The following is a 44,691-nucleotide window of genomic DNA, read 5'->3' on the forward strand; positions in this document are numbered from 1 at the left end:
TCCTTTGGTATCAAACAAATAATAATCGCAGGTGCCTTCGTAAGCTTCTAATGTTTCAAAAGCAAAGGCATCATCCACCGAGAAAGCTTTTAAAACCAACAAGCCCGTTTCTTTTAGCTGTTGGCAAAGTTCCGGCAATTCTTCGCCGTGTAGTTGTACCGCCTCCAGTTTATATTTTTCGGCTGTCTGCCGGATGGTTTCGTAGGTTTCGTTTACAAACACGCCTACTTTGCAGGTAGTTGCCGGCATATTTTTCAGCGAGTCTGCCGGTATTTCGTCGCCTACAAAACGAGTTGATTTCGGGTAAAAAATAAAGCCCAGGTAATCTGGTTTCAGCGCCAATATTTCCTGAATATTTTCAGGCTGCCGCATGCCGCATACCTTTAGTAGCAGCGCATTTTGGCGAAGTTTAATATTTTCGGAATTGGCAGCAGCTCCCATCTTTATACCGCAGCAGTTTGTCCTAATGCATGAATAAAATCGGCACAAGCTTTTTCCGGCCGGCTGGTTTTCATAAAAGCTTCGCCCATTAAAAAGCCTTGGTATCTAAATTGGCGCAGTTCCCGGATAGTTTCGGGTTGGCCAATGCCACTCTCCGATACTTTAATAAATGAATCCGGAATAAGCGCCGCCAATTCTTTGGAGGTGTTGATGCTAACAGTAAAATCTTTCAGGTTGCGGTTATTTACCCCAATCACGTCTACTTTGTCGCTGAGGGTACGTTCCAGTTCTTCCTGGTCATGCACTTCCAGTAATATTTCGAGCCCCAAAGAACGGGCAAAATCGGCTAGTTGGTTTAGTTTTGGTGTTTCCAGGATGCCGGCAATTAATAAAATCACATCGGCCCCAATAGATTTAGCTTCTACAATCTGGTATTCATCCACAATAAAATCTTTGCGCAGAATCGGGCAAAAATTATACTTCCGGGCAGTGGTTAAATCCTCGCTTTTGCCGCCGAAATATTTCTGGTCGGTGAGTACCGAAAGCGCCGAGGCACCGGCCTGCATATACCCAATGGTGGTTTTCTCTACGGCAGCATGGGGGTTAATCATGCCCAAAGATGGCGATTTGCGTTTAAACTCCGCAATAATGCCACTCAGGTCCGGCCGTTGCAGGTACTTTTTTAACGATACCGGCTGGGTTTCAAAATAGATGCTCTGCTCCAGTAATTTTACCGGTACCAGGCTTTTCCGGTCGGCTACCTCGGTTTGTTTAAACGCCGCAATTTCTTCCAGAATATTCATTTTTCCTTAATAGTCTAAGATCTTAAGCTTTAGACTAAATATTTAAATAAGTATTTATAAACAATTAATTACCAACAATATTTATTTACTGATTTACTTAAAGCCTATCAGCTTTAAGCCAGGTTAAGCTAATAAGTTTTTGAAAGCCTGTAAGGCTTTACCCGATTCCAGCGACTCCCGTGCTTCGGCTAAGGCATCTGGTACTTTTAACTTGGGGTTGGCACAAAATATAGCCATACCGGCATTGGCAATTACCGCATTTTTCTGGGTCTCGGTGCCTTGGTTTTCGAGCACGTTTTTAAATATTGCGGCCGATTCTTCCACGGTATGTCCGCCGGCGAGCTCAGCCGGGTTTACGGTTTTAAAACCCAACGATTCCGGCGTAAGCAAATGTTCGCCTTCGGCCAATACCATTTTAAACGGCGAGGTTAAAGAAATTTCGTCGTACCCATCCAGCGAATGCAGAATAATGTAGCGCTTGTTCGTCTGCTGGTACAAGTAATTGTAAAGGCGCAGCAACTCCAGGTTAAAAACGCCTACCATCTGGAAATTAGGCATGGCCGGGTTAACCATCGGGCCTAAAATATTGAAAAAAGTTTTCAGCCCTAACTCTTTCCGGATGGGGCCAAAATTTTTCATGGCCGGGTGGAAAACTTGGGCGTGCAAAAAGCAAATATTAGCCTCGTCGAGTTTGCGGCGCAGGAAATCCGATTCATTCGTAAACTGGTACCCAAAATGGGCCATGATGTTAGACGAACCGCAAATAGAAGACACCCCGAAGTTACCGTGCTTCGCCACTTTATAGCCAGCCCCGGCTACTACAAAAGAAGCCAGCGTAGAAATATTAAAAGTATCTTTACTATCGCCGCCGGTACCACACAGGTCTATTACATCGTGGGTACCTAAATCCGGCTTAATGCACAATTCCAGCATGGCATCGCGGAAACCTTCCAGTTCACTCACGGTAATATTCCGCATCAGGAAAACCGTAATAAAAGCCGCCATTTCGCTTTGGTTATAACGCCCCTGACTTAGGTCCATTAAAACCTGCCGGGCGGTTTCCTTCGTGAGTGCCTTTTGCTCGATTAAATGAATTAAAATTTCTTTCATAATAAATTAATGTGCTGATGTGCGAATATGCTGATTTGCTGATTTGAAAAATGTAGCAATATTAGCTTGTTTTCTAAACTTTAACCGTCTGACTTTTAGCTAAAACTAAATTATAACAATCTAAATGCTAATTATTTAAAATATCAAATCCAGCTTTTCTTAGGGGTGATGGAGCCTTTCAGCCAGGTGCGCATCATGGTTTCGCCGTGCTCGGTTAAGATAGATTCGGGGTGAAACTGCACACCTTTTACATTGTATTCGCGGTGACGCAGCGCCATTATTTGTCCATCGGCATCAACCGCTGTAACTTCCAGTTCGTGGGGAAAAGATTTAGGTACCACCACCCAGGAATGGTAACGGGCAGCTTTAAATTCGTGCGGTAAACCCCGGAAAATTGGTTCGTTATTTGAAGAAACCCGAATGGGCGTGGCTACCCCGTGCACCGGCTCCGGTAAATTCAGAAGCGAACCGCCAAAAGCCTCCGCAATGGCCTGGTGCCCCAGACAAACGCCAAATATTTTCTTTGTAGGTGCATAGCGTTTAATTAAATCCGGCATTATGCCGGCTTCGGATGGTACACCCGGGCCCGGTGATAAAAGAATATTATCGTATTCCTCTACCGCGTCCAGCGTTATTTTATCGTTCCGGTAAACATCCATTTTCGCTCCGTAACCCAGCTTTTTAACCAGTTGTACCAGGTTATAGGTAAACGAATCGTAATTATCTAACACTAATAATTTCATTTTCTGATAAAGTTTAAAGTTTAAGGTTAAAAGTTGAAGGGTTTCCACTAATGCCTTAAACCTTTAATATTTACTTTATTTTATTCTGATAATCCTTGATGTATTTAATAAAACTTGAAAGCTGACCAGACAAGCTATTTAACTCGGAAAATTTATTATTATAAAATTCATTTTCAATAATCTCTAGTTCCTTCAAAATGAAAAGCTGACTTCTAAGCTCTCCTGCTGACCCCTTGGCATATTTCAGAAATCGTACAAACTCATTGTTATTATTGTATTCAAATCCTTCGGCGATATTACTTGAAATAGAGAAAGCAGCTCTTTTTATCTGGTCTTTAGGTGCAAAATCATTCTTCAATTTTTCGGTTTCACAAACTTTATAAATATCAATTGCAATCTGGCCGGCCTTTTCCAAACATCTAAATCTTCAAACCGCTTTGCCATTTGTCATTTAACCTTAGACCTGATTTTAAACTTTTAAACCTTTAACCTTTTTAAATATCCGCAGCCAAAACCAAAGCTTTGCGCAGAGCCGCCAGTTTGTGGTTAACTTCGTTCAGTTCCGATTCCAGAACCGATTTAGCTACCACACCCGCTCCGGCCTGGTAATACAAGCGGTTCTGCACGCTCATGAAAGACCGAATCATGATGGCGTGGTTGAAGTCGCCGTTGAACCCGATAAACCCAATACAGCCACCATAATAACCCCGCCCGGTTGGTTCCAGTTCATCAATAATGCTCATGGCTTTGTATTTGGGCGCCCCCGATAAGGTTCCGGCCGGAAAAGTATCGGCTACCATCAGCATAGGGGCTACTTCTTTGCTGCGGGTGCTGGTAACTTTTGAAACGAGGTGAATCACGTGTGAATAATATTGCACTTCTTTGAATACTTCCACGTTTACATCGTCGCCGTGGCGGCCCAGGTCGTTGCGGGCTAAATCAACGAGCATCACATGTTCGGCATTTTCTTTGGGGTCTTCGTAGAGTTTGCGGGCCAATTCGGCATCTTTGGCATCGTCGCCGGTGCGCCGGAAAGTACCGGCAATCGGGAATATACTGGCTTTATTGCCTTTTAATAAAATCTGGGCTTCGGGCGAAGAACCGAATATTTTAAAGTTGCCATAATCAAAATAAAATAAATAAGGCGATGGATTGATGGAACGCAAGGCGCGGTAAACATTAAATTCATCGCCTTTAAAGCCTTGCGAGAACCGCCGCGACAGCACAATCTGGAACACATTGCCAATATTACAATGGTGCTGCCCCTCGCCGATAACTTTTAAAAATTCTTCGTCGGTATAATTTGAGTCTTCGTCGTTGCTGACTTTAAAAGAAAAGGAAGGAATATTTTTATTGCGGATAAGCGCTTCGAGGTTAGCCAGGCCTTTGCCATCGTTGTTCTCGTCAATGCTGTGCTCAAAAATGTAAAGGTCGTTTTTGAAATGGTCAACCACAATTACATAGCGGTACAGGCTATAAAAAATATCGGGCAAACCTTCGTAAGCGGTTTCTTTGGGGCGGAAGGTAAGGTCTTCGTAATAAGTTACGGCGTCGTAGGCCATGTACCCAAATAAGCCGTTGTTTACGAAATTGAAATCGTGTTCTTTTACGTAGAAGCAGTTCACAAACTGCTGCAGGTGTTTTACGGCATCGCGCCGTTCGGTTAAAGTGAGTTGCTCTACCTTCCCATCCGGGAAAAACTGGCTGATAACGCCGTTCTTTAATTCGACCCCCCCAATTGGTTCGCAACAAATATACGAGAAGCTGTTTTCGTGTCCGTGGTAGTCGGAGCTTTCCAGCATAATGCAGTTGCGGTATTTATCGCGCAATTGTAAATAAATACCTACCGGGGTTACTGTATCGGCTAATAAATGCTTGTGAACCGTATAAAGTTTATACTTATCCATTTAAAGAGATATGTTAAGGTCTTAAAACAAAAAAGCCCAAGTGTGAACTTGGGCTTTCTTTTATGCGCTATGATAAAATTACAGGTATGCCGCGTTCACGCTCTTAGTTTTCTAAAAGGTGCCACCAACCAGCAGTATGTAATGTTATGTTCTTCATTCTGTCGCAAATATAAAGGTGGTTTTGGTTTATCCAAAATAATTTAATTTAAATTATTTGGGGTGGTCTTATTTAAATTTAATCCTTTAGGAACCGGAAGTATCGGTAGAGTGGCAAAATATTAAACCCACATTATATTTCAGAAAAATCTATAGCAAAGTGCAAGGGCTCAAATAAATAATTTAAAATTAATATTTATCTGATTTTTTGAGCCTGCAGATTGGCTACGCCGTTTGCCTGTAATATTTTAGAAAAAAATAGTACATGATAGGGTAAAGAGTTTTCCCAGTAATCCCAGGTATGGCCGCCAGGTCTTTCGGTATAATCGTGAGGCGTTTTGTTGTAAACCAGGCGGCGGTGAAGCTCACGGTTTGGCTCCAGTAAAAAGTCGTCTACCCCGCAATCGATTATTATTTTCAGGTTATTGGCTTTCATTTTATCCGCCATATTAACCACCGAATGCGCAGCATAATGATTGGGCATAGCTCCCAATGGCCCTAGAATCCGCTCAAACCCAGGCTTTATTTGCTGGCTAAATTCCGGTGATATATTCCAGTTAGCTGGATCCAAGTCTAGGGCACCGCTCATGCTACCCGCAGCACAATAAAGCTCCGGGTGCCGGGTGGCTAAATACAGGGCCCCGTGGCCGCCCATACTCAAACCCGTAATTACGCGGCCTTTACGATCGCGGATGGTGCGGTAAGTATTGTCGATTTTGGTTAGTACCTCTTGGGTAATGTATGTTTCAAAAAGGTTATCTTTCCGGACTGGGCTATCCAGGTAACCTCCCAACCTTTCTCCTTCGGGCGAAACAATAATAACATTATATTGGTCAGCCAGCTTATGCAACAATTGCTTATCGGGCGTTAGCCGGAGCCAGTCGCTAAATCGCCCTCCCCCACCGTGTAATAAATACAAAACCGGAAAAGCCGCCTTACTTTTAGCATAAGCATTGGGTAATACTACAGCGGCCTTATACGTTTTGTTCATAGCGGCACTTGGAATATCCAACGAATCTACTTTAGCAGCAAAAGCAGAAATACCTAAGCTACCCAAAAGCCCCAACAAGAATAAGCGACGAAATTTCATTTGATTTAATTTATAAGTGGTTTATAAAGGAGTCAAACCCGAAGAGGCATTTTAACCTCTCCAGGTTTTAAATTTTTATAAGAAAATTAATCCGAATCTGAAGGTTTAATAAGTGCAGCCTTTTAGTGGTTTAGGAAAACCAGGGTAGACTAAGCTTGGGTTAAGGATGCTTTATTACTATTGCGACCAGCTCTTTCCTATTTTTTATGCAGTTTATCTAATAACTGGTACCGGGCACTGCTCTCCTCAGGTTTAGCGCCGCTGTTTACATCCAGGTGCATTACCTGTACGGGCTTGCCTTCGCTAAGCAATGGCCAAACTGGTAAGCCCGGCCCATTGGGGTTGCCTGTTTTAATAAAATTGGCAAAGTAGCTTTGCATGGTTTCCGATACTTTATAATCTTCGGGTGCCCAGGCGTATACTTTATTGTAAGGCAGATTACCCATGGCATATTCTATTTCGGCGGCGTGAACGGCTCCGCGGGCTTGTGGCATTTTTACGGCATTGGGATCATTCTCTTTTACCACCCCGCCGGCCAGGCCAGCCGAGGCATTACCCATAGCGGGCACCATGGCCGGACGTGGACGCGAGAACAAATACCGATAAACTGGTTTACCACCCGTTTGGGCATGTAAGTCCAGCCATTTCCAGGTACTGTAGGCAATAAAGCGATCACCGGCCAGGTCGGTAGCAACCGGTACCACGTCGGCATCCTTATTTACTTTGTAGACGGCTAATATTTCATCGGCATCAGCGCCGTATATCTTCTCAACCGCTTTTTTAAAGTTCTCTACTGTAGGATTTTCGCGGCCCAGCATAAACATATAAGTCATTTCTTCGGAATTCCAGCCCGCAAGTAAAGGCACCTTAGCTTGTTCGCCGGCGGCGAAAATAGCAGCTGGTAACTTTGGGGAAAAGTAGCCATCTATGGTAGCCGGAAAACCTGGTATCCCCCGCTTTCCTGCCGCATCTAATAATTGTTGCGCAGGTAATGCCCGTAAAGCTGCCAGCGAATTGGCGCCCATTTCCGCCGCGAAGGCAGTTCCAATTTTCTCGGCTTCTGCTAACGGAACAGGATCCAGGCCCGAATTAACCAAGGCACCACTTTCGCCGATAGCCGCCCGGAATAAATTTTTAGAAATTGGTGAAGCCATTTGGGCACTTACCGAGATAGAACCGGCCGACTCGCCGGCAATGGTTACTTTAGCCGGGTCGCCGCCGAAAGCCGCAATATTTTGTTTTACCCAACGTAAAGCCTCGGCTTGGTCCATATAACCGTAATTGCCTGATGCTTTATGCGGCGATTCTTTGGTTAGTTCGGGGTGGGCTAAAAATCCAAACACGCCGAGCCGGTAATTAACAGTAACGGCCACAATACCGCGCTTAGCCATACTCTCGCCATCGTAGCGGGCTTCAGATCCATCGCCGGCCACAAAACCACCCCCGTAAAAATATACCAGTACTGGTAACTTTTCCTGAGAAGTTTTAGCGGGCGTCCAGACATTCAGGTACAAACAATCTTCGTTCATGCCGTTCGACCGGAAACCCATATCGCCGAACACAGCTAACTGCATGGCTCTTGGTCCGAATTGAGTCGCTTGCCGTATGACTGGCCAATTTTTAACGGGGTGGGGTTCGCGCCAACGTAAATTTCCGACCGGAGGAGCAGCAAATGGAATACCCTTATAAGCCCGAATACCGCTTTTCTCAGTGGTACCGGTCAGCATTCCGTTAGTTGTTTTTACCTGGCTGCCTGCTTGAGCGGTGTTTCCGTTATTAGTTTGAGCCCTAACCGTTAGGGGGCTTATATGAATACTTAGTAGCAATAAAAAACAAAACTTTTGTAGAAACCGCATTCTTTTGATCTAGATTAATATTTAAATATGTTAATTTGACATAATAATAATTTATTTCTTTCAATACGTCAAAATAACACAATAATATTTTCTACTGATTACATGCCTGAAAAAGAAAATTTAACTTACCTGCCTAATCCAGAAGCAACAGAATTATTGCCGCAACTCACCCTCGACTGCACTGTATTGGGCTTTCATCAGGACCAATTACGCGTGTTGTTATTGCGCTGGAAAGGAACCCAGGAATGGAGTTTGCCCGGTGGCCCTGTTCGGCAAACTGAATCGGTAGATGAGGCGGCTTACCGGATTTTAAAAGAGCGTACCGGATTGGATCAGATTTACCTCCAGCAATTCGAGGTTTTCGGAGAAGTTATCCGGTATAATTTATCCGAAATTAAAAATAAACTGGAACACCTCATAGACCCGGCACTTTGGTATAACCGGGCCGTATCCATCGGATATTATGCTTTGGTAGAATATTCTAAAGTTAACCCTGCGCCCGATTTATATACCGATGAATGCCAGTGGTGGGAAATTAAAGATTTGCCTGCTCTGCTATTTGATCACAACAAAATTATTGAAGCAGCTTTGAAAGCCCTGCGCCGGCAACTTAACTGGCAACCGGTTGGTATTAATTTATTACCCGAAAAATTTACCATGCCCGAATTACAAAGGTTGTACGAAGCCATATTAAATCGGCCATTGGATCCTCGGAATTTTCACCGGAAAATACTAAGCTTGAATATTTTAGAAAGATTAACGGAAAGAAGAAAAGGCGGGGCTTTTAAATCGCCTTACTTGTACCGATTTAACAAAGAAAAATACGAAGCCGCACTAGAGGAAGGAAATTTATCTTTTATATAAGATCGCCTTCACCGGCAATTTACTTTATGGAGAGTGGGCATGAAATACCCCTACATACAATTGCTGGGTAACGGACCACCGGCCGTTACCCTCACCTACATGGTAAATTACCCGAGTGTACCTTTGAGATCGCGCTAGGATTAAATTTTCACGGCTTCCTTTTTCGCTTTTTTTACTTCGGCTTTAGCCACTTTTTTTAAATAATGGGCAAAATCGGCGGGTACTTGCTCCGGTACAAACTTTACTTTAGTAGGCGATTGGTTAAACAGGCTGGCATACCACACCAACGAACCTAAAAATTCGCCGGCCGCATTGGCATGATTGGAATCAAAACCGAGCTTGTTGTCTTTCCAGGTATAGCCCACGTGCAAAGAATTGGACTGGTTAGGTAAATTGGGCGCAACCGGATTAGCAAAATCATACTTTTCGTCTACTTGGTAGCCCCATTTGGAGTTGGAACTTACCTGGTAAAAAGCATCGCCAACCGGCATTAACCGCACCTTTAGTTCATCGGCAATGGTGTGGTACGCGGCCCGCGATTTTTCCCACATTTCGCGCTGGGTTTGAGCGTGCTGTTCTTTCTGTACCAGCCCAAAATTTTTAGAATCGATGCGGTAAGCCCAGGTCTGGTGCATCACTATTTCGGCTTGCGGCTGAATAGCTTTTATGTAATCGTACAGTTTGCGGGCGTAGGGCCGGTAAGTTTCTACATCGCTGGAATTCATAGAGTTTTGCTGAATGGTAACCACATCCCACTGCCCTTCGGACAAAAGCATTTTTAAAGATTTACCTTTATATTGTTTACCTGCCGGTTCGTTTGGGTCGGCTTCGTAGGCGGCGGCAATTTCCCAGTGGCGCTGCAAAGAACACCCGCCCAGCTCCGCCCGGCCAATAATTAACGCCCCGCCGTTTTCTTTCACCAGTTGGGGTAAGTACCGGGCAGCATTCTGCGAAAAACTATTGCCAATAATAAATAGCCGAAGCGGTTTATTTTTGTCCCGGAGCGTGTTACCAGGGGGTATTTTAATGGCAGAAGCGGGTAAAGCCCCGGTCTGCAGGGTAATTAATAGTAAAATAAACCACAGTAACCTATGCGGGTAAATTTGTCTATTCATCTGGCGGAATTTTAGTATGGTACAGAGCCAACAGCATCCTGCTCGTTTGCCGGAGGTAAAGCTAAAAAATAAATTTTTATTTTAGTAAAGTTGGTTTACCTAAGCCCTATACCCATGCATTTAAGCGATACAATTTACCACTGACTTAATTAACATCTGGGAGCACAAAGTACTTTCAGCTACCTTTACAGGTAATTTGCGTGTATTCATCCAGAAAAAGCTTTATTTGCCTCTTTCGGAATATTCAACCTTAAACAAACCCCAATTTTTTTCTGTTCTTAATGGAGCGATTTTTAACTATAAACGATTGGTCGATCATTGAAGACGGCTTTCACCCGGAGTACAATAAAATTACAGAATCGGTGTGCAGCATTGCGAATGGGCGCATGGGCCACCGGGCTGCTTTCGAAGAAAAATATTCCGGTAATACCGATCCCAGTCATTACATAGCCGGCATTTATAATTCTGTTAAAGACCAAGCCTGCGTACAGCTAAACAACCTTCCAGAATATACAACCCAAATGGTTAAAGCCCCCAATTGGATTGGAATTGACGTGGAAGTGGATGGGGAAGTACTCGATTTGGCCACTTGTAAAATATTAGATTTCCGCCGGGAACTGAACATGCGCGAAGGCTACCTGGAGCGCACTTTTAGGGCCCAATTGCCGGGCGGCAAAGAAGTGGAAGTTTCTTCCCTGCGCTTTACCAGTATAGCCGACGATGAACTGGGTGCTATCCGCTACGCCATTATGCCGTTAAATTTTAGCGGAGAAATTACGCTTACACCTTATATTGATGCTAACCACGCTGCTGCCGAATATAATTTGCAGGAAAAGGTTTGGCGAGATATAGACCGGGAAGTAGAACCGGGCGCTGGTTTTATTCTTAGCGAAACAGAAAAAACGGCTTTTCAGGTAAGTACCGGTATGCGCCTGCAACTCGAAAAAGACGGCACCGGCGTTGAAACCAAAGTTGAACTTATAAACCGTGACAGATATATTGCCAACCGCCTGACCGCGCCGGTAGACGAAGGCGAACAACTGGTGCTGTTTAAATACGCGGCAGTGGTTTCTTCGGAATATTACCCACCAGAAAAGCTGGCCCTTGCCTGTAACCTGGCGCTGGACCGGGCTACTCAAATTGGATTTGCCGAAATGCTGGATGCGCAAGCGGCAGTTTGGGGCGAAAAATGGCAAGATAGTGATACTGTGATTAAAGGCGATGCTGCCGCCCAGCAAGCTATCCGGCTTAATATTTTCCAGCTCCACCAAACCTACACCGGCGAAGATGAGCGCTTAAGCATTAGCCGGAACGGATTTACCGGCGCTACCTATAGCGGCGCTACTTACTGGGATACCGAAGTATTTGGACTGCCCTTTTACTTAGCCACCGCTGAACCGCAGGTAGCCCGCAACTTACTGCTATACCGCTACAACCTCCTACCTAGAGCAATCGAAAATGCACAGGAACTAGGTTTTACAGGTGGTGCTGCCCTCTACCCTATGGGCTCGCTAAACGGAGAAGAATGCCACACCGATAAAGAAATTATTTCGTCCGCCATTCACCGGAATGGCGCTGTTGCCTTCGCCATTTATGATTACATCCGCTACACCGGCGATACGGATTATTTACAACAGTTCGGCCTGGAAGTGCTAATAGGAATTTCACGTTTCTGGGCACAGCGGGTAAACTGGTCCGGTAAAAAAAACAAATACGTACTGTTAGAAGTTACCGGGCCCGACGAATATGCCCGCAACGTTAACAACAACTGGTATACCGCCACCATAGCTTCCTGGACCTTAGCTTATACCCTGCAAGCCTTAGAGCAGGTTAAGCTAACAGCAAGTACCCGGTATCAGGAGTTAAAAGAAACTTTAAACTTCGACGAAGCAAAAGAAACCGCTCAGTGGCAGAATATTATAAATAACCTGTACTACCCGGCCGACGAGGAAAAGGGTATTTTTCTGCAACATGATAATTATTTAGCTAAAGAACCCGCCTCGGTAAAAGACCAGGCTCCGAACCAACAGCCGCTTGACCAGACATGTACGGAGGACCGGATTTCACCATCTAGCTTTATTCAACCGGCAGAGGTCCTGCAAGGCCTTTTTCTCTTTGAAGAGAACTACGATTCAGATACTATCCGCCGTAATTTTAATTTCTACGAATCACGTGCGGTACACGAATCTGCGCTGTCGGCGGGCATACACGCAATTGTGGCCGCAAAAATCGGCCACCAGGAAAAGGCTTACGAATATTTCATGCGCTCCGCGCGGCAAGACCTGGATAATTTAAACGATGATACCGAAGCCGGCTGCCACATAACCGGAATGGCGGGCACCTGGATGGCGGTTGTGAAAGGATTTGGCGGTATGCGGGTAAGAAATAACCACCTGCATCTGCACCCTGTCCTTCCCAGCACTTGGCAATCCTTTACTTTTAAAATCAGGTTCCGGGAACACCGGCTCGACATTACCGTTTCGCCAAGCTCCGTCAAAATATTAAACCAGGCCGATAAACCGCTTGTCTTTCACCTTTATGGCCAAGAAGAAACTATTCCGGCTAACAATATTTCTAATTTTCCGAGTTCGCCGGTGCCCGTTTAACCTAAACATTTAAACTGAAGCAAAGCATCGCTCAATAGTGGTTTTATATAGGACTTACGCAAAGTATAATTACCCAAACATACTTGCAATTGCAGCCGGTATGCCCTCGTAACTAGCTATTCAAAAATTGGCGTAAGTCTTCTATATGAAAACTACCTTACCGGCTTATCTGCAGTTTATTTAAACTTAATGCGCGCTCCGGATTGACAAAATATTTTCCAGGCCGTACAAACACAGATTTTTAATCTATTTGAATCATTTCCCTGTTCGTTTTTCCTAATTCTATGTCGCATACTCTTACCACAATGCCGGAAGATGCCGAGGCGGTGACTTTGCCCCTTTCGCCTGATAATTTTTCGGATGAACAAATAAAAGATAATAAGCTGGTAATTTACCAGATATTTACCCGGCTGTTCGGCAACAAGAAAACCACCAACAAAACTTACGGCACCCTCGAAGAAAACGGGTGTGGTAAATTCAACGACATTGGCGAAAAAGCTTTAACGGAAATTCAAAAACTAGGCGCCACCCACGTCTGGTACACCGGCATTATCGAGCACGCCACCCTAACCGATTACACCGCCTATGGTATTAAAACCGACGCTGCCTGCCTGGTAAAAGGCCGGGCCGGCTCGCCGTATGCTATTAAAGATTATTACGATGTAAACCCCGATTTAGCAGTAGATGTAAAAAACCGGATGACCGAATTTCAGGCGCTGGTAGACCGGACACACCGCCAGGGTTTAAAAGTAATTATTGATTTTGTTCCGAACCACGTCGCCCGCAGCTACCACTCCGATGCCCGGCCAACCGGCACGGAAGATTTTGGCACGCTTGACAATACCAACGTTGCTTTCGACCCGCAAAATAACTTTTACTACATTCCGGGCCGGCAACTAATATTACCGCAGGAATGCCGAACGGCCGCAGACCTGGAAAAAGAAGCTTTTATCGAAAACCCCGCCAAAGTAACCGGCAATGATGTTTTCTCCGCTACTCCTTCTGTTAACGACTGGTTCGAAACCATCAAGCTGAATTACGGCGTAGATATTCAGTATAACCGCACCAAGCACTTCGATCCTATTCCGGATACCTGGCTGAAGATGCACGATATTCTGAAATTTTGGACCGAAAAAGGCGTAGATGGCTTCCGGTGCGACATGGCCGAAATGGTGCCGGTGGAATTCTGGCGCTGGTTAATACCGCAGATGAAGGCGGTAAACCCGGATTTGATTTTTATTGCCGAGATATACAACCCACACGAATACCACCATTACACGCAGCAGGGCCAGTTTGATTTTCTGTACGATAAAGTGGGTTTGTACGATAGCCTGCGCCGGCTCATGGAGGGCAAAGGCAATACGGCCGAAATAATTAAGTCCTGGAAAGAAGAAACCCGGGGCATCTCCTCGCACATGTTGCGATTCCTGGAAAACCACGACGAACAACGCATTGCCTCCAACCATTTTGCCGGCACCCCCTGGGCTGCCATACCGGCCATGACTGTATCGGCCACGCTGGCCTCCGGACCGGTAATGCTATATTTTGGCCAGGAAGTAGGCGAACCCGGCAAAGGTAATGAGGGATTTCAGGGCGAAGACGGCCGTACGACTATTTTCGATTATTGGGGCGTACCCGAACACCAGAAATGGATGAACAACGGCCAGTTCGACGGCGGCGCTTTAAGCCCGGACCAGTTAAGGTTAAGAGAATTCTATAGCCGGTTATTAAACCTGCTTCGGGAGGAGGAAGCTTTACGGACCGGCCGATTTTACCAGTTATATCCGCACTCCGTTGGCGATCACGGCCACGGCTCGCATAAGCTATACGCTTACCTGCGATATACCTCTCACAAGAAATTAATGATAGTAGTTAACTTCGACCGAAGCCACTTCCTTCACACCAACATTCCCATCCACGAGCCTGAACTACAGCTTCTGGCTGGTAACTATAAAAAACTGATCCTGTTGGACTTATTAAATACTTCACCGGATCCGGAAGTCCATTATGTTATTTCTGAAAAGTCCAGCCATCTGGTAGGTCAGGTTATTTTAAAGCTACCGCCTTGTAGTGCTTATATATTTCAGGTGGCCGGCGAATAAGGGCTTAGCTGTTTAGCCTATTTCACTAATGCTTGACCAAATTAGAAATTAGCATCAATTCGCCCTATGCTATTGTATCTGATAGTTAAGCTTTCTAAAAATTGAGTCTTCTGAGTGATAAGTATAGATTGAAAATCAGGACAAACCCCTATCTTTATAAATTCTGGTTGTAGTAAATTATGGCCTTATAACTTAATACTTTCAACTTTCATTAGAATAGGGAAATATATACCCGTTGTGCAAGCCAGAAACTATCTGCCACCTTGGAATTTTGTACCCCGATTACCTTTATCGCATCAAATGGTCGGCCCCGGAAGCGTTAACCCTGTTGGCAAAAAGGCTATTCACCTCATAATTTGGGAGTTTATTTCCTTATTCCTACGGAATTTATTTGCATATTGGTGCCCGGTGCCGATTAATTAAAACTTAAAAGACAGGCGTAGATACACAATTTTATGTTAAAATATGCTGAACATCTTTCAAATTATTACAGAATTGTTATACATTTATTAATAATTTAAATAAGTTTACAAGCCCATTGACTTTTAGTAGCTGTTCCTGTAACCAGCCGGATTAATTAAGTGGGCAAAATCAGATTATTTATTTTAATTAAATATTCACCCAAAATATCTTCGAAGCTATCTATGATTATTATTGCTGATGGTGGTTCAACCAAAACGAGCTGGTGCCTGATTACAGAATCTAATTCTAAAGTCTATTTTAATACCGAAGGGTATAATCCGTATTTTTCCGATACTCCCGTTATCATATCTTCGCTACAAAGGAGCCTGCCTGAAAATTTAAAGAAAACAGAAGTTACGGAATTATATTATTATGGTGCCGGCTGCTCTACCCCCGAAAATAACGAAATAGTAGCAGCGGCCATGCGGGCTGTTTTCACCAACGCAAAAGTAAAAGTAGGTCACGATTTACTCGCTGCTGCCCGGGCATTGCTGGGCGTAGATGCCGGTTTTGCTGCCATTTTAGGCACTGGTACCAACACTTGTTATTATGATGGCTATGATGTAACCATGAACATCGACTCTTTAGGTTATTTCCTGGGCGATGAAGGTTCTGGTTCTTCTTTGGGCAAGCGCCTGCTCCGGGACTATATGCGGGGCTATTTGCCCGAAGGCATGTCTAAAATTTTTAAAGATACCTACGAGCTCGATAACGAAGCCATTTTTGACCACCTCTATAATAAGCCTTTACCAAACCGTTTCCTGGCTAGTTTTAGTAAATTCTTGTACGAGAATAACAACTTCTCTTATTCCCGTGAGGTAGTTAAAGAATCGTTTGATACTTTCTTTAAAAATCTGGTTTGCCATTATCCGGGCTACCAGGAGCATACTTTTAACTGCGTAGGTTCTGTAGCTTATAACTTCCGCGATATTCTGGAAGAAGTAGCGCTGGAAAACGGCATGGAAATGGGTACCATCATCCGGTCGCCAATAGATAATCTGGTTTACTATCACCAGGTATTAGCCAAAAGCGATTTATAATATTTTATACTGATTAATATAAAGGCTTCTGTTTACCAGCAGAAGCCTTTTTTATTTATTAGCGGCATACCTACCTTTGCTCCAAATCTGGCATTATCTGGCTTGAAGCTAAAATTCCTTTGTAATCAGCAACTATTACTATTTACCCGTTTAAAAAAATTAAGCTGGCTAGCCTTATTGTGCCCAATTGGTTCTCTCCAGGTATCAGCGCAACCTGCTACGGCCGCTCCGGATAGCATAGCACCCGCCAAACATATAAAATTAGCGGCCGTCGGCTTAGCCATCGGTTATACGGGCATGTTAGTTGGCCTGAGCCAAACCTGGTACGAGCAATCAGAAAAAACAAGCTTCCACTTTTTCAACGATAACCCAGAGTGGCTTCAATTAGATAAAGCGGGCCATTTCTGGGGCGCTTTCCACGAGAGTCGCCTGGGTATAGAAGCCCTGCGCGCCGCCCGTGTACCCGAACAGAAAGCTATTATTTACGGCAGTTTACTCGGGTTTGCCTTACAGTCGCCTATCGAATTACTGGATGGTTATGCGGCTGATTATGGCGCTTCCGTGGGCGACTTGAGCGCTAATGCGGCTGGTTCTTTGGCGGTACTGGTGCAGCAACTAGCCTGGGGCGAATTAAAAATATTGCCTAAGTTTTCTTTTCACCGGACCGCTTACGCAAATTTGCGGCCCAATGTATTGGGTAGCAACTTACCCGAAGAATTGTTAAAAGATTACAATGGGCAGACCTATTGGTTAACTGCAAATATTTCTTCGTTTTTACCGGCGCAAAGCGCTTATCCCAAATGGCTGAACCTGGCGCTGGGTTACGGTGGGCAGCGCATAGTTTACGGCATGCCCCAGGAAAACAGGCAGAATGGTTTTGATGCTTACCGGCAATATTACTTAGCTCTGGACTTGAATTTATTGCATGTAAAAACCCGGCATAAACTATTACGCACGGCCTTCAGCCTCATCAGCATGGTTCATTTACCGGCCCCCACATTGGAGTACAACCGCAAAAAAGGCTTCCGTTTTCATCCGGTATATTTTTAAGGATAGTAGTCAGCCAGGTAAAAGCAACAATATTTTAAGGTTCATATAAAGAATATCGAATACCACAGAAATTTCAGAACTTCAACCTTAAACCAGTTAACTTTGCCCCAGCTAATCGTTATTACTAAAGTTCTAAAAAGAACTTAAAGAGTAACCTTGCTCTTTAATAAAAGAATAACGTAATATTTAAAAAAAAGAAATTAAGCAAGATGAATATAGGTGATCGGGTACGTTTGCTGCATGGCAAAGAACAAGGCATTATAACCCGCTTCCTGGATAATAACCAGGTAGAAGTGGCCATTGATAATGATTTTACGATTCCGGTTTTGCGCCGCGAAGTAGTGGTAATAGCCCCGGAAGAAGATAAATTTTTTGGTAATAATTCGAGTACCGCAGTGCCGGAAACAACCATTTCCAGAACAGCTAATATTCCCCAGCCGGTTCCGGCCAGCTTGGGAATTTACGTGGCCCTCACCCACCAATCGCCGGAACTGTTGGCAGTTACTATTATTAATAATTCTGATTATGATTTGCTCTTTACTTACGGCGAAGAAAAAGACGAATACAAAGGCATTATCAACGATAAATTAAATCAGAAATCGTTTAAAGTGGTAAGCCACCTGCATTTAAACGATTTTGATAAATGGCCGGCGCTGGTACTGCAATATTTACAGCACCGGGCCTCTGCCAAAACCTTGCTGGAACCTGGTTTAAAGCGTTTCCGGTTTAAAGCGGCCTCTTTCTATAAAAGCAAAAAAATGGCGCCGCTGGTAAAAAAAGAAGCTTATTTATTTCAGGTAGATGCCAAACCCGAGGCGGTGGATCTGAAAAAATTACAGGATAAGCTTACCGAGCCGGAACAACCTACGGGTGAAACTTACACCTTGAAAGCGCCCTCCCACGAAGTTGATTTACACATTGAGAAATTAACGGACGCAGATTTTAGCAAAATGAGCAACAGCGAAATATTAAAACTGCAACTAAATACTTTTCAGGATAACCTGGACCGGGCGCTAGCGGCTAACATGCACGAAATAATATTTATACACGGTACCGGCAATGGTGTGTTGCGCAACGAAATTCAGAAACTGCTGAGCCGGAATAAAAATATTAAATATTTTGAGGATGCCCGGAAAGAAAAATTTGGTTATGGCGCTACCCTCGTGCGGCTTAAATAATTTTGTAGTAAATGCTCGTTTCGGATTAAAGCAACAGGCGTAAGAACCAAATACGAAAGTTATTGGTTAAATTTGAATAAAATATGGCAAGCCGTCTTATCGCTGCGCTGCAAGGCGGAGAGGAAAGTCCGGGCAACACAGAGCATCCTACTTCCTAACGGGAAGGGTCTTTTCGGGGAACGGAAAAGATACAGCCAGTGCCACAGAAAATTACCGCCTTTACAGTAAAACAGTTAGCAGTAAACAGTTACCAGATTATTCTGATGACTGATACCTGATAACTGTAAACTGAAAAGGTAAGGGTGAAAAGGTGCGGTAAGAGCGCACCAGTACGTCCGGCGACGGCGTAGCTGGGTAAACCTTAGGAGTTGAAAGACCAAATAGGTCCCGAACGTGGAGTTGCTCGCTCCCTGGTAGCTTCGGCTGCTTGTCGGGATGGGTAGGTTGATGGAGCCTGGGCGTGAGCCCTGGCCTAGATAAATGATAAGAGTTGCAGCTTTGCTGCGGCACAGAACCCGGCTTACAGGCTTGCTATATTTTTATTTTCTCTTTCTGCTTGTGGTCTTCCTTTCCGCAAAAATATTCCCGGGTTAAACTTCTTTCGCATTTGCACGTCTAATCGGAATATTTTTTCAATATTGTACGCTCAGATTTTCATTAAAATATAAGATGCCTAAAATATTAATCATCGACGACGAACGCGCCATCCGGAGTACCCTGAAGGAAATTCTCGAATACGAAAATTATACCGTAGACGAGGCCGAAAACGGGGAAGTTGGTTTAGAACTGTTATCTAAAACCAAATACGACGTGGTGCTTTGCGATATAAAAATGCCCAAAATAGACGGCCTGGAAGTGTTGAACCGGGCCATGGAATTTGTACCCGATACACCTTTTATCATGATTTCGGCTCACGGTACCATTGATACCGCCGTAGAAGCAACCAAAAAAGGCGCTTACGATTTCCTGCAAAAGCCACCCGATTTAAACCGGCTGCTAATTACCGTGCGCAACGCCATCGATAAAATAAACCTGGTTACCGAAACCAAAAAGCTGAAGAAAAAAATATCGAAAAATTACGAAATGGTGGGCAACTCACCCGCGCTGGAAAAAGTACGCCGTGCCATTGAAAAAGTAGCGAAAACCGATGCCCGCGTTTTGATTACCGGTCCGAACGGCGCCGGAAAAGAAATGGTAGCCCGCTTGCTGCACGAGCAAAGCAGCCGGGTCACCGGTCCGCTCGTAGAAGTAAACTGTGCCGCTATCCCAAGCGAACTCATCGAGAGCGAATTGTTCGGCCACGAAAAAGGCTCTTTTACGTCGGCGGTAAAGCAACGGATTGGTAAGTTTGAGCAAGCCAACGGCGGCACGTTGTTCCTGGACGAAATCGGGGACATGAGTTTATCGGCGCAGGCTAAGGTTTTACGCGCCTTACAGGAAAACAAAATTACCCGCGTTGGCGGCGAAAAAGAGATTTCGGTGGATGTGCGCGTGGTGGCCGCTACGAACAAAGATTTAATAAAAGAAATTGAAGCCAAAAATTTTCGGGAAGACTTGTACCATCGCCTGGGCGTAATTTTAATTCACGTGCCGCCGCTAAACGAACGGCGCGAAGACATCCCGGATTTGGTAAATAAGTTCTTGCAGGATATTGCCAACGATTACGGCAACAAACCCAAAACCATTTCGCCGGCGGCCCTCGCCTTTCTGCAAACCCTGGATTGGCGCGGTAATATCCGCCAATTGCGCAATGTAGTGGAGCGTTTGGTTATCATGAGCGATGATGCCATTACCGAAGAAGATGCCCGCACCTTTGCCCTACCCGCTACCGCTTAAACACTTTCAGTATTTAATATAAACAATAAAGCTACTCCCTATTAAAGTAGCTTTATTGTTTATAAATATTACTATTTCAGATATATAATAACCTATATCTCAACCAATCATTAAATTACAGCCCCGAATATCAGAATTATCGAAACGACCTAAAACTTCAAAAGAGCCGCCCGGGTGCAGCTTGCCAATATCTTTGGTTTCCAGGAAGGCGCAGGAATCTACATTGGCTAAATCAATTACATTAATTCCACCCGATTTAAGCTGATTGCTGATGGTCAGCGGGTCGTTCATATCCCGGAGAAATATTTTAAGCGTAGGTGCCGGTTTAAATATGCCCTCACCCAGCGAATAAGCCTGCGATAATAGTTCGGTCATGCCATATTCCGAGTGAATGGCCTTCACGCCAAATGCCTGCTGCAAAACTTCGTGGAGTTCTGCCCTTACCATTTCCCGCCGCCGCCCCTTCATGCCGCCAGTTTCCATTATGATTACATCGACCAGGCTGCCGGGTTTTACCGCTTCGGCCAAATCGAGCAAGGCATAGGTTACCCCTATCAGCAAAACTTTTTTCCCGGTTTGCCGGGCCTGTTCTATTTGCCGGAGCAACGCAGTAAAATCGTTTAAATAAAAACCGGGTACACCCTGGCCCGAGTTCTTGATGAAATAATCAACCATGGCTACCAGCGATGAATCTCCTTGCTCCAGGTAAGAAGGCAGCAAAGGCAGAAAAATATAGTCGGTTAGCGGGCCGTAATAGTATTCGAATAACCGTTGGGCATTTTCTTTGTAAAATATATCATCGGGTAAATAATGGCGGCTGCGCGTGGTTTGGGTAGTACCACTGCTTTGATAAACTACCTTAGCCTCAAAGTTTCCGGTGGAAATGCGGTGTGTTTTAAAAAATTCGATGGGCAGAAATGGAATTTGGGTTAATTCTGTAATTTGGTCCGGATCAATTCCGCGCAAATAGATATATTGCCGGTAAACCGGATTATGTTCGGCCTGGTACCGGAACAAGGCTAAAGCATGGGCCTGCCAGCTTTCAGGTGTTAATTCCGGAAGAGAATTTTTAAAAGAAGAATTCGTTAACATTCTAAAATAACCATATAACAATTGCGGGTGTCAATCGTTAGAATTAGTAAAAATACCTCAAATTTTTCTTATTGAATGAAAAGTTTACGCCTTTACCAGCTAATGCTCTTCTCCGGAATTTTACTGGCCCTGAATGCCTGCCAGCATCCGCCGGATTACGACGAAAGACCGAATCTGGAATTTAAAAACGTGGAAAAATATTCTTCGCTGGAGAATGGTGTTAAAAAAGATTCGCTCATTCTGGTTACCCGTTTCGAAGATGGTGACGGCGATTTGGGTTTGAGTAATGAAGATATCAGCAGCCCGCCTTTTAACCAGGGGAATAATAACATTAATTATTTCGTAGATATTCTGATTAAAAAGAATGGCGTATTCGAGTCCTTGCAACTGCCGTCCGGGTTTACCTTTAATGGACGTTTTTTTCGCTTGGCGCCAGATGGGCGGATAGGCCCCATTGAAGGGGACTTGCGCTACAGCATTGTGGTACGCGAAAACCCACTCATTACATCAAACGATATTTTAAAATTCCGGGTGCGCGTACGCGACCGCGCTTTACGCGAAAGCAATACGGTCATGTCAGAAGAAGTGAAAGTTTTAGAATAATCCTGAAGCAATATATAAAAAGAAGGCTTGGTAAATTATTGCCGGGCCTTCTTTTTTAGCAGTTTAGCAGCTCTTTTACCTCATTAAATATCTGCAAATCATAGAACAAATAATATTTGCTGCATTAATAAATAGCCGGATATTTAGCAGGATTGGCTTCGTGCATCATTTCGTAAACCGCATCAAAAATATCTTCAGGGTTAGGTTTAGAAAAATAATCACCATCGGAAGAATAAGACGGGCGGTGTTCCTGGGCGGGCACGGTACGCGGCGGTGAATCGAGCCAACGATAGGCTTCCTGTTCTTCCACTACCTTTTGCATCATAAAGGCCGTGCCGCCACCAGGCACATCTTCATCGGTAAATATTGCCCGGTTCGTTTTCCGGATGGAATCGGCGATCAAATGATTTAAGTCAAAAGGCAGTAAAGACTGAACATCAATCACTTCGCACCGGATATTAAACTCCTCTAACTGGCGGGCAGCTTCCATTACCACACGGCACATCGAACCGTAAGTTACAACGGTAATATCTTCGCCTTGTTTTAAAATTTCGGGCACGCCCAGCGGCAAAGTAAATTCGCCAATGTTTACCGGTAAGCGTTCTTTCAGGCGGTAGCCGTTCAGGCTCTCAATTACTAGAGCCGGGTCATCGCCTTTAAACAGGGTATTGTAAAAGCCGGCAGCCTGGGTCATGTCGCGGGGCACCAGAATATGCATACCACGGAGGCTGCTCAGGCAAAGGGCAATTTGCGAACCGGAGTGCCAGACTCCCTCCAGGCGGTGACCACGGGTGCGGACAATTAAGGGCGCTTTCTGTCCGCCCTTGGTCCGGTACTGCAAACAAGCCAAATCATCGGATAATATCTGAATGGCATAAAGCAAGTAATCCAGGTATTGGATTTCGGTAATGGGCCGGAGGCCGCGCAAAGCCGCGCCTATTCCCTGCCCTACTATCGTACACTCCCGGATACCGGTATCGGTAACGCGCAATTCTCCGTATTTTTCCTGCAAGCCGGCAAAAGCCTGGTTTACATCGCCAATTTTACCGACATCTTCGCCAATGGCAAACAGGCGCGGGTCGCGGGCCAGGGCCGCATCAAAACAAGCCTGCAGAACCTCCCGGCCGTCCACCAGTGGGCTATCGGGGGTGTAAACGGGCTTTACTTCCGGCACCAGCAACGGCGATTCTTCGGACTGGCTGATTACATAAGAATTATAGCGTTCGGCATTTTCGCCGGTTACTTTTTCTATCCAGCCAATTAAATCTTTTTTAACCTGATTTCTATCTTTCCGAATAAAACGCAAAGCTTTCTTTACGGCCTTAATGGCATCGTAGCGGTTCGGCGTAACCGTTTTGCGCAGTTCCAGCGTTATTTCGGTTAGCTTGCCGGCGTACTCACTTGTAGTCTGGTTAATAACCTGCTCCAGCAAACCTAAAGCTTCCTCCTGGTCGGCAATAATTTCGCCGATATAAGCAGCCCAGGCTTCGTTGCGGGCCTGGCGCACTGTTTCTTTCGCTTCGTTCTCTAATGCATTCAGCGCATCGGAAGTGGCGTATTCGTTAGCCAGAATCCATTCCCGCATTTTTTTAATGCAGTCGAATTCATCTTCCCACTGCAAGCGCTCTTTCGATTTATACCGTTCGTGCGACCCCGAAGTGGAATGGCCCTGGGGTTGTGTCATTTCTTCTACATGAATCAGCACCGGTACGTGCTCTTCGCGGCAAATAGGCACCGCTTTGGCATAAACCTCTAATAAACCGGCGTAATCCCAGCCTTTAACTTTAAATATTTCGTAACCCTGCTCGCCTTTACCGTTACGCTGAAAACCCGCCAGCACCTCCGAAATGCTGCCTTTGGTGGTTTGATATTCCGAAGGAACCGAAATGCCGTAGCCATCGTCCCAAACCGAGACCAGCATGGGAATCTGCAACACGCCGGCGGCATTTATAGCTTCGAAAAAAGGGCCTTCGGAGGTAGAAGCATTGCCAATTGTACCAAAAGCCACTTCGTTGCCATTTACTGAAAACTGTTCCAGGTGTTTTAAGTCCGGGTTGTGGCGGTAAAGCTTAGATGCATACGCCAACCCGACCAGGCGGGGCATCTGGGCCGCAGTAGGTGAAATATCGGCACTGGAATTTTTACTTTCGACCTGGTTTTTCCAATTACCATCTTCGTCTAGTAAGCGGGTGCCAAAATGACCGGTCATGCACCGCCCGGCCGTAGCGGGTTCATATTTTTCGTCGGCGTGGGCATACAACTGGGCAAAAAATTGTTGCAGCGTTAACTCTCCAATAGCAAACATAAACGTCTGGTCGCGGTAATAACCGGAACGATGGTCGCCTGGCTGAAAAAACCGGGCCATAGCCAACTGCGCCACTTCTTTGCCATCCCCAAAGATTCCGAATTTAGCCTTGCCCATAAAAACTTCTTTGCGTCCGATAAGGCTGGCCTGCCGGCTTTCGCAGGCAATCCGGTAATCTCTTAAAATCTCCTCTCTGTTAAGCTTTTCCGTTCTTACCAGTTGTTCTATGTGCATGTTATTCTATGAGTATCGCGGGTAAATTATATACAATATTAAGAAAAAGGTTCAGTTTATCAAATTAGCGGCTTTTGCTGACTTTTAAGGGTAAAATAATGGTTAAGAAATGAACTTGTTTTTTATCTTTTTTCTTTATATTTGTGTGTACAGTATTTTAAAAATTTAAAGCCTTTAGAAATGAAAACGAAATCTATACTTTTTCTGATATGTCTTTGTTTTGCGACAATGGCCAACCGGCTTTATGCCCAGGGTACGCTTAAATTTGAAAAAGAAACCCATGAATTTGGCAAAATAGCGCAAGGAGTTCCGGTTTCTTACGAATTTAAATTTAAAAATACTGGCAACGCCCCGGTTGTCATTTCTAATGTGCAAGCATCTTGCGGCTGTACTACCCCCGAATGGACCAATACCCCGGTTCTTCCTGGCAAATCCGGCTTTATTAAAGCTTCTTACAACGCAGCTGCCATGGGTGCTTTTAACAAGAGCATTACTGTTACTTCAAACGGAACTAACAGTACCCAGGTTTTGTATATTAAGGGTACCGTAGTTGATAAAGCAGAACTGAAAGCTTCTTTAACACCAGAGCAAAAAGCCCTGTCGCCGCGGGCTACGCTAACCAATGCAGCGCATAACTTTGGCAAATTAGAGAGTGGTCAGAAAGCGGTAACGAAGGTAACGGTAAAAAATACCGGCAAAAAAGAGTTAACTATAGATGGTATTCAGTCGGCCTGCAACTGTGTTACCTATAAATCTTTAACTCCAAAAATAAAACCTGGAAGTGAAGGAATTGTGGAACTAACTTATATTCCGCGGGTGTTAGGAGACCAAACAGAAATAGTAAAAATTTCTTCTAACGATATTGTTTCGCCGGAATTATCTTTTAACTTAAAGGCGAAAGTAGTGCAGAGTTTATCTGCTCAGAGTGTATTAAAGGAGAACAGCGCAGCTGTTCCATTTAAATAGATTTTTTCATAGTTTTATTTTGACTAATGGCAGTGATGGAATCGCTGCCTTTTTTTATTTTAAGGGAGGTCTCTAGCACAAATAATTCAAATACTTCTTTAATAAAAATAAAGTTAATCCTGACTCTTTGTTCCGTATCTAATTTATCAGAATTTAGAAAGGGAGCTATTGGTTAATACAGGTACAATTTCCCCACCACAGCTTTATAATCCACCTATATTTCCGTTAGCAACTGCTCTCCGGCTGTGCATAGCGTTAGCGTAGCACTTTACGCATTTCCTGAATTGCCAATCTCTGATGAGCGATTATCGTTAATATGGAAGTTAAAAAGGCGCCTCCTCTTTTCACCGCTTTTCAAAAATCAGCCCAGCCCAAAAGCAAAATCTATCTTTCCTACCCATTCCGGATGATCGATTAGGGGGTTTCGGTTGCCCTGCACCTTAAAGATTTCCGCATTGCGGTGGAATTCATATTTACTTACCGGATCTTTCTCGTGCCAGCCTAACAGCATCTCTATCCGGTCATTGGTATATTCTTTTGCATTATTGTTAATTTCTCCCGGATAGCGGAGCATAAAATATAAGGTAGCCCGGGCTACAGCGCCATGGCCTTGTGATGGTTCAAAGCTATTGCCTTCCCGTTTGCCGCAACCCTGCCGAATGGCCTCCTCAAAATCTGCAAACTCAAAGAAAGGAGTGTTCCCTCTAAAGGAGTTGCAGGTTGTTTCACAGGCAAACAGGTGATGTAAATCCGATTTCATGGGATCTCGCTTAGCAAACCAGGATTGCGGAACCACGTGCTCCGCATTATAAGGCGCTCCTGCCTCTAAAATATCCAGGTGTTCGGCCATTGCTGCCTCACTCAGACTACCTATGTGGGATAATTGTTCTCTGGCTTGGCTCTCTAATCTTTCAGTAATTTCAAAGTCATTCCGGATAAAGGTTTCCGGTGCATACACTTCCCCCGTGTAAATACTGTGCAGCATTTTGTCCGGATGTAAATCTACTCTGGGATATAAATGCTGATGCCGGGCCTGATTGTAAGTTAAGCGGGTGGTATGGCTCTTTTCTAAAAGTTCATGCAATTGCTCGTATAATTCCCGCCCACTTAAATCACCAACCTGAATATTTTTATAATACGCCTCTTTTGCGGCTTTGTCTTTGGCCTGGTCATAATAGGGTTCATTGCGGGCAGCTTCCAGCTCCTGTAGGGCCTCCCGGAGGTCGGGAGAATCTTGTTGCCTCCTTGGGATTTCATCTTTAACTACTTTAGCAGAAGCAGTATCAGCACCGGAAGTTACACCGGTAATGGCATTTACGGGTGCAGCTTGGTTAATATTAGCAGTTCCATTTAAGGGCATTATTTGGGGAGATCCTACCTGTACGGTAATGTGCAAAGGAATGGTAAAAGTATAACTATTACCGCCACCTGGTGCAGCAATAGTTGGTTGAGGCAGATTAGTTGGCGTTATAGAAGCCATGGCTGCTGCTTCAAAAGGATGCGGCGGTTCTTTGTGGAGTAATTCATCTCTCAAAGGCTCCCAGGCGGTGGCAATGCGTTGTTTTTTAACAAAATTAACAATACTACTTACCCTCACACCCTCATTGGCCACCCAAACTAAATCGTTGGGGTCCATACCGTTCCGCCAAACAGAACCATCTTTAGCAATCAGATTACCTCCTTCCATTTTGGGCACGCCGGAATGATGCAAGGCCACCACTTCCCACTGGTCGTTATAAACCGGGGAACCAGAGGAACCCGGCTCCGTGTCGGTTTCGTAATGGGCGAAATCATCTAATAAATCAACTAAACGGTTAGAGCGTAACACAATTTGCTTGGCTTCTCCCTGGGGATGCTGCACAATATTTAAGGTATCGCCGTGAATAACTTTCCCTTGGTCGGCAATTAACCGGTTCCAGCCAAAACGTTTGAGTTCGATATCGTTAAAAGAGCGTTCCCGGACCGCAACAATTGTGAAATCTAAGTTTTTATCGGTCATGAAAAAGGCCTGCGGCTCCAATCCATACGTCACCACCGGTAAGAGTCTTCCATAACGGTCGTATTGGTAATCAAACTCTACTTCACTATTAACTGCTTCCTGGGCACTGCTTAGGACATGATTATTGGTTATGAGTAAACGGGGCGAAACCATGAAACCGGTACCATAGCCAATAGTTCTGCCCGGACTGTTGCGGATTTGAATACGGCACACGAAACGGGAAACCGCCAGAGCCAGTTCTAAAAAGTCCATTCCCAGAAAATCAGATTTACCAATTACGCGTTCAAAACTTACGTTTTCTATCAAAAAAGAAGTGGGCGAACCTTGCCCCAATGAAGCAGCCAGGCTGGAAGATGCTTTAAAGGCTTTTTCCTTACTGGCGGCGGCGGAAAGCCTGTTTAGCCGCATTTGAATGCGGTCAGCAGACTCCACTGCAACTACCCCTTCATGCTGTAGCTTCTGTTTGTTTCCCTCTCTGATGTTTTCCCGAGCCTGCCACCTGGCAGCCGCTTGTTCCGCTATTGTCTTGTAAAAATCCATATCTTAAAATTTTTGGTTTAACAGTGGAATCAGGCAAATTGCATTTGCTGCTTTATAAAACGGTAAAACATAATAAAATGAGCCAGATGCTAAATATTGGATAAGATTAGTGTAATAGCAATACTTATTTTTAAGTATTTTATCCTGTAAAAAACCTTAATGGAGTTAGAATAATTAAACTTAAGAAAAATGTTCTTCTCACAAACCTATATTAAAATTTTTGCTTCCCAAGGGAAAACAGGCGCTCGTCCATCCCACTCCATTGGCTCCTCTCTATCTTGGGAAATCTCCTTCCACTTTTTGTGCACCGCAGTAGCCAGCCATTTTTGCACATGCTATTCGGAAGCAGGACTGAGCGGATCCGCTGTTCCAAAATCAGAAAAGTTTGCTACAACCACCACTATGTTATCAGAATTGGCTGTCTACGAAGCCAAGTCAATGCGTGCACATCATCATTAAAATCAGGATGGATGAATGCTGTGTCATTTACTGCCCGTACATCATGAGTTGTGCGGAACTTAATTAATCTGATGAGAGACAGGCCGCTATTCTGTAAAAAATTAAACAAGCGTTTATTACGGACAACTATTACATCATGGGGTGTCGGGTAAATAATAGCTTGAGAAATATTACAGCAACTTAATTTCCGGCAACCGATTGCTTTGCGGACGGTCCATTCAAAACTTGGTTCAACAGCTGAATTTTAGCCCAGTAATACCGCCCGGATGTATTTCTTTATATTTCTTTTGTCAGAAACCAACTTTCTGTATGTTCTTATAAAGGCCATTTATAGCCTGTTTACAACTTGCAAACGAACATAATAAATTTTTTAAATACTGCTGACAAGCTGTTGTCATGGTGGGCCTGTAGCTTTACTTCATTCATAAACTATTACAATAATAATTTGAACTATGGACAACACTATCACTGAAAACAAAGTTACTTCCGTTATCACCGCCGCTGAACTGCTGGCACATTGGCAAGGCCACCGGGGCCTGACCCGCCGGGTAATTGAAGCTTTTCCGGAAAAAGAACTTTTCGAATATGCTATTGGCGGTATGCGGCCATTTGCCGGTATGGTTCAGGAGCTGCTGGCGATTGCGGTTCCGGGCCTCCGCGAAATAACTGGCGGCCCAACAGAGGAACTGAATGAACACCTGGACCAGGCTACGAGTAAAGCCAATATTCTTGCTTTATGGGATGAAGCAACTGCTGAAATTAACCGGTATTGGGCCCTGATTCCGGCCGAAAGATTTCACGACACTATCCTGACCTTCGGCCAATACGAAGGCACCGTATGGTCTTCTATCTTTTACTTTATTGATAATGAGATTCACCACCGGGCCCAGGCATTTGTGTATTTACGCTCCCTGGGCATAGAACCACCTTTCTTTTGGGCAAGATAAACGCGATGCAGCACCCTATGAAAACGGTACTGGTATTTAAAACATCGGTTACAACCAGCAGCAAAATCCAAAAGGTTAAACCCTTGCTAGATAAACTGATGGCTAGTGGTGAAAAATGGAACTTTGACCTGGAGGATTGTGACAATATCCTCCGGGTAGAAGCCATATCGTTGCAACCGGATGCAATCATCCAAAATCTACAAAACGCGGGTTTTATCTGTGCAGAGTTAGCGGATTAATTTAAAACCTCACTTTTTAGTTGAAGATTGATTCTAGCTTTTTCTAATAGCTCGTTAACGCGTTCACGCAAAATTTCGGGTTCTATAATTTCGGCACAATCACCAAACATTAAGTACCAACGAGGTAAACCGTGTTGGATATCGGCGGTCATAAAGGTCATCTCTATTTTATCGCCCATTATCTTCTCCGACACAAACCCATAGTACTTACGTCCGGTTTGAATGTACCTGGCTGTTTCTTTATCAACCCGAATAACCACCTTGGTTTTTAGCGTAGAATCGTCTGTTTGCCGGTAGTGCTCAATATTTCCGTGTTCTTTCGTAAAAGGTACACTCGTTCGCTTTATTTCCAGTATTCTATCGGTACGGAATTGCCGGTATGCTGCCCGCAGGTGGCAAAAAGCCATTACATACCAGTAATTGTTTTCGTTGAATAAGCCGACAGGCTCAATAAAACGGTTGGTAGATGCATCTGAGTAAAGCGATTGATATTGCAGCATAACTTGCTTTTTCTCCGCTATGCTGTCCAGTAATATGTTTAAGGCATCTGGTGTATTCTGGTTAAATAGTTCCTGACCAAAGTTAACCCATATCTGCGTTTCCAGGGCAGCTACCCGGTCCTTAGCTTTGCCTTTGAGCGCTGCTTTTACTTTGTACATCGCAGATTCGTGGTAAGCGCCCAGGCTTTTATCACTGAATTTCTGCATCAGTTTTTCGGCAGCCACAAAACTGCTGGCTTCTTCCTGGGTAAACATAACCGGTGGTAAGCGGTATTCTTCCATTAAAGAATACCCCACCCCGGCTTCGCCGCTGATAGGCACGCCGGAAGCTTCTAAGGAGCGTATATCGCGGTACACCGTACGGAGGCTTACCTGAAAACGATCGGCCAACTCCTGGGCCTTTACCACCCGGCCCGATTGCAGGTGAATCAGGATGGCCACAATGCGATCGAAACGGTTCAGATTATCAGGGTTCATGGCTCAAATATAGGCGTTCTCTAAAATAGCAGAAATAAATGCAATAACGAATGTAAGCTCACTGTCTTTTTAAAGAAGTGTCTATTTGATTTACCACTTCAATTATTCAAGCTATTATTACTTATAGGACTTTCGCAAAATTATTGAAAGTCCCCCTTCGGAGGGGGCAAGGGGGAGGATTTACAATGTTAAAAAACCATTTTGCGAAAGTACTAACTTATTTATTTCCCCATAACAGTTCTGCTAAACATAAGCGCCTACTGATATTAATTTACCAGCCCCCTGCTTACCAGCTTGAAACAACTATTTAAAATAACAGCTTACCTGTTAACTAACAGCCCAATTATATCTTATATAAATCGAAAAACTTCTTTACCTCCTCCTCCCTTTATCAGGTTCAGACCCCAATAGAATTCTAAGACTTTCTTCTGAATTATTCAGGCAAAATCCGCAACTACTTTTGAATATTTATATTAAGTATTACCTGATAAAAGTTACTATTCTTTTTAGAAAGTTCTGGAATTCCCACTAATCATAATCTGAGAAATACTCGTAAGGGTTGTATATTTGCGCCCTTAGTAAACCTAATTCCTGAAATGAATGATAATAGGACTTCCTAAAGAAATTAAAAATAACGAAAACCGCGTTGCCTTAACCCCCGGCGGCGTAGCAGAACTTATAAAACACGGACATACCGTTTACGTGCAAGCGGCGGCCGGTTTAGGCAGCGGTTTTACAGATACTGAATATAAAAACGCCGGAGCTAGTATATTATCCGCGATTGAAGAGGTATATGCTGCGGCCGAAATGATTGTAAAAGTAAAAGAGCCTATTTCTTCTGAATATTCGCTCATTAAGGAAGATCAGCTCCTTTTTACCTATTTCCATTTTGCCTCTTCGGAAGAATTAACCCGGGCCATGATGGAGCGGAAAGCTATTTGCCTGGCTTATGAAACCGTAGAGAAAACAGACCGCACCTTACCCCTGCTCATCCCCATGTCGGAAGTAGCCGGCCGCATGGCGCCCCAGGAAGGCGCCAAATACCTGGAAAAACCCATGCAGGGCCGCGGTATTTTATTAGGAGGCGTACCGGGTGTAAAACCGGCTAATGTGCTGGTACTGGGCGGTGGTGTAGTTGGCACACAGGCTGCCAAAATAGCGGCGGGCTTAGGGGCTCATGTTACCATCATGGATATTAACCTGGCCCGCTTGCGCGAACTCGACGACATTATGCCGGCCAACGTAGACACCCAAATGTCTGACGCTTATAATATTAGAGAAGCCATAAAATTTGCTGATTTAATTATTGGGGCCGTTCTGATTCCGGGAGCCAAAGCGCCCCACCTGATTACCCGCGACATGCTGAAGGAAATGAAACCGGGTACTGTTCTGGTGGATGTGGCCGTTGATCAGGGTGGCTGCATCGAAACCTGCCAACCTACCACCCACGAGAACCCGACCTTTGTTATTGACGGCGTTGTACATTATTGTGTGGCTAATATGCCCGGAGCGGTGCCTTACACCTCTACCCTGGCCCTAACCAACGCTACCCTGCCCTACATTGTGCAGGTGGCTAACAAAGGCTGGAAAGGTGCTTGCCTCATCAACGAAGATCTGAAAAAAGGCCTGAATGTGGTAAAAGGAGAAGTGGTTTACAAAGGCGTAGCCGAAGCCTGGAATTTAAATCTGACGGATGTAAACGAAGTACTGGCCGCGGCTTTATAAAATTTTATTCTTTCCGTACTTTTGCAAAAGCCTTTCTGCTGGTTACCGGAAAGGCTTTTGTTCTTTACAATCGCTTAGTACTCTTTTTTCTTCCTGGCACCGTTTTCATGTTCCATTATTCTTTAAAAATTACGTTCCAGCGCTTAAGCATATTGCTATTATTTTACTTAGGTCTGCGATGCGCTTTCTTTCTTTTTAACCAGGATGTTTTTGAGGCGGCGCCACCGGCTCAAATATTGCTGGCCTTTCTGCACGGCCTGCGTTTTGATGCAGCCGCCCTGCTTACCATTAACCTGCCTTTTATTGCACTTTCGGTTTTCCCGAATATTTCATCGCTCCGCAACCGAAAGTACCAGCAGTTTTTGCGCATTCTTTATGTGCTGCTAAATACGGTTTTCTTCTTCGTTAATTTAATTGATATTGAATATTTTAAATTCATCGGGCGGCGCACTTCCAACGAGCTCTTAATTATTACCCAGGACATTGCCGACCAGGCCAGCCATTTGGCCGTGGATTATTGGTATTTTATCTTTTTAACCCTGCTTTTGGGCTTTATATTAAACCGGATATACCCCGTTTACCGGGAACCCCGGCGCCCGGAACAGGCTAACTGGGATTTGCAGCGGGTGTTAGCCATCTTTTTTTTAGGTATATTTTGCACCTTAGGCATCCGCGGCGGCACACAGTACAAACCTCTGCGCATCAGCCACGCTTTTGTACAGGAACCGGCAGTGCTGGGTAACCTGGCCCTGAACAGTACTTTTACCTTTATCCGCAGCCTGAATAATGCGCCACTGGAAAAGGCCAATTACTTTGCGAACCAGGCTGCCGTGGCCCGGCACCTGGGTTTTTCGCCCCAAAAGTACGCCACCCAAAAGCTCCCGCCGCAGCCCGAAAACGTCGTAATTATTATCCTCGAAAGCTTTGCCTCCGAATATATTGGCTATGAAAATAATGGCCGCGGCTATACACCTTTTTTCGATTCGCTGGCGGCCCAAGGCACTTTTTTCCGGCATAACTATGCTAACGGCAAACGCTCTATTCTGGCCCTACCTTCTATCCTGGCCGGCCTGCCCTCCCTCATGGACGATCCTTTTATTTCTTCAGTCTACGAGTCGAACCAATTATTTGGGCTCGGTTCAATTCTGAATCGGGCCGGCTATACCACCTCTTTCTTTCACGGGGCGGCCAACGGTACCATGGGATTTAACGCTTTTACCAAATCTATTGGCATAACGCATTATTATGGCTTAAACGAGTACCCCAAAGAACTAAAAGAAAGGGATTACGATGGCCTTTGGGGAATTGTGGATGAGCCCTACCTGCAATACGTGGTAAGACAACTAACAAAGCAAAAACCACCTTTTGCCGCTACGGTGTTTACGCTCAGCTCGCACGACCCTTATTTTGTGCCGGCAGAACACCGGGGTAAATTTCCGAAGGGTAATTTGCCCATCCACGAAACCATTGGCTACACCGATTATGCATTGCGGCAATTTTTTAAATCGGCGGCCCGGCAACCCTGGTACCAAAATACGTTGTTTGTACTAACCGGCGATCACACCCATAAAAGCAAGGTAAAAGACTATAATAATCTGGTGGGTATGCACAAAGTACCTTTGCTTTTTTATCATCCAGGTAAAAAATTCCCGGCTTACAATACAGTCAAAATATCCCAGCACGCCGATATATTGCCAACCCTGGTCCATTACCTGCAGGTACCCACAAATAAATTATTACCATTCGGCCATTCTCTACTCGATTCGGCAACTACCGGCCAGGCACTTTTATACCTCGAAGGTGTTGCCACGCTCTTGCACCAGGATTATATTACCCAACTTAACCCCAACGAAGAGTTAAAACTATACCAGTATCAATTGCACGGCCTGAAACGCGCACCGCAAGCGCCTGATGCCAAGCGCCGGCAATACGGAGACGACCTGAAAGCCTATCTGCAATATTTTAAAAACGGCTTAATCGAGAATAATCTTTATTACTGGATTCCTTCTAAGTTACCTGCCCAATAACCATTACAGATTCAGTTCCAGCTCCGAGAAAGGTGGAATAATTTCCAGGGGTTTGTACTCTTTGGTTTGGAAATTTACTTCCCAGCAGTAATGCTGTAGGCCATTGGTTAACACCACGTACCGGGCTCTGATCTGCTGATTATATACGCTGGCCTGCTTAACGGTCGCTGCCGAAATGGTTACCCCAGCTGCTTTGCACTCAACCAGCATAACTGGGTGGCCGCTGGTGCCGTAAACGCATAAATCTGTTCTTTTGGCTAATTGGTTGTAGGTGGTGCCGCGTTCAATCGCCAGTAAACTTTTCGGGTATTGCAGGTGCCTAACGAGGAAATTAATAAAATGCTGGCGTACCCACTCCTCGGGTGTTAAGGTTACGTATTTCCGGCGGATAAAATCAAAAATCAGGCTGGATCCGGCGGAATGTTTAATTTTGTAATCGTAAGCGGGTAAATTAAGCTGCTGCATTTTAAAAATTATAAAGCTGGCGCCAAAGATAATTACCTGGACGCCGATTGCCGACACAACAGGTTATTACCCGCAGTTACCCGGTTTGAAAGCTTTGCAAGCGCAGTTTTAAAGTACTTGACGTAAGTCCTAAATTAAACAAAAGATATTTAATCGCGCCAAAATATTCTAATGGCTGTAAAATAAAACATACCATGAAATCGAAAGATGATATTGTTAAGAACTGGTTGCCCCGCTATACGGGTACTCCTTTAAACGAATTTGGTGAGTACATTTTGTTAACCAATTTTCATAATTATATAGATTCATTCTCTGCCCGTTACAATGTTCCTGTTAAAGGAATAGGTAAACCCATGCAAACGGCCACCGCCGAAAATATTACCATCATTAATTTTGGAATGGGCAGTGCCATGGCTGCCACGGTAATGGATTTATTATCGGCCGTACGGCCAAAAGCAGCTTTGTTTTTAGGTAAATGCGGTGGCCTGAAAGACAAAGTAAAAGTAGGCGATATTATTCTGCCCATTGCGGCCATCCGGGGCGAAGGTACCTCGGATGACTACCTGCCACCGGAAATTCCGGCGCTACCCTCCTTCCGGCTGCAGCGGGCGGTTTCTTCGATGATTAAAAAATACGAACTCGATTACTGGACCGGTACCGTGTATACCACCAACCGGCGGGTGTGGGAACATGACGATGAGTTTAAAGAATATTTGCGCAAAGTGCGGGTGCTGGGCATTGATATGGAAACGGCTACCATTTTTGTGGTAGGCTTCATGAATAATATTCCGCACGGTGCGCTGCTGTTGGTTTCAGATAGCCCCATGACCCCGGATGGCGTAAAAACCGCTGAGAGCGATTTAAAAGTTACTTCTAACTTTGTGGAAAAACATTTAAATATTGGCATCGATTCCATGATTGAACTCCGCGATTCCGGCGAATCGGTTAAGCACCTGCGTTTTGAATAAAAAGTATCCGTTCCTGGCTTTCTTTATTTTAAGTTTTGGCTGGTTTACGGGTTGCCGCCAGCCTGAACCGGCCGACCTGATCATCTACAACGCCCGGGTGTATACCGCCGACAACGACTCCACGGTAGCCGAAGCTTTTGCCGTAAAAGATGGTAAATTCCTGGAAGTGGGTGGGTCTTCCTTTATCCGGACGAAATACAAAGGGCAGCAGGAGCTTGACTTAAAAGGCAAACCGGTTTACCCCGGCTTTATTGATGCCCATGCGCACTTTTATGGCTACGCCCAAAATCTAAGACAAGTCGATTTAGTGGGTACCAAATCGTTTCGCGAGGTAATACAACGCTTGGAAACCCACCGGAAAAAGCACCCTGATACGCCTTGGTTGCTGGGCCGCGGCTGGGACCAGAACGATTGGCCGGAAAAAGAATTCCCGACCAACGACACCCTGAACAAATTATTCCCTGATGTGCCGGTATTTATTACCCGGATAGACGGACACGCTGCCCTGGTTAATGCCAAAGCTTTGGCCATGGCTCAGGTTACACCTGCCACATCTGTTTCGGGCGGGTTAATCGGAATAGAAAATGGCAGGCTTACCGGCTTATTGGTAGATAATGCGCAAGGGCTGGTCTCGCGCAAAATACCGCCGCTGCAAACCGCTGATTTGGTAAAGGTATTCCTGGCGGCTCAGGAAAACCTATTTGCGGTGGGCTTAACCAGTGTAGTAGATGCCGGCCTCGAAAAACCGGTTATTCAACTGATAGATTCGCTGCAAAAAGCCAAAGCCTTAAAAATGCGCATTTACGCCATGCTGAATCCGTCGGAGGAAAATAAAAGTTATTATTTTAAAAACGGGCCTTACCACACGCCCTATCTGCATGTTCGTTCTTTTAAAGTTTATGCCGATGGCGCGCTGGGTTCCCGGGGCGCCTGCCTGCTGCACCCTTACCACGATAAGCCCGGCCAAACCGGTTTTTTGCTGCAAAACCAAACGTACTACCGCCAATTGGCCAAACAACTGAACCAACTGGGTTTCCAGATGAACACCCACGCTATCGGCGACTCTGCCAACCGGCTGATGCTGAATATTTACGGCGAGGTATTAAAAGGGAAAAACAACAAGCGGTGGCGCATCGAACACGCGCAGGTAGTCCATCCGGCCGATGTGCCAAAATTTGGCAGGTTTAATATTATCCCATCGGTACAGCCTACCCACGCCACTTCCGATATGTACTGGGCCGCCGACCGCCTGGGACCGGAACGCATCGCTCATGCCTATGCATATAAAACCCTGCTGAAGCAAAACGGCTTTATTCCTTTAGGCAGTGATTTTCCGGTGGAAGATATTAATCCTCTGTATGGTTTTCATGCGGCAGTAGCCCGGCAGGATGCTAAAAATTACCCCAACGGCGGCTTTGCAAAAAATAATGCCCTCACCCGCATGCAGGCACTCTATGGCATGACCCGCTGGGCCGCTTACGCCAACTTCGAAGAAAATGAAAAAGGAAGCATCGAAAGAAATAAATTGGCCGATTTTGTAATATTAGATCAGGATATTATCACGACTGCCTTGCCAAATTTAAGAGCCACCAAAGTACTGGCAACCTACTCCAACGGCGAATTAGTTTACGGCAGAAATAAATAATATGCGGTACATCTGGGCCCCGGGATAAAGCAAGGCAGCAGACCGGCTAAGTAACTGGTAAGGCTTGTGGGCTACTTTCGGTTTTCCGATCCTTTATGGTTAAGAGGCAAAATAAACCCAACACAAAAAATGCCATTAGCGCCAGCACACTGTTGCGCATAGAACCGGTGACCTGGGCAATAACGCCGTAAGAAAAGGTACCCAAAATAATAGCCAGTTTTTCGGTAATGTCATAAAAGCTGAAGAATGAGGCGGTATCGGTAGTATGGGCCGGAATAAGTTTACTATAAGTAGACCGGGACATGGACTGAATACCTCCCATTACCAGACCAACCACCGCGGCCAGCAGGTAAAAAGCGTATTCGGTGTAAACAAAGTAGGCTCCGCCGCAAATACCCACCCAGATCAGAACAGCCAACACTAAAGTTTTAATATTACCTATTCTACCGGAAAGACGGGCAAAACCGTAGGCCCCCGCGATAGCCACCAGTTGCAGAATAAGAATCGTTAAAATTAATTTACTGGCCTCCAGGTGCAGTTCTTTGTCGCCGAAAACGGTAGCCACGTACATTACGGTTTGCACGCCCATGCTGTAAAAGAAAAAAGACAGGAGGAAACGTTTTAAGAAGGCCATTTGCTGCACCTGCCCGAACACCTGCTTTAACTCTCTGAAGCCGTTGAGCAGCCAACTGCCGGTGCGGGCCTTGCGGTGGGTATATTTTGGTAAGTAGTACAAGGTATAATGGGCAAAACCAAACCACCAGATGCCGGTAGTTAAAAAGGCAATCCGGGGGGGCAAACTCGTATTGGCCGGGTCCAGACCAAATAAGGTTGGCTGCAATACCAATGCCAGGTTAAATATTAACAGCAATACGCTGCCCAAATAGCCAATGGCAAACCCGCGGGCACTTAGTTTATCAAACTGATCTTCGGTAGCAATATCGGGTAAGTAGGAGTTATAAAAAACAATACTGCCGGTCCAGCCCATAGCCGAAAACATAAACAAAAACATAGAAACGGTAAAAGTTTCGTTGGTAAAGAAAAACAACCCGGCGCAGGAAATAGAACCCAGGTAGCAGAATATTTGCAGAAACATTTTTTTGCGGCCACTGTAATCGGCAATGGCCGTGAGCAAGGGATTTATGAGCGCAATAACCAGGTAAGAAAAAGAAATGCTGTAGGAAAATAGCACCGAAGAATCGAGTTGCCAGCCCAAAAAATTTACCATGCTGCTACTATCGGCTTGCTGCGCTACAGCTCCGTAGTAAATCGGGAAAATAGTAGAAATAATGACCAGCGAATGCACCGAATTGGCCCAATCGTAAAAACACCAGGCCCGCGTTATTTTGGGATTATTTTTTTCCATTAAAATGGGTTTTATCTCCTAAAGATATTCAGATTAAATTTTATCCCAACTAACCCCATACATTTTTGAAGATAATTAACTGAGGTTATTCAAACATTTTAAAAGAGGTCTATAAGGTACCCACTTGGGGTATTAGGCCGGAGATGGAGTTGCTACCTGCTTACTAGTTGCCACACAGTATTTCGGGCTTACCAGAATGACAGCGTTGCTAAACTCAGCCTTAAGAGAGAGTAAAAAGTAAGCTTTATTTTAAAATGGCATAAAAAAGCCGGTTAAACCCGGCTTTTGTTACTATTATTAAGAGTTTCTTATCCCAGCATCCGGAATATACCCCTGGTATAGCCCACTGATTCGGCCAGTCCGGGTACCGGGTCATTGGCATCTTTTTCGTATTCCAGTCCTAGTACACCCTGGTATTTAATTTTCATTAAGGTCCGGAGGAATTGCGGAATATCGATTACGCCGCGGCCAATTTCCAGGGGCGTATCTTTAGCGGTGGTGCCGGTTACGTCTTTTAAATGCACATCGTATAAGCGATCGGCGTATTTCTGAGCCATTTTGGCCGGGTCCTGCCCAATGCGAACGGTATGTCCGATATCAATGCACAAGCCAATGCGTTTGTCGAAGGATTTTATGCGCTCATATACGGTATCAGGACTTGGGTAAACCTTATCACCAGGCCCGTGATTATGAATAGCCAGTTTTATGTTGTGCTCTTTCACCAGTTTATCTACCAGCGGCAGCAACTCGTAATTAGGCACCCCGATAATCGTTTGAATGCCCATCTGTTTCGCGTAATTAAAAGCGCGTTTTACCTCGTCCTCCGATTTCATGTAAATTACACCTGCTCCATATAAGGTCAGGCCGGCAGCCTTTACTTTAGCCACCGCCTCGTTAATCTGTTCGGGGGTGCTGGTTAAGGGCAAATGCACATCTTTCAGGGCCAGGTGGGTCAGCCCAATTTTTTTGGAATATTTAATGGTGTCGTCCAGAGAGAACTTATGCATGGTATAAGAAGCCAAACCCAGAGGAATAGGTAAGCTTTTAGCGGAAGCCGTTTGGGCGAATGCAGTAGTAGTGGTGCCAGGTAGCAGGCCGGCGGCCAGGCCAATTCCTGCTACTTTCATAAAATCTTTACGGGAAAGAGACATGCGTGCGATTTAAATTATTTGAATGAATAATATTAGTGTAATGTTAAACCGGCCGGATTAAGCAAGTAACCAACCGGTGTTAAACTTAATAAATTTTAAAATATATTAAATAATTTAATTGTGCAATTACCTGAATAGTAGATTTAAGGATAAGTTAATAAAGCTTTATTTTCAGAAGTTGTATATCGTCTTCCGTAGAAAACCCATTTACCTGAGTATGATAAATTAGCAGCTGTATAATTGGCTGGTATGCCTCGTAAGGTAAGAAATAGTTGGTTGTAAAGGCAGGAAAGTAGAAGCGATTTGGAAAGGATATAGCTGAAGGAATTATCTTGTTTAACATATTTTCACTTATAAGCCAAAGTAAATCAAATAGATTAAAATAGGTAGACCAAGGTTGTTTTTGAACAGACCTCTTTCTCGTAGGCTTTTGTTTTCCTCTGGAAGTAGATAATCTTTAACTTAAAAGAAAAAGTATCAGCTTGACATTAACTTTTTTACATAAAACCTTTAGCGGCTATTTCTTGGAAGCCAAATGCTATTTATTAGCTTCTGGCACGCAGTAAATCCCGGATTTCAGTTAACAATATCTCTTCTTTGCTAAGCGTAGGCGTGGCTGGTGCAGCCTCTTCTTTTCTTTTGAGCGAATTGATACTTTTTACCAGCGCAAATATGGCAGCCGCAATGATAAGAAAATTGATAATTACCTGAATAAAATTACCGTAATTAATAGAGGCCCCTTCTTTGATTATTTTACCCCCTTCTATTACCGGATCCGATAACTGAATTTTCAAATCAGTAAAATCCACCCCTCCCAAAATCAAACCGAAAGGCGGCATGATAATATCATCTACTAGCGAGGTAACAATAGCTCCAAAAGCAACGCCAATTACCACCGCTACGGCTAAATCAATAACGTTGCCTTTTACAGCGAATTGCTTAAATTCAGATAAGATGCTCATCGTTTTCTAGTTTTTATTATGGTTAAATTAACTGATTTTAGAGGATAATAGAACTATTTATTACATAAAGGATTATATTTAATAAAGTTAACTATTATCTGGGTACCATGAATATAAATATATAATCGCAAATATTAAAGTATATAAGTTTTTGTTCAATAATAAGTTAGAGGCGTTTTATGTTGTGAAGACATTTCCCACTTTTTAATTATCGGATAAAAAGGCATTAAACTTTTAAACTTACATTCACAAAAAAAGCCGAGCGTTGGTTAAAAAGGGTGGGCAAATGATCTAATTTTAGGAAATAATGTTTAAAAAGGATTGGCGAAAGGGGCTATTTACGTGTTGGTGTGGGTTGGTTTTACCGGCTTTGGCTCATAGCCAAATGATTCACCCACAAGTGGCAAGCTTATCGCAAGCCCTGGAACATTATCGAAAAATAGCAAATAAGAATTCCTGGTCTAGCTTTCCGGTAAATATTTGTTTGCGGCCCAATGACAGTAGCACCTACATCCCAAAACTGCGGCATAATTTGATTTTAACCCGTGACCTACCAGAAGTTGATACCAGCACGCTTCCCGTATATGATAAAGTATTATTTGCCGCCGTTATTAAATTTCAGGAGCGGCATGGCTTAAAAGCCGATGGCATTGTGGGAAAATCCACTTTAGAAGCTTTGAATATTACCCCCGCCCAACGCATCCGGCAACTGGAGTTTAACTTGCTGCGGTGGCAGGCGGATACCATTGGCCAGGGTGTGCCAAGGTTATTATTAAACATTCCAGAATTTTCCTTAAAATTGCTAGATGGTAACTCCAACCTAATTTGGCAAACCAGAGTGATTGTGGGACAACGGCCGAAAGAGCGCCAAACGGTCTCGCTGACAAGTAAAATATCCTATCTGGTGTTAAACCCTACCTGGAATATTCCCAACAGTATTATCCGAAAGGAAATCATTCCCATTCTCCGGAAAGACCCGCATTACCTGGCCCGCAACCAAATGAAATTGTACCGGATAAAGGGGGCGAAAAAATATCTCATTCCGGTAAAGTCAATAAATTGGCAAACCGCAGACCCGGACCGGGATGCTCTGATGATTATTCAATCGCCTGGAAAAGACAATGCCCTGGGCCGGATAAAATTTATATTTGACAATCCATACCAGATTTACCTGCACGATACCCCTGAAAAAAGTATATTTAACCATGAGTTACGGGATTACAGCCACGGCTGCGTGCGGGTACAAAACCCGGAAATATTAGCAGCCTATCTGTTAAACCAGAACTGGCAAAAAACGCTGCCCTGGCCCCTGGAATTTGAAGAAAGTACAGTGGAGAAAATAGTTTATCTGCCGAAACCGTTGCCTATCAAAATAGGCTATTTCACCAGTTGGGTTAATGAAAAGGGAATCTTACAGTTCCGGGAAGATATTTATAAAATAGATAAGTTCAGTACCGATTTTAAATTTTAAGGCTGCCATTAAATCTCCTCCTGATGGCTTTCTCTGTTTAGCAACAGGCTTGCTTAAAAAACTTAGCAAGCCCATTTAGCTCTATGCCTTATAAACTGAACAGAGCAGCGGATAGTATTTAATTGAATCAACCTATCCTAATAAAAGCAAAGGCAGGAAAAATCTATACGTTTTTTCCTGCCTTTTCTTTTAATTATTGCGTCTCGAGCAGCTCTGCTAGTTAAGGTTGGCGTGTAATCACCATCAGAAGCAGGCCTTACTTCTTGGTTACCAATACATCAATGCGCCGATTCTGAGCACGGCCTTCCTCGGTGGCGTTATCAGCCACCGGATGCTGTTCGCCATAACCTTCCGCCTCTAGGCGTGCAGACGCTATATCTAATTGCTGAATAGCATTTTTCACCGCTTCGGCCCTGTTTTGCGAAAGCTTGAGATTGGAATTCGGTTGACCAACATTATCGGTATAGCCACCAATTTTGATATTAACCTGGGGGTATGCTTTAAGAATCTTGGCGATATTGTCAATCTGTTCCTGTGATTCGGGTTGAATCCGGGCGCTGCCTGTCTCAAAGTTTAAACGGTCAAAACTAAACCAACTGGTTTTATCAGGTGCTTTGTTCTGGTCCTCAATAAATGCCACCAGTTTACTTTCTATGCCATTAGATGGAATGTTAAGCACTACTCCCCCCGGAATCTCCCTTTCGGTAAATCCTGCCCCGGTTGGCCCTGGCTCCATTCTTTCCGCTTCGGTTGTGACTGGCTCTGTACCCACGGCTGCGATATCGGTGTCTTTGTTACAGTTACGGAGACCAAAAACAAGCAACAGGATGGCGGCAATTCCCAGCACCAAGGGCCAAAGCCAGTTCGTTTTCTTGACCGGTATAGCAGCGCTAGGTTGAACGCTGCCGGCACCGGTTGCCAGGGTGGGTCGCTCAAAATGCGGTACGGCGGCCGCTGCGGCCGCGGTAGTGGCACCGCCTAAACCCCCTAAGCCCAGCAAGTTGCCCAGTCCGGTCGGAAGAGCGCTCATGATACTTGATTTCTGGCTGGTTAGGTAACTGCTTAGCCCAACTTCGTCCAGTTCATCCTCCTTGGTCTTTTTTCCTAAGAATCCTAACACCAAAGGCGCAATATAGGCAAGGATGGCCGAAACGGAGGAGGATTTAATACCTGAATAATTGCTCAGAGCACTGCTAATTCCACCTAAGTTATTACCAAATATTTCCGCTAGGAACTGGTTTCCGGCAGGTACGGTACTTCCTGGAGCACCCGGAGCGGTATTTCCTAGATTTGCTAACGAACCGCTATCGTTCTTCCGGATGAGGTTAAAAATAGAATCCATTGCACCCGGCTCAGCCGTGCGATTAACTAATCCACCCAAAACGACCGGCAATATACCACCAAAAGCTTTCGCCGTGGCAGTCTCACCCTCGCCTAATTGGCTGCTGGTTCTAGATACAAGGCTGGGAGATATCAACCCCTTTAGTGATTCAATTAAGTCTGCCATAAAGTTTTCTGTTATATATTGATAAAACAAATCATATTTTATACTGATTTCATCCAATTTTGTTGTAATATGCCTTTAAAAAATATTTATTTACCTATAAAGTTCTTTAAAACAAGTAAGATAAAAATTAATATAATTAAATTTTATCTTATGCAAATGAAATACTGTTTCAATATATATAAATTTTCAAGTATTTTTTTTGCGTTTACGATTACCTAAGTAAAACTAAAGGCTAAAAATGAACAGTTTAATATTATTCAAAAAGACAGCATAATTTTTTCATTTACCAGGTAAATAAAAATGGAGGCATAAGCGGCACCAATTATTCTGGCTGCGGCAAAATCAATTACACTGCCTTTAGCGGAAAATTGCCTAAATAGGGACTAAAAGCTCACCGCTTAATTGTCTAATATAAAATTTTAAGTCAATGATTCTTTTAAATAAAAGAAGTTCATACAAATCAGAGTAAACGCATTTGTATTTTTGTAACTAATATTTGTACAAATTATTTAAATACTAGAAGTTTTAAATTTAGATTAGTTGATATTCCTGTTTTGCTTTTCAAACCACTTTATTCTATCCTTATGAAAAAAGTTACACTTTTACTTCTCTCTTTTATCCTTCAAATAACAGCCTTTGCCCAAACCGATACCACTTACTGGCGACGTTCCTTTTCTTCGGGAC

The 44,691-nt window shown here is 44.3% G+C and carries 34 protein-coding genes, 1 other RNA gene and 1 pseudogene (1 of these 36 cut by a window edge); 17 read left to right on the plus strand and 19 right to left on the minus strand.

The window, feature by feature from the left end:
- From AAE02nite_RS11805 to AAE02nite_RS11840, 8 genes are all read right to left on the minus strand, one after another.
- Positions 1 to 441, minus strand: the 5' portion of a protein-coding gene (locus tag AAE02nite_RS11805) for a phosphoribosylanthranilate isomerase (protein WP_170252585.1). Its footprint begins 234 nt before the window's first position; the window shows 441 of its 675 coding nt (coding positions 1-441); the start codon lies at positions 439 to 441; its stop codon lies off the left edge, out of view.
- A gap of 2 nt (positions 442 to 443) precedes the next feature.
- The gene (gene trpC / locus AAE02nite_RS11810) at positions 444 to 1,244 is read right to left on the minus strand and encodes an indole-3-glycerol phosphate synthase TrpC (RefSeq protein WP_146897938.1); all 801 of its coding nucleotides are present in this window, start codon (positions 1,242 to 1,244) and stop codon (positions 444 to 446) included.
- A gap of 123 nt (positions 1,245 to 1,367) precedes the next feature.
- Positions 1,368 to 2,354 (minus strand): anthranilate phosphoribosyltransferase, encoded by a 987-nt coding sequence (trpD, locus tag AAE02nite_RS11815; protein WP_146897939.1) that lies wholly within the window; start codon positions 2,352 to 2,354, stop codon positions 1,368 to 1,370.
- A gap of 143 nt (positions 2,355 to 2,497) precedes the next feature.
- Complete coding sequence (locus tag AAE02nite_RS11820; protein ID WP_146897940.1) at positions 2,498 to 3,097, minus strand: anthranilate synthase component II; 600 nt, start codon at positions 3,095 to 3,097, stop codon at positions 2,498 to 2,500.
- A 70-nt stretch (positions 3,098 to 3,167) separates the two neighbouring features.
- Entirely contained in the window at positions 3,168 to 3,512 is a 345-nt protein-coding gene (locus AAE02nite_RS11825) for a four helix bundle protein (protein WP_146897941.1), read from the minus strand.
- Between the two features lie 79 nt (positions 3,513 to 3,591).
- On the minus strand, positions 3,592 to 5,004 hold the full coding sequence (locus AAE02nite_RS11830; protein WP_146897942.1) for an anthranilate synthase component I family protein: 1,413 nt from the start codon (positions 5,002 to 5,004) through the stop codon (positions 3,592 to 3,594).
- A 352-nt stretch (positions 5,005 to 5,356) separates the two neighbouring features.
- The gene (locus AAE02nite_RS11835) at positions 5,357 to 6,250 is read right to left on the minus strand and encodes an alpha/beta hydrolase (RefSeq protein ID WP_146897943.1); all 894 of its coding nucleotides are present in this window, start codon (positions 6,248 to 6,250) and stop codon (positions 5,357 to 5,359) included.
- 197 nt (positions 6,251 to 6,447) lie between these two features.
- On the minus strand, positions 6,448 to 8,106 hold the full coding sequence (locus tag AAE02nite_RS11840; protein ID WP_146897944.1) for a carboxylesterase/lipase family protein: 1,659 nt from the start codon (positions 8,104 to 8,106) through the stop codon (positions 6,448 to 6,450).
- 102 nt (positions 8,107 to 8,208) lie between these two features.
- Between AAE02nite_RS11840 and AAE02nite_RS11845 the strand changes: the two genes are divergently transcribed.
- Positions 8,209 to 8,970, plus strand: a complete 762-nt coding sequence (locus AAE02nite_RS11845) for an NUDIX hydrolase (RefSeq protein WP_146897945.1) — start codon at positions 8,209 to 8,211, stop codon at positions 8,968 to 8,970.
- A 140-nt stretch (positions 8,971 to 9,110) separates the two neighbouring features.
- Here AAE02nite_RS11845 and AAE02nite_RS11850 read toward each other — a convergent pair whose 3' ends face one another.
- On the minus strand, positions 9,111 to 10,085 hold the full coding sequence (locus AAE02nite_RS11850; RefSeq protein ID WP_146897946.1) for a DUF4886 domain-containing protein: 975 nt from the start codon (positions 10,083 to 10,085) through the stop codon (positions 9,111 to 9,113).
- Between the two features lie 281 nt (positions 10,086 to 10,366).
- Between AAE02nite_RS11850 and AAE02nite_RS11855 the strand changes: the two genes are divergently transcribed.
- The 7 genes from AAE02nite_RS11855 (at position 10,367) to AAE02nite_RS11885 (ending at position 20,359) form a co-directional block, all read left to right on the plus strand.
- The gene (locus AAE02nite_RS11855; RefSeq protein WP_146897947.1) at positions 10,367 to 12,691 is read left to right on the plus strand and encodes a family 65 glycosyl hydrolase domain-containing protein; all 2,325 of its coding nucleotides are present in this window, start codon (positions 10,367 to 10,369) and stop codon (positions 12,689 to 12,691) included.
- A gap of 284 nt (positions 12,692 to 12,975) precedes the next feature.
- Positions 12,976 to 14,793, plus strand: a complete 1,818-nt coding sequence (locus AAE02nite_RS11860) for an alpha-amylase family glycosyl hydrolase (protein WP_146897948.1) — start codon at positions 12,976 to 12,978, stop codon at positions 14,791 to 14,793.
- Positions 14,794 to 15,437: 644 nt separating this feature from the next.
- The gene (locus tag AAE02nite_RS11865; RefSeq protein WP_146897949.1) at positions 15,438 to 16,295 is read left to right on the plus strand and encodes an N-acetylglucosamine kinase; all 858 of its coding nucleotides are present in this window, start codon (positions 15,438 to 15,440) and stop codon (positions 16,293 to 16,295) included.
- Positions 16,296 to 16,472: 177 nt separating this feature from the next.
- A complete protein-coding gene (locus AAE02nite_RS11870) occupies positions 16,473 to 17,345 on the plus strand; it encodes a DUF2279 domain-containing protein (protein WP_246150991.1) in 873 nt (290 codons plus the stop codon).
- 209 nt (positions 17,346 to 17,554) lie between these two features.
- The gene (locus AAE02nite_RS11875; protein WP_146897950.1) at positions 17,555 to 18,523 is read left to right on the plus strand and encodes a Smr/MutS family protein; all 969 of its coding nucleotides are present in this window, start codon (positions 17,555 to 17,557) and stop codon (positions 18,521 to 18,523) included.
- Positions 18,524 to 18,606: 83 nt separating this feature from the next.
- An RNA gene (rnpB, locus tag AAE02nite_RS11880) (RNase P RNA component class A) lies at positions 18,607 to 19,062 on the plus strand.
- Positions 19,063 to 19,192: 130 nt separating this feature from the next.
- On the plus strand, positions 19,193 to 20,359 hold the full coding sequence (locus tag AAE02nite_RS11885; RefSeq protein ID WP_146897951.1) for a sigma-54-dependent transcriptional regulator: 1,167 nt from the start codon (positions 19,193 to 19,195) through the stop codon (positions 20,357 to 20,359).
- Between the two features lie 99 nt (positions 20,360 to 20,458).
- Here the strand turns inward: AAE02nite_RS11885 and AAE02nite_RS11890 are convergent, their stop codons facing one another.
- Positions 20,459 to 21,451 carry a long-chain-fatty-acid--protein ligase gene (locus AAE02nite_RS11890; RefSeq protein WP_146897952.1) on the minus strand — a complete coding sequence of 331 codons (993 nt, stop codon included), beginning with the start codon at positions 21,449 to 21,451 and terminating at the stop codon, positions 20,459 to 20,461.
- 75 nt (positions 21,452 to 21,526) lie between these two features.
- Between AAE02nite_RS11890 and AAE02nite_RS11895 the strand changes: the two genes are divergently transcribed.
- Positions 21,527 to 22,054, plus strand: a complete 528-nt coding sequence (locus tag AAE02nite_RS11895; protein ID WP_146897953.1) for a hypothetical protein — start codon at positions 21,527 to 21,529, stop codon at positions 22,052 to 22,054.
- A 124-nt stretch (positions 22,055 to 22,178) separates the two neighbouring features.
- Here the strand turns inward: AAE02nite_RS11895 and AAE02nite_RS11900 are convergent, their stop codons facing one another.
- Positions 22,179 to 24,593, minus strand: a complete 2,415-nt coding sequence (locus tag AAE02nite_RS11900; RefSeq protein WP_146897954.1) for an alpha-ketoacid dehydrogenase subunit alpha/beta — start codon at positions 24,591 to 24,593, stop codon at positions 22,179 to 22,181.
- 180 nt (positions 24,594 to 24,773) lie between these two features.
- Here AAE02nite_RS11900 and AAE02nite_RS26950 point away from each other — a divergent pair, with 180 nt between their 5' ends.
- Positions 24,774 to 25,559 (plus strand): DUF1573 domain-containing protein, encoded by a 786-nt coding sequence (locus AAE02nite_RS26950; RefSeq protein ID WP_146897955.1) that lies wholly within the window; start codon positions 24,774 to 24,776, stop codon positions 25,557 to 25,559.
- Positions 25,560 to 25,920: 361 nt separating this feature from the next.
- Here the strand turns inward: AAE02nite_RS26950 and AAE02nite_RS11910 are convergent, their stop codons facing one another.
- Entirely contained in the window at positions 25,921 to 28,098 is a 2,178-nt protein-coding gene (locus AAE02nite_RS11910) for an endonuclease (protein WP_146897956.1), read from the minus strand.
- Positions 28,099 to 29,009: 911 nt separating this feature from the next.
- Between AAE02nite_RS11910 and AAE02nite_RS11915 the strand changes: the two genes are divergently transcribed.
- Together AAE02nite_RS11915 and AAE02nite_RS11920 are read left to right on the plus strand one after the other, a co-directional pair.
- Positions 29,010 to 29,504, plus strand: a complete 495-nt coding sequence (locus AAE02nite_RS11915) for a DinB family protein (RefSeq protein ID WP_146897957.1) — start codon at positions 29,010 to 29,012, stop codon at positions 29,502 to 29,504.
- Positions 29,505 to 29,521: 17 nt separating this feature from the next.
- Positions 29,522 to 29,743: a hypothetical protein gene (locus tag AAE02nite_RS11920; protein WP_146897958.1), complete on the plus strand. Its 222-nt coding sequence runs from the start codon at positions 29,522 to 29,524 to the stop codon at positions 29,741 to 29,743.
- Here the strand turns inward: AAE02nite_RS11920 and AAE02nite_RS11925 are convergent.
- Entirely contained in the window at positions 29,740 to 30,720 is a 981-nt protein-coding gene (locus AAE02nite_RS11925; protein WP_146897959.1) for a helix-turn-helix transcriptional regulator, read from the minus strand. The genes AAE02nite_RS11920 and AAE02nite_RS11925 overlap by 4 nt on opposite strands.
- 600 nt (positions 30,721 to 31,320) lie before the next feature.
- Here AAE02nite_RS11925 and ald point away from each other — a divergent pair.
- Both ald and AAE02nite_RS11935 read left to right on the plus strand, forming a co-directional pair.
- A complete protein-coding gene (gene ald / locus AAE02nite_RS11930; RefSeq protein ID WP_146897960.1) occupies positions 31,321 to 32,445 on the plus strand; it encodes an alanine dehydrogenase in 1,125 nt (374 codons plus the stop codon).
- 107 nt (positions 32,446 to 32,552) lie between these two features.
- Positions 32,553 to 34,472, plus strand: coding sequence for an LTA synthase family protein (locus AAE02nite_RS11935; RefSeq protein ID WP_146897961.1), 1,920 nt, complete (start codon positions 32,553 to 32,555; stop codon positions 34,470 to 34,472).
- Positions 34,473 to 34,475: 3 nt separating this feature from the next.
- On the opposite strand, the gene AAE02nite_RS11940 is transcribed toward AAE02nite_RS11935, so the two are convergent.
- Positions 34,476 to 34,937 (minus strand): type I restriction enzyme HsdR N-terminal domain-containing protein, encoded by a 462-nt coding sequence (locus AAE02nite_RS11940; RefSeq protein WP_146897962.1) that lies wholly within the window; start codon positions 34,935 to 34,937, stop codon positions 34,476 to 34,478.
- A 194-nt stretch (positions 34,938 to 35,131) separates the two neighbouring features.
- Between AAE02nite_RS11940 and AAE02nite_RS11945 the strand changes: the two genes are divergently transcribed.
- Both AAE02nite_RS11945 and AAE02nite_RS11950 read left to right on the plus strand, forming a co-directional pair.
- Complete coding sequence (locus AAE02nite_RS11945) at positions 35,132 to 35,905, plus strand: AMP nucleosidase (RefSeq protein ID WP_146897963.1); 774 nt, start codon at positions 35,132 to 35,134, stop codon at positions 35,903 to 35,905.
- Positions 35,898 to 37,550, plus strand: coding sequence for an amidohydrolase (locus tag AAE02nite_RS11950; protein WP_146897964.1), 1,653 nt, complete (start codon positions 35,898 to 35,900; stop codon positions 37,548 to 37,550). The genes AAE02nite_RS11945 and AAE02nite_RS11950 overlap by 8 nt, the downstream gene beginning before the upstream one ends.
- 46 nt (positions 37,551 to 37,596) lie before the next feature.
- Here the strand turns inward: AAE02nite_RS11950 and AAE02nite_RS11955 are convergent, their stop codons facing one another.
- From AAE02nite_RS11955 to mscL, 3 genes are all read right to left on the minus strand, one after another.
- Positions 37,597 to 38,916: an MFS transporter gene (locus AAE02nite_RS11955; RefSeq protein WP_146897965.1), complete on the minus strand. Its 1,320-nt coding sequence runs from the start codon at positions 38,914 to 38,916 to the stop codon at positions 37,597 to 37,599.
- 308 nt (positions 38,917 to 39,224) lie between these two features.
- Positions 39,225 to 40,067, minus strand: a complete 843-nt coding sequence (locus AAE02nite_RS11960; RefSeq protein ID WP_146897966.1) for a sugar phosphate isomerase/epimerase family protein — start codon at positions 40,065 to 40,067, stop codon at positions 39,225 to 39,227.
- 545 nt (positions 40,068 to 40,612) lie between these two features.
- The gene (gene mscL / locus AAE02nite_RS11965) at positions 40,613 to 41,029 is read right to left on the minus strand and encodes a large-conductance mechanosensitive channel protein MscL (RefSeq protein WP_170252586.1); all 417 of its coding nucleotides are present in this window, start codon (positions 41,027 to 41,029) and stop codon (positions 40,613 to 40,615) included.
- A gap of 385 nt (positions 41,030 to 41,414) precedes the next feature.
- On the opposite strand from mscL, the gene AAE02nite_RS11970 reads away from it, so the two are divergent.
- The gene (locus AAE02nite_RS11970; RefSeq protein WP_170252587.1) at positions 41,415 to 42,500 is read left to right on the plus strand and encodes a L,D-transpeptidase family protein; all 1,086 of its coding nucleotides are present in this window, start codon (positions 41,415 to 41,417) and stop codon (positions 42,498 to 42,500) included.
- Positions 42,501 to 42,756: 256 nt separating this feature from the next.
- On the opposite strand, the gene AAE02nite_RS11975 is transcribed toward AAE02nite_RS11970, so the two are convergent.
- Both AAE02nite_RS11975 and AAE02nite_RS27025 read right to left on the minus strand, forming a co-directional pair.
- On the minus strand, positions 42,757 to 44,064 hold the full coding sequence (locus AAE02nite_RS11975; protein ID WP_146897968.1) for an OmpA family protein: 1,308 nt from the start codon (positions 44,062 to 44,064) through the stop codon (positions 42,757 to 42,759).
- A 200-nt stretch (positions 44,065 to 44,264) separates the two neighbouring features.
- Positions 44,265 to 44,372 (minus strand): annotated as a pseudogene (locus AAE02nite_RS27025) (hypothetical protein); the annotation flags it as partial.
- Positions 44,373 to 44,691 lie beyond the last annotated feature (319 nt).

It is taken from the genome of Adhaeribacter aerolatus, assembly GCF_007991635.1.
In the GTDB taxonomy this organism is placed as follows: domain Bacteria; phylum Bacteroidota; class Bacteroidia; order Cytophagales; family Hymenobacteraceae; genus Adhaeribacter; species Adhaeribacter aerolatus.

Coding starts and splice junctions, on each gene's coding strand:
- trpC (WP_146897938.1), bottom strand. CDS start 1,244: ATGAATATTCTGGAAGAAATTGCGGCGTTTAAACAAACCGAGGTAGCC.
- trpD (WP_146897939.1), bottom strand. CDS start 2,354: ATGAAAGAAATTTTAATTCATTTAATCGAGCAAAAGGCACTCACGAAG.
- AAE02nite_RS11820 (WP_146897940.1), bottom strand. CDS start 3,097: ATGAAATTATTAGTGTTAGATAATTACGATTCGTTTACCTATAACCTG.
- AAE02nite_RS11830 (WP_146897942.1), bottom strand. CDS start 5,004: ATGGATAAGTATAAACTTTATACGGTTCACAAGCATTTATTAGCCGAT.
- AAE02nite_RS11835 (WP_146897943.1), bottom strand. CDS start 6,250: ATGAAATTTCGTCGCTTATTCTTGTTGGGGCTTTTGGGTAGCTTAGGT.
- AAE02nite_RS11840 (WP_146897944.1), bottom strand. CDS start 8,106: ATGCGGTTTCTACAAAAGTTTTGTTTTTTATTGCTACTAAGTATTCAT.
- AAE02nite_RS11845 (WP_146897945.1), top strand. CDS start 8,209: ATGCCTGAAAAAGAAAATTTAACTTACCTGCCTAATCCAGAAGCAACA.
- AAE02nite_RS11850 (WP_146897946.1), bottom strand. CDS start 10,085: ATGAATAGACAAATTTACCCGCATAGGTTACTGTGGTTTATTTTACTA.
- AAE02nite_RS11855 (WP_146897947.1), top strand. CDS start 10,367: ATGGAGCGATTTTTAACTATAAACGATTGGTCGATCATTGAAGACGGC.
- AAE02nite_RS11860 (WP_146897948.1), top strand. CDS start 12,976: ATGTCGCATACTCTTACCACAATGCCGGAAGATGCCGAGGCGGTGACT.
- AAE02nite_RS11865 (WP_146897949.1), top strand. CDS start 15,438: ATGATTATTATTGCTGATGGTGGTTCAACCAAAACGAGCTGGTGCCTG.
- AAE02nite_RS11875 (WP_146897950.1), top strand. CDS start 17,555: ATGAATATAGGTGATCGGGTACGTTTGCTGCATGGCAAAGAACAAGGC.
- AAE02nite_RS11885 (WP_146897951.1), top strand. CDS start 19,193: ATGCCTAAAATATTAATCATCGACGACGAACGCGCCATCCGGAGTACC.
- AAE02nite_RS11890 (WP_146897952.1), bottom strand. CDS start 21,451: ATGTTAACGAATTCTTCTTTTAAAAATTCTCTTCCGGAATTAACACCT.
- AAE02nite_RS11895 (WP_146897953.1), top strand. CDS start 21,527: ATGAAAAGTTTACGCCTTTACCAGCTAATGCTCTTCTCCGGAATTTTA.
- AAE02nite_RS11900 (WP_146897954.1), bottom strand. CDS start 24,593: ATGCACATAGAACAACTGGTAAGAACGGAAAAGCTTAACAGAGAGGAG.
- AAE02nite_RS26950 (WP_146897955.1), top strand. CDS start 24,774: ATGAAAACGAAATCTATACTTTTTCTGATATGTCTTTGTTTTGCGACA.
- AAE02nite_RS11910 (WP_146897956.1), bottom strand. CDS start 28,098: ATGGATTTTTACAAGACAATAGCGGAACAAGCGGCTGCCAGGTGGCAG.
- AAE02nite_RS11915 (WP_146897957.1), top strand. CDS start 29,010: ATGGACAACACTATCACTGAAAACAAAGTTACTTCCGTTATCACCGCC.
- AAE02nite_RS11920 (WP_146897958.1), top strand. CDS start 29,522: ATGAAAACGGTACTGGTATTTAAAACATCGGTTACAACCAGCAGCAAA.
- AAE02nite_RS11925 (WP_146897959.1), bottom strand. CDS start 30,720: ATGAACCCTGATAATCTGAACCGTTTCGATCGCATTGTGGCCATCCTG.
- ald (WP_146897960.1), top strand. CDS start 31,321: ATGATAATAGGACTTCCTAAAGAAATTAAAAATAACGAAAACCGCGTT.
- AAE02nite_RS11935 (WP_146897961.1), top strand. CDS start 32,553: ATGTTCCATTATTCTTTAAAAATTACGTTCCAGCGCTTAAGCATATTG.
- AAE02nite_RS11940 (WP_146897962.1), bottom strand. CDS start 34,937: ATGCAGCAGCTTAATTTACCCGCTTACGATTACAAAATTAAACATTCC.
- AAE02nite_RS11945 (WP_146897963.1), top strand. CDS start 35,132: ATGAAATCGAAAGATGATATTGTTAAGAACTGGTTGCCCCGCTATACG.
- AAE02nite_RS11955 (WP_146897965.1), bottom strand. CDS start 38,916: ATGGAAAAAAATAATCCCAAAATAACGCGGGCCTGGTGTTTTTACGAT.
- AAE02nite_RS11960 (WP_146897966.1), bottom strand. CDS start 40,067: ATGTCTCTTTCCCGTAAAGATTTTATGAAAGTAGCAGGAATTGGCCTG.
- mscL (WP_170252586.1), bottom strand. CDS start 41,029: ATGAGCATCTTATCTGAATTTAAGCAATTCGCTGTAAAAGGCAACGTT.
- AAE02nite_RS11970 (WP_170252587.1), top strand. CDS start 41,415: ATGATTCACCCACAAGTGGCAAGCTTATCGCAAGCCCTGGAACATTAT.